Below are 57,671 nucleotides of genomic sequence, written 5' to 3' on the forward strand. Positions count from 1 at the left end.
ATGTGGATTATGCCAAATCAAAAGGCATACATGTCATTAATACACCAGCGGCATCATCACACTCAGTGGCCGAATTGGTTTTTGGTCATTTTTATGGATTAGCACGTTTTTTACACAATTCCAACAGAGATATGCCATTAGAGGGCGACACTAATTTTGGGAAATTAAAAAAAGCGTATGCAAAAGGTGTTGAATTAAAAGGAAAAACACTTGGCGTATTAGGTTTTGGTCGCATTGGTCAAGCTACTGCTAAAGTAGCTTTGGGTGCGGGTATGAAAGTTATTGCTTTTGACCCTTTTTTAGATGAAGTTAATTTGGAGTTAGACTTTTTTGATGGTCAAAAAGTAAACTTCAATATCAAAACCATTTCTAAAGAAGACGTTTTAAAACAGGCTGACTTTATTACATTGCACGTTCCTGCTCAAAAAGACTATGTTATTGATGAAGCTGAATTCAAAATGATGAAAGATGGTGTTATTTTGGCTAATGCAGCTCGGGGTGGCGTAGTTAATGAAGTTGCACTTGTAAAAGCCATTGAAAGCGGTAAAGTAGCTGGTGCCGCATTGGATGTTTTTGAAAAAGAACCCAAACCAGAAATGCAACTTTTAATGAATTCTGCATTATCCTTAACACCACATACCGGTGCAGCCACCAATGAAGCTCAAGACAGGATTGGAACTGAATTGGCGTCACAAATCATCAGTATTTTAGGATAAGTATTTAAAATCAATAATTTACAAGAAATCCTAACAAAATTGTTGGGATTTTTTCTTACATTGAAATTCATTTTTTAAAAAATTAAAACAACATAATCATGTCTGGAATTTTAGATTTATTAAACAGCGATTTAGGAAAAACCATCATTAACGGGGTTTCTAATCAAACCAAACAACCACAAAACAAAACACAGGACGTTCTAACTATGGCTTTACCCGTTTTGATGCAAGCTATGAAACGTAACGCGGCCACCCCGCAAGGTGCTGAGGGCTTAATGAGTGCTTTAAGCAACAAACACGATGGAAGCATCCTTGATGATTTAGGAGGTTTATTTGGTGGTGGTGTAGATTCTAATGTTTTGGAAGATGGCAGTAAAATATTGGGGCATGTGCTGGCAGGAAAACAAAGTCAAGTTGAAAATACTTTGGGCGCCAAAGCGGGAATGGATGCAGATTCGGTAGCTCAAATTTTAAAAGTTGCCGCTCCTATATTAATGGGTATCTTAGGTAAACAAACCAGACAACAAAATGTAAGTAACCCAAGCGGAATTGAAAGCCTATTAGGAGGTTTGATAGGAGGAAGTTCACCAAAAAATGAACAAAGCTTTTTAGAATCAATTTTAGATGCCGATGGTGATGGCAGCGTTATTGATGATGTAGCTGGCATGGTATTAGGCGGAAATAAAAAGAAAGGCGGACTTGGTGGTTTACTTGGAGGCCTTTTTGGCAAATAAATTACACATATATCATATACATTAAAAAGGCTAAACGTTGTTTAGCCTTTTTTGTTAAAGATTCTTAAAAAGAATTTACTAAGCATTGGTTTTTGTAACTTTAAGTATACGTTAGCTCTTTGAAAAACAAGGTTAACTCATTATCTATTTTAAAAGATTTTTTAAACTACACTTTTGAAACATATATAAATTCAAAGAGATGAAAAATATTATACACCTGTTATTCATAACAATTTTGGCTTTTAATTGTAATACCTCAAGAACCGCTCCTTCACCAAAGGATGAACGTTTAGAAAACATTAAAGAAAATGATACAGTTACAATAGCCAATGAGGACTTAGAGTATGAAATCATCATCATAGAACCTGGTTTCAACTTCTGGTTACAAAGTACTGCAAGACCAGAGGGCTACTACTCACAAAATTACCTAGAAACAAGAAATTACCAGTACGTAATTGAATGGAACCAACGTGTGCTTCAACCTCAACGCTACAACCAAAACTTATATGAATTACAAATTGACTATCAACCTAATATTGATTATGGCTATGAAGTAAATTATAAGCTATTCAATTATTTTATTTACTTCCAACTAAAATACAATCAAAGGTTAGGCCCTTGGGTACCTCGAATTTAAAATTGTTTTCCTTATTTTTGCATAAAATTTTATTTTTGGAAAAATTAAAAGAACGTTGGGGTATAGAAAACAATTGGCAAATTGTTGTCATTTTAATAGTTTTTGCCATCACAGGTTCCACGGCATCTTATATAGGAAAGCCCATTTTGAGTTATTTAAATATAACAAAAGAGAGTTTTGGCACATTTATTTATTGGTTCATTCGTATTATTCTGTTATTTACTATGTACCAATTCCTCTTAGTATTTTTTGGCTGGCTTTTAGGACAGCATAAATTTTTCTGGAATTTTGAAAAAAAGATGTTAGCTAGATTAGGTTTTAAACGTTATTTGGACAATTGATTAAAATCAAGGAACATATCGCATTTAAAATTACAACTCTTTTTTTAGTTGCCTCGCTTTTGGTTCCAACGGCCATCAAGTTTACCCACATATTTTCTCACCATCAGCACCAAGTTTGTAAAAGTGGCCATACAACACACATTCATAAAGTGGATTTAGATTGTGAGTTCCATAAATTTCAACTTAACAATCATTACTTTTTTCACTTTAGCAGTTGCCAATTTATTCCTCCATTAGTATTTAATAAAAAAACCTTTTTAACATACAAGTATTTTCATAATCATCGGCAATTATCGTTTTCGCTTCGAGGTCCACCAATTTTAGTTTAATATCATATTTTAAACTAAAATTCTTTACTATGAAATACTATGTATTGATTATAACTTGTTGTTTATTACAGCTAGTTAATAGTCAAAATTGCAATTCTAAATTTTTTGGAGAAGTTCATGATTTTCATGATGGCACACCCATAATAGCGGCCGCCATTTACCTTGAAAATCTTGATAAATATACCACTACAGATATCAATGGAAAATTTTCTATTGATAATATCTGTGATGGTAAATTAACCATTGTTGTCTCCCATTTGGGATGTGAAACCAAACGTTTGGATGTATTAATAAATGGGGACACTTTTCTTGAAATTAATTTAGAACATCATATTGAGGAACTCCATGAAGTTAAAGTTGAAGGAACTTCCAGTTATAAATTAACCAAAACATCTCAGGAATCACTTCTTAAAAGTCAAGCTATTGAGCGCTATAGTGCCTATAGCCTTGGAGATGCTTTAAAGCAAATTAGTGGTGTATCATCTATCAATACTGGGAACTCCATAGTTAAGCCTGTAATTAATGGTTTGCATAGTAGTAGAATTGTAGTAATGACCAATGGGGTTCGTTTACAGGACCAAGAATGGGGTATTGAACACGCTCCAAATATTGACTTGAATGCAGCAGGAAGCATCAACGTTATTAAAGGGGCTAACGCCTTGGCTTTTGGCGGCGATGCTATGGGAGGTGTTATTGTATTAAAACCATCTAGTATTAGTTTAAATGACTCGCTTTACGGAAAGACAATTATTAGTGGTCAAAACAATGGTAGAGGTTATAGTTTGAATTCATCTTTAACCAAAACCTACCAAGAAGGTTGGTATGTTGGCGCACAAGTATCCAGAAAACGTTTTGGTGATTTCGAAACATCAAATTACAATTTAACCAATACTGGATTGAGCTCTCTAGGCTTCTCTATGAATGCTGGATTTAAAAAATTTGAACAAGGTTTTAACGTTTATTACAGCTATTTAAATAATGAGATTGCCATTTTAAGGTCGTCTCACATTGGAAATATTGAGGATTTAGTAAACGCCATCAACAGCCAACAACCTTTGGTCGTTGAGGATTTTAGTTACGATATCAACTCACCACGCCAAGATGTAACGCATCAAATTGTAAAAGCAGAATTTTACAAGCGTTATAAAAAGTTTGGACGTGTTGACGTTCAATATGATTTTCAAAATAATCAACGTTTTGAATACGATGTTCGTGTTGGCAATGACAGAAATAAAGCGGCTATAGACCTTACTTTAAAAACGCATTCTATTAGAACAAGTGTAAAACTAGATTCAAAAAGTAACACTACCTATGAATTTGGAGTTAATGCTGCTTATCAAAATAATTTTGCAAATCCCGATACCGGTGTACGACGCTTAATACCTGATTACGACAAATATGATTTAGGTGTTTTTGCCATTTCGGGGTTGAGATTAAATGAAAAAATCAATTTAGATTTTGGCTTCCGTTATGATTTTAATCGTATTGATGCAAAAAAATTCTATCAAACCAGTCGTTGGCTGGAACGTGTTTATGATGAAGACTTTGGAAATCTGGTGATTGAAGATTTGGGTTCCCAGTTACTTACGAATCCTGTTTTTGATTATCACAACATGTCTGGCTCTGCTGGAATTTCCTTTAAAACAGATGACCATAACTCTTTCATCTTTAATTATGGATTATCTAATAGAGCACCAAATCCTTCTGAATTATTTAGTGATGGGTTACATCATTCTGCAGCAAGAATTGAATTGGGTAATTTACGTATTCAAAAAGAAACGTCGAATAGAGTTTCTGGAACGCATCAATACAAAAAAGGACCTTTTTCAATAAATCTTGAAGCCTTTTACAATCATATCAACAACTATATTTTAATTGAACCAATAGGCACCGAACAAACCATTCGGGGTGCTTTTCCGGTATGGATTAATAAGCAAACCAATGCAGCCTTGTTTGGAATAGATATCACAGCCAATTATAAAATTAATGAGCAATGGTCATTTAATAACAAATCATCCTTTATAAAAGGTAGAGATATCAGCAGAGAACAAGCTTTAATCGATATCCCATCATTCAAAACAGTTAATATTTTAGGATATGCAAATAAAAAATGGTTAAACTTTAATTCGGAATTGCAAAGCGAATTGGTATTAAGACAAAACGATTTTCCAAACAACAACTTTGAAGTGTTTATACCAAGAACGCAAGAAATGGTATTAGTGGATGTGAGTTCACCGCCACCAGCGTATCATCTTTTACATTTTCAAAGTGATATTACCATTGATTTATCAAACAAAACAAACCTAAATATAGGTTTAAACATAACTAATATTTTAAATGTTTCTTACAGAGAATATCTAAACAGACTACGTTATTTTGCCGATGACCTAGGAAGAAATTTGATGTTACAATTAAAATTAAATTATTAACGTATTTAAAAAAATAACAATGAAAACAATCAAAAAATTATCAATCTTATTTTTATCAACCCTTGTATTTTTAGGATGCTCCAACGATGACATTCCAATCCCTGTAAATGAAGAAGAGGTTATTACTACTTTAACAGCTGTTTTAACCCCTGTTGGAGGAGGCACAGCCGTAACTCTCCAAACCAGAGATTTAGATGGTGATGGTCCGAATGCACCTACCATAACAGTATCAGGTCCTTTGGCTGTTAATACAGTTTATAACGGAAACTTAACGCTGTTAAATGAAACAGAATCTCCAGCAGAACTTAAAAATACAGAAATTGAGGAGGAAAGTAATGAACATCAATTTTTCTTTGAAGTCACAAATAATATAGGAAGTTTTGCCTATAGGGATACCGATGGAAATGGAAATCCGTTAGGATTGGAATTTACATTTACCACCACAGCTAATACTGGCTCAGGCAATATGACCATTACTCTGCGACATGAACCAAATAAAACTGCTGCTGGTGTAGCTGAAGGTGATATTACAAATGCAGGGGGTGAAACTGATATTGAAGGGACTTTTTCTGTTACCGTTCAATAATTTTTTTCAAATAATACCCTTTCATTAACTTGAAAGGGTATTATTTTATGATATAAAAAATGAAGGGATATTATTCATAAAAATGAAATCAAACTGAAAAAAAAACGATCTCAATCATTTATATGATTTAAAATTAGATGAACCTTAAAGCATTTTGGTTTTCATGCAGTTATAAGAGAAAAAACTTCTAGACTATGAAATCCTTTTTTTAATCTAAATATACTTCTACCTTGAATAATTAGGCGATTCATTAGTAATCGTAACATCATGAGGATGACTTTCGTTTATGCCACTGGCTGTAATTTTAACGAATTGCCCAATTTCCTTTAGATTAGCAATATCTTTGGCACCACAATAGCCCATTCCTGCACGTAAACCGCCAATGAATTGATGGATACTTTCGTATAAATCACCTTTATATGGCACACGACCTACAATGCCTTCAGGAACCAGTTTTTTAATATCGTCTTCAACATCTTGAAAATAACGATCTTTACTTCCTTCTTTCATAGCTTCCACAGATCCCATTCCACGATAAGATTTAAACTTTCGGCCTTCATAAATAATGGTTTCACCTGGAGATTCTTTAGTACCCGCTAACAATGAACCTAACATAACCGTATCTGCACCAGCGGCAATGGCCTTAGGTATATCACCTGTATAACGAATACCTCCATCGGCAATTACTGGAACACCAGAACCTTTAATGGCTGCAGCTACTTCTAAAACTGCAGAAAACTGAGGAAAACCAACACCCGCCACCACGCGTGTAGTACAAATAGAGCCAGGACCTATACCTACCTTAACCGCATCAGCACCTGCCTCAACTAAGTATTTAGCTGCAGCACCAGTAGCAATATTACCCACCACAACTTCCAATTTTGGAAACTTTGCTTTTATATCTTTCAATACAGAAACTACACCCTTGGTATGTCCATGGGCGGTATCAATTACCACGGCATCAACGCCCGCATTTACGAGTGCTTCGGCCCTATCAATGGCATCAGCAGTTACCCCAATGGCTGCCGCCACACGTAAACGCCCATAAGCATCTTTGTTAGCATTAGGCTTCAGTTTTAATTTGGTAATATCACGGAACGTAATTAATCCTGATAATTTATAGTTGTCATCAACAATCAGTAATTTTTCAATTTTATGTTCTTGCAAAATACTTTCAGCATCTTGTAAAGAGGTTCCAACCGCTGCAGTGACTAAATTCTCACTGGTCATAACTTCTGTAATGGAACGTTTGTTATCATGCTCAAAACGTAAATCTCGATTGGTTACAATCCCTTTCAAAGTACCTGTTTCATCAACAATGGGAATACCTCCAATACTATGCTCTGCCATGGCCCGTTTAGCATCTTTAACTTTAGCATCTAGAGACAAGATTACAGGGTCTATGATCATACCGCTCTCAGCACGCTTTACACGTCTCACTTTCAAGGCTTGTGCTTCAATCGTCATGTTTTTATGTAAGACCCCTATACCGCCTTCTTGAGCCATAGCTATAGCCATTTTACTTTCGGTAACGGTATCCATAGCTGCCGAAATAATAGGCACATTGATGGTAATATTTCTTGTAAATTTCGTTTGAATATTGACTTCGCGAGGAAGAACCTCAGAAAATGCCGGAACTAGAAGAACATCGTCGTAGGTTAAACCCTCTCCTAGAATTTTATTTTGATGTGCGATCATGATGCAATTACAGTTATAATTGCGTGCAAATATACAACTAAAATCTAAGTTTTAGTGCTATTATTTAGAACATATATGAGATACCCTAATTATATGATTTGAAAATTCAACATCTGAGGAGGTCACAAAATTTTTAAACTAGATTATTTGTTAAAAAAAATATTGTTTCGAAAATGTTGAATATCAATTTATTGTAAATTTTATTTTTATTTATTCTAAATAAACTTTGTAAAAAGTAAAATTCATCCCTAAATTTGCACCCGTAAAATTAACTATTTTTAATCAGTCTAAATAAAATGAAAACCAGAATCTCCTTATTTTTCCTACTGATATTAGGAATTTCTAATGCCCAAGAAACAAAAAAAGAAACTAAAAACGATTCCATTACAAAACTTGACCAGGTTTTAATAAATGCACAAGTCATATTTGGGAGTAAATATGAAGCAAAAAATAGAACTGGGTCTTCTTACTACATTTCACCTAAAGAATTAGAGAAATTCAATTATACAGATATCAACAGGGTTTTAAGAACTGTTCCTGGTGTTAACATCTATGAAGAAGATGGTTTTGGACTACGTCCAAATATAAGTTTAAGAGGTACTTCACCTGAACGTAGTGCTAAAATATCCATCATGGAAGATGGCGTACTAATCGCGCCCGCACCTTATAGTTCTCCTGCTGCCTATTATTTCCCATCCATAGCTAGAATGCAAGCCGTTGAGGTTTTAAAAGGTAGTAGTCAAATACAGTATGGTCCGTTTACCACAGGTGGTGCCATAAACTTAGTTAGTACCCAGATACCGGATTCATTCAAAGGTGCCCTTAGAAGCAGCTATGGTAGCTTCAATACAGGGCAAACACATATTAAAATTGGAGATAGCAAAGAAACTTTTGGATATCTTGTAGAGTATTTAAATATGAATTCTGATGGTTTTAAAAATTTAGCAGATGGTAGCAATACAGGTTTTGATAAAAATGATTTTGTAGCTAAATTTAGAATTAACTCTAGTGCAAATGCGGCAATCAAACAAGCGTTATCGCTCAAATTTCAATATTCTGATGAAGTTTCTAACGAAACTTATTTAGGTCTTACCCAAAATGATTTTGAAGCCAATCCTTTCAACAGGTATGCCAGTTCCCAGGAAGATAAAATGACCAATGATCACATTCAATTTATGGCAACCCACAAATTGGAATTCAACAGTCAATTTCAAATTACAACGAACGCCTATTATAATGGTTTTTCTAGAAATTGGTATAAATTAAATGACATTGTTTTCAACGGTAATAAAGTAGGTATTGCCTCCATAGTTGACACTCCTGATAATTATTTAGATTACATGAGTATTGTTAACGGCTCCACTAATTCTGGTAATGATGCCCTTTTAGTGAAAGCAAACAACCGAGATTACGTTTCAAAAGGTATCCAAACTAAATTTGATTATCATTGGTCTGGAACTAATATTTTTCATGATATAGAAATAGGATTACGTTATCATTATGATGAAGAGGATCGCTATCAGTGGGTTGATGGATACAACATAATTGATGGTGTGATGAACTTAACATCCAATGGAACGAGAGGTGGTGATGCCAATAGAATAAGTAGTGCAAAGGCTTTTGCAGGTTCTTTTTTATATAAATTAACATACAACAATTTAACCGTTACCCCCGGAATTCGTTATGAAAACATTACGCTTTCTAGAGATAATTTTGGAACTAACGATCCAAGTAGAAGTGGAAATAATCTTTCGTCCAGAGAAAATAGTGTAGATATTTTTATCCCTGGAATAGGCTTTAATTACAAATTAAATTCAAATACATCTATTTATGGTGGAGTTCATAAAGGTTTTTCTCCTCCAGGAAATGAGCCAGGTCAAAAAGCAGAAGAGAGCATCAATTATGAACTAGGTTCCAGGTTTAACTTAAAAGGGCTTAGAGGTGAGTTCGTAGCATTTTACAATGATTACAGCAATCTGTTAGGAAGTGATTTAGCAGCTACAGGCGGCACTGGATCTTTAGATCAATTTAATGCAGGAGAAGTATCTGTAAAAGGTATTGAGCTGCTTTTAAATTATGATCTGCTTGAAAATAACAGTAAATTTTCATTACCTATAACCTTTGGTTACACCTTTACGGATACTGAATTTTTAAACAACTTTGGAAGTAGCGATGATTTGTGGGGTGAGGTAACTGCTGGTGATGAATTACCATATATTGCAAAACATCAGTTCAATACATCCATTTCATTAGAACATTCTAAATTTGAACTAAACCTGAATGGGAGGTATAACGGGGCTTTTAGAACCCTAGCTGGAACGGAAACCATAACCGATTTAAATGGAGTAACATCTAACTTTATTATAGATTTCGCTGGAAAATACCATGTAAATAAAAATTTTAGTCTTACAGGAAATGTCATCAATCTTTTAGATGAAACTTATGCTGTATCAAGAGTTCCTGCAGGACTGAGACCTGGCCATCCATTTGGTGCCTATGCAGGTTTAGAGTTAAGATTTTAGGAATATTTAAACCCTTAAAATAAAGAGTCACTAATTAAAATGGTGACTCTTTATTATTAATGATATTTATTAAAAATCTTGGAAGCCTCATTATGGGCACTTTCAAAACTTAAGGCATTCAAATTATTTTTGCCCTTAGAAGTAAAGTATGAAAGTAACTTTTCTGTTGGCATATTGCCTGTGAGTTCATCTTTTGCCATAGGGCAACCACCAAAACCTTGAATGGCACCATCAAAGCGATTACAACCCGCTTTGTAGGCTGCATCTACTTTTTCGAACCAAGTACTTGGTGTAGTGTGCAAATGAGCACCAAATTCAATCTTTGGATATTTAGGAATTAAATTTGAAAACAAGTAATCTATGTTTTGTGGGTTCGATGTACCAACTGTATCACTTAAAGACAATATTTTAACCCCCATACTAGCCAATTTTTCAGTCCACTCACCTACTATATCAACATTCCATGGGTCTCCATAAGGATTTCCAAATCCCATAGAAATATAAACCACCACTTCCTTATTTGATGTATTGGCTATTTCCAAAATCTCAGAAAGTGTATCAACAGATTGGGCAATAGTTTTGTGTGTATTACGCATTTGGAAGTTCTCCGATATGGAAAACGGATATCCCAAATAGTTGATTTCTCCATATTGGGATGCATCCTCAGCACCTCGCACATTGGCAATTATGGCTAAGAGCTTACTAGATGTTTTGGTTAAATCTAGTCTTGATAATACCTCAGCAGTATCCACCATTTGTGGTATCGCCTTCGGAGATACAAAGCTCCCAAAATCTATGGTATCAAATCCTACTCGCAATAGCGATTGAATGTATTGAACCTTTTGCTCTGTTGGGATAAACTGTTTAATTCCCTGCATGGCATCGCGCGGACATTCGATAATTTTTATATCTTCAGACATGAATAAAAATTAGGACGATAAAAATACCACTAATTTAATTAAGCTGATAATACTCGATGGAAGTTTTAACATTTAACCTGTAAGGATTTGTTAACTAATGCGGCAGAATACTTGTACTTAATAATTTAACATGAAAAAAATTATTTTATCAATTACTATAAGCTTGTTTTTCTGCGCGATTTCATTTTCCCAAAGTTCTGCAAATTATGATATTTCCTTAACTACCATTTGGAATCCTACAGACCATACATCTGTTCCAAATGGTGCTCACTGGTCTCCTTTAGCTGGGGCAACTCATAAAAATATTAACGATATATTGGAATTTGGAGTTATAGCTCCTATCTCCAATGGCATTAAAAATATTGCTGAAACTGGAAATACCTCAAACTTTATGAATGAAATAAATTCTGCCATCAATGCGGGTAAGGCCAATCAGTATTTACAACAAGATTTTTCTCCTTTTGCTGGAAACAATAGTAATGCCTCCATCAATAGTGTAACTGTGAGCGAAGATTTTCCTCTTATAACATTAGTCTCTATGGTGGCTCCAAGTCCTGATTGGTTTATCGCCATAAACAGTTTAAACTTAAGATCGGGGAATGATTTGGTTAATAATGGCTGGAAAGATACTTTCACACTAGATGTTTACGCCTATGATGCTGGAACGGATAGTGGTGTAGACTATAATTCTCCAAATTCTGTAACGAATCCGAGAGAAGCTATAACCATGATTTCAGGTTTCCCAGTAAATGGGAATAAAATGGCTACCATTACTTTTACTTTGAATTCTTCAACTTTAAACAATAATAATATTGAAACTATTGAAAACGTTAAAATTTATCCTAACCCAACAAATGGTCATGTTACCATTTATAATCTTTTAAATATTGAATTAAGTAGTATTGAAGTTTATACAATTTTAGGAAAAAGGGTAAAAGAAATTAATGTCAAAAGCAAATTATCTTTCATAGAAATGGATTTAATCGACTTAAATAAAGGGGTTTATTTACTAAATTTAAAAGTTAATAAGGAGAGAAAGAAAATTGAGAAAATAGTAATTTATTAATTCAAAAATTACATTTTTTCACATTAATCGATTTTTTTCAGCCTTTAACGTTTTTTTTCTTTGAGGAGAGCCTTTGCCATTACATTTGTTAAAATGTTTTGTCCCAAGTGAAACTACTCGATTTCAACATCAAATTAATCCTCTTTTCGATAATTTTATCGTTTAGTAGCAGTATCTTATCTCAAAACGAATCTCAAGTCTGTAGTACAACAACTTCTGAAAAGTTTATTGAATATTACAATAGCATTAAAAATCAATTATCTGTTTTTGAGCAAGATTTTAAATTGGCAAAATCCAATAAGACGAAAAACTCAAAAAAAGACTTGAACTACATTCCTATTAAAGCACACATCATCAGGTCTGAGGACGGTTCAACTGGACTTACAGAAAAGAACCTGGAAGTTGCCATAGCAAATCTTAATGAAATCTATGCACAAGCTTTTATGAAATTCTTTTTATTTGAGGGCATCAACTACATTGATAATAACGAGCTTTCAAATTTTAGGAAGGGCAATGAGAAAAGTTTAATTACAGCTAATTACGTTCCTAATACAATCAATATATATTTCATTGATTCTATTGAAAACGCTTTAGGTGAGAGCATTTGTGGTTATGTAGAGCAAAAAGTTAACATCATTATCATGAAAAATAGTTGCTCTGTCAATGATTCTTCATTGGCTCATGAAATGGGACATTTCTTTTCTCTAATACATACGCATGGTGCTAGTAATACAAAATTAACAAGCGAATTTGTTGATGGAAGTAATTGCGATACCGATGGCGATGGTATTTGTGACACTCCAGCAGATCCTAAATTATCATATGATACTATAGATAATAATTGTAATTATATCGGAAATTTAACCGATGCTCATGGGGATGTTTACGAACCTGACACAAAAAACATAATGTCTTATTCCAGAAAATCTTGTAGAAGTAATTTTACTGAACAACAATTTACTAGAATTTATGCGTACTACAAATCTATGGGAGATAAGCTAAGATCTGACTTCTCTGATGACTATTTTGCAATAGATAAATTAGCTAAAGTAAAAATTTATCCAAATCCGGTTTCAAATGGTAAAATTCACTTAAAATCTGTTGTACTTGAATCGGAGCCTGTTTATTATCAAATTGCCAATTTTCAAGGGCAAACACTGTCTAACGGCATCATCTCAAATGGTGAAATAAATGTTAATCATTTATCTTCTGGATCCTATCTTTTAATACTAAATGATTCAAATACTAAAGTTGTTAAGAAGTTTATAAAGTAGTTATCTTTTCAACAACGCTTGGTTTATTTTTTTCACTAAACTAGGTCCTTCGTAAATAAATCCAGTGTAAATCTGCACTAAATCAGCTCCAGCTTCTATTTTTTCTAAAGCATCGTTCGCAGAGTGTATACCACCAACCCCAATTATTGGAAAGGACTTTTGACTTTTATCAGAAAGGTATTTGATAACACGTGTACTCTTATCTTTTATGGGCTGTCCACTTAAACCACCATTACCTATTTCTTTAAGTAGTTCTTCAGATGCCTTCAAACTACTTCTATTTGTAGAAGTATTACTAGCAATTACTCCATCTAACCTGGTCTCTTTTACTAGCTCCACAATTTCATCAAGCTGATTGTCATTTAAATCGGGCGCTATTTTTAGTAAAATTGGTTTTTGCTTTTCAAAAGTCTTGTTAGCAGTTTGAACTGCACTAATCAATTCTTCCAAATAATCTTTATCATTTAATTTGGCATGACTACTAACATTTGGGCAACTTACATTAAGCACAAAATAATCTACGTATGGATGCAAAGCATTAAAACATTCTAGGTAATCTCTGGTATAATCTTCAGGTTTTGTCGATGTGTTTTTTCCAATATTGCCACCAATGATAACCTTTCCTTTATTTTTTTTAAGTTGTTTTATGGCAGCTTCTAAACCTTCATTGTTAAAACCCATTCGATTAATAATACCTTGGTCCTCTTTTAATCTAAATAATCTCTTTTTAGGATTTCCCGCTTGCCCTTTTGGGGTTACAGTTCCTATTTCAATAAAACCAAAACCAAAATTTGCCAATTCATTATATAACACGGCATTTTTATCGAAACCAGCGGCTAAACCTACAGGATTTTTAAAGGTTAATCCTAATAAGTTTCGTTCTAATTTCTTGTCTTCAACAACATAAATACTTCTAAATAACGCTGAAAACCCTGGGATTTTTGAAGTTATTTTTATTAATGAAAAGGTAAAATGATGAATTTTTTCGGGATCGAATAAAAAAAATAAAGGACGAAGTAATAATTTGTACATCAGTATTATTTATGCAAAAGTAATTCTAAATAAAAAAATGCGCAATTCAAATGATAAAAATCTCAATAATCGTAACTTTAGGCTTTGAAAGCTGTTTAATTATTTCACTCAAGCTCTAAATATATTTTATAAAAATATGATCTCTAAAGAACACATCATAAAACGCTTTATTAGCTACGTGACCATTGACACCCAATCTGATCCAAATTCTGAAACCACACCAAGCACCAAAAAACAATGGGATTTAGCAAACAAACTGGCTGAAGAATTGAAGTCTATTGGCATGCAAGAAGTCACCATTGATGAAAATGCGTATATCATGGCAACTTTACCAAGTAATGTTAAACACGAAGTACCTGTTATTGGTTTCATTTCGCATTTTGATACCTCGCCAGATTTTACGGGAGCTAATGTAAAACCTCAAATTATCGATAAATATAATGGTAAAAACATTGTTCTTAAAAAAAAGGAAAACATAGTATTGTCGCCAGATTATTTTGAAGATTTACACCAATATAAAGGTCAAACCCTTATAACCACAGATGGCACCACCCTTTTAGGCGCTGATGACAAAGCAGGTATTTGTGAAATTGTGTCGGCCATGGAATATTTAATCAACCATCCTGAAATTAAACATGGTAAAATTCGAGTTGGATTTACCCCTGACGAAGAAATTGGTAGAGGTGCTCACAAATTTGATGTAAATAAATTTGGAGCAGATTGGGCATACACCATGGATGGTAGCCAAATAGGTGAATTAGAATATGAAAATTTTAATGCAGCCGGTGCGGTTGTCACAGTTAAAGGTAAAAGTGTACATCCAGGTTATGCCAAAGGAAAAATGATTAATTCGCTTTATATAGCCCAGGAATTTATTAATTCCTTGCCAAGGATTGAGACACCAGAGCATACCGAAGGGTATCAAGGCTTTTTTCATTTACATGATGTTAACGGAAATGTTGAGCAAACCATGCTTAAATATATTATTAGAGATCATGATAAGAAACATTTCGAAGCTCGAAAAGAAGTGATGGTAAAACTAACCAACGAACTTAACTCACAATATGGCCGAGAAATTATCAGTATTGAAATTAAAGACCAATATTTCAATATGAAGGAACAAATAGAACCAGTTATGCATATTGTTAATATTGCCGAAAAAGCTATGAAAGAGCTAGATATTACACCTATCATTAAACCCATTCGAGGTGGTACAGATGGCTCGCAATTAAGTTATATGGGGTTACCTTGCCCCAATATTTTTGCAGGTGGACATAATTTTCATGGACGCTATGAATATGTTCCTGTTGAAAGTATGATAAAAGCTACCGAGGTCATTTGTAAAATAGCTGAATTAACTGCGAAAAGGAAATAAAACCTTTATCCTAGCCCTGTAGAAAACTTCTGCTAAATTCGTTTCATTTTTAACAAAAAACCTTGAAACAATATCATATCAGGTCTATTTAAATAATAAATAATATTATTTTAGACTATCTAAACTAGCTTTAATCGTGTCAATTTTTGCCAAGGCATCAGCTTCCTTTTTCTTTTCGCTAGCAACCACCTGGTCGGGCGCATTATTTACAAAACGTTCATTGGATAATTTATTTTGAACCGATTTTAAAAAGCCCTCTGTATATTGTAATTCTTCGGTTAGCTTCTTTATTTCAGAATCAACATCGATACTTCCAGCCATTGGGATAAAATACTCACTCGATTTTACTCTAAAAGTTAATGCGCCTTCAATCGCCTCAGAAACATAATTTATGCCATCCAAATTACCAAGTTTCTTAATAATTGAATCAAAATTGGTATTTGAATTTTCTTTGTTTAATACTGAAAAACCAATAACATCCTTAAAAGGAATATTTTTTTCTTTTCTAATACTTCTAATCCCTGAAATAACCTCAGACACAAATTCAAACTCGGTAATTAAGGTTTCGTTTATTGGTTTAGCTACTGGCCATTTTGAAATAATCAACGCTTCTTCTGGTGTTCTTTCTTTCATGTAATGCCAAATGTCCTCGGTTAAAAATGGCATAAACGGATGTATTATTTTTAAATTATCCTCGAAAATAGCAATCACGCTTTTTAAAGTTTTAGCATCAATTGGTTGCTGATATCCAGGTTTTATCATTTCTAAAAACCAACCACAAAAATCATCAAAAATGAGTTTATATATAGTCATTAAGGCATCGCTTAAGCGATATTTACTAAAATGATCTTCAATTTCAAGTAAGGCTTTTTGAAATTTGGATTCGTACCAAGCAATCGCCATTTTACTAGATTCTGGTTGGTCAATGGCTTTTGAAACTTCCCAACCATCAACCAAACGGAAAGCATTCCAAATTTTAGTACCAAAACCTTTTCCTTGTTGACATAATGATTCATCAAATAATAAATCGTTACCAGCCGCACTACTTAATAATAAACCTACACGAACTCCATCGGCACTATATTCTTCAATCAATTTTAGAGCATCAGGTGAGTTACCCAATTGCTTACTCATTTTACGGCGTTGTTTGTCACGCACTAAACCCGTTAAGTATACATTGTTGAACGGTTTTTCACCTTTATATTCGTAACCGGCAATAATCATACGTGCAACCCAAAAAAATAAAATATCTGGTCCTGTTACCAAATCGTTGGTGGGATAATAATAATTTATGTCCTTATTCTCTGGATTTCTAATACCATCGAATACACTTATTGGCCATAACCAAGATGAAAACCAGGTATCTAAAGCATCCGTATCTTGCCTTAAGTCTTTGGTTGTTAAAGCTTGATTATTTGTTGCTTTCTTAGCTTTTTCAAGGGCTTGTTCTATCGTTTCGGCAACCACAAAATGGTCTTTCCCATCTCCATAATAATAAGCTGGTATTTGTTGGCCCCAGATTAACTGACGTGAAATATTCCAATCGCGGATATTTTCCATCCAATGGCGATAGGTGTTTTCAAATTTCTTCGGATATAAATTGATTTCAGGATTTTCTCCTAAAACAGCCTGAGTAGCAGGTTTTGCGAGTTCTTCCATTTTAAGAAACCATTGGTCACTTAAACGAGGTTCAATAACTGCTTTAGTCCGTTCGGAAGTTCCAACTTTATTCAAATGCGATTCTGTTTTTATCAAAAACCCATTTTCTTCAAGCTCTTTTACGATTTCTTTGCGCACCACAAACCTATCCTTACCCTCGTAATGCAAGCCATAACTGTTTAAAGAAGCGTCTTCATTAAAAATATCTATGACTTCAAGGCTGTGTTTATCTCCAAGATTTTTATCGTTTTCATCATGTGCAGGTGTTACTTTTAAGCACCCAGTACCAAATTCCATATCAACGTACTCATCCTCAATGATGGGGACAACACGATTACAAATGGGTACGATGGCTTTTTTTCCTCGTAAATGTGAAAATCTGTCATCATTTGGATTGATACAAATGGCAGTATCTCCAAAAATGGTTTCTGGTCGTGTTGTAGCGATGGTTAACGTATCAGGGCTTCCGTCTATTTTATACTGCAAATAATACAGATTTCCTTGGCGTTCTTCATAAATAACTTCTTCATCAGAAAGCGTTGTTTTTGCCTCCGGATCCCAATTTACCATTCTAAAACCACGATAAATCAGTCCTTTTTCATATAAATCAACAAAAACTTTAATAACGGCTTCAGACATATCGTCATCTAAAGTGAACTTTGTTCTATCCCAATCGCAGGAACACCCTAATTTTTTAAGCTGTTGTAAAATAACCCCTCCATATTCATGAGTCCAATCCCAAGCGTGCTTTAAAAACTCCTCTCGAGTTAAGTCGCTTTTATTTATACCTTGTTCCTTCAATTTGGCAACCACTTTAGCTTCGGTAGCAATGGAGGCATGATCCGTACCAGGCACCCAGCAGGCGTTTTTCCCCAATAAACGTGCACGACGTATTAACACGTCTTGAATGGTATTATTGAGCATGTGCCCCATATGCAAAACCCCAGTTACATTGGGTGGTGGTATAACAATGGTATAAGGCTCTCTTTCATCGGGTTCAGAATGAAAATAATTATGTTTCATCCAGTAGTCGTACCACTTATTTTCTACCTGATTAGCATCATATTTGGAAGGCATTTGCATACTTTGGAATAGTTTTTGAACAATGATGTGCAAAAGTACTTATATTTCTTTTTCTATGAAAGTTATTATGGTTATTGGTAAAATGGATGACACAATATTTTAACAGTTTTAAACCAATTAACTAAAAAGTTGTACGTACATTTAACTAAGTTAAATATGTTAATAAACCTGCATTACATCTATTATTTTTGCAGATTGTAGAAAAAGTAAGTATGTTTGATTAGAAATAAAGATTAAAACAACCAAGAAACCTTATATAATAAACTTATTATAAAGGTGTTAAAGTGAAAAATAAAAGAAAAAATCATGAAACAATTAATTACAATTTTATTTATCGGATTAATCAGTTTTAGTTTAAATGCGCAAGCAAAAATTGAATTTAAAACTGAGACTATTGATTATGGAACTATTGAAAAAGGTGCTAATGGTGTAAGAGTTTTTGAATTTACTAATACTGGTAATGAGCCATTAATTGTATCTAAGGTAACCTCTAGTTGTGGTTGTACCGTTCCAAATTGGTCAAAAGATCCTATTTTACCTGGAAAAACTGGTCAAATTGAGGTAAAATATGATACCAACAGAGTGATGCCTATTAGAAAAACAATAACTGTAATTTCCAATGCAGATAAACCAACTGTTGCTTTGAAAATAAAAGGTGAAGTTGTAGACCCAAGTAAAGTAAGTTTACTAGAAAAAAAAGAAAAAAGTATAGTTCAGCAATAACATCAATACTAACATAAAAAAACAAAACCCAAGCCATTTGCTTGGGTTTTGTTTTTTATAATGGCGATTTTAAATCAAAGCTAAAGGTTAACTCCAGTCCATTTCTATTAACTTTTAACCTCATCTTTTTTCCAATACTCCCATAAAACATTTCTGTTATGTCCTGAAGAGTATAATTATATGATGGCTTACCATTAATATTAAGTATGATATCTCCAATTAGTAATCCCGCTCTTTCTGCAGGTGAATCTTTTCGCAATTCAACAATGGTGTAAGCAGGTTTCAACGAAAGTTTATATTTAGGATTAACAATAATTGTATTACTCTCATTAACGCTATTTTTGGGTAATTTAATAACGCTATTAATATAAATGACATCATCGTCAGCTTCTTTAACGAGCCTAACACCTTCATGAGCTAACTCAATACCAGTCCTATTATATGTAAAATTTTCCTTGAAATAAGCATTCTTCTTGATTGTGATAAGTGCTTTATGGTAATCAATAACTATATTAAATCGCTTCAAAATATTACCTGCTATGCTCCCGTTTCTGTCTTTATGATTTCGAGCAAAAGATATTGAACTTGAATCTGGATAAGCCACATGAGCGCTTTTTAATTCAAAACTATTTAATGAAAAAGCGTCAATTTTTGATCTTTTACCATAGACACTCCCGCTTAATCCGTGCCCCAGAAAATCATTAAAGAATTTATCTCCACATTTAATTCCTAAAGAATCATCTTCAAATAACCATAAAGAATCACTGCCACCAGAATCTATTAATAATTTTACGGGTATCTTATTTTCATTTATTTTTACCGTTGCATTCACATAAGGCTTTTTTTTATAGAATTTTAAATTTAACTTTTCACAATTTTTACAACCTGTAAACTCATATTTTTCATGACTTGTTAATCGAATGTATTTGCTGGAATAATTTATTTCAACTACAAAATCTTTAAACAAATCATATCCAATTATTCCATGAACCGGAATCCCTAACCTTGGAGCAAAATTCAAATGAGCATCATAAACAGCATATAAATCTTGATTTAAATTAATGGCATCACCAATCTTAAAAATGTTATTAGTTGATTTTAATGCTTTTACAGATTCGCCTTCACCTAAGCCGCGTAAATAAATAGTTTCGGTATTCTTAATTTTTAGGGTGTCTGATACATTTAAGAAATTAAAAATAATGGGTTTACTAACACCTGTATCAACTAAAAAGGATAGAGTTACACCATTAATCTCAACAGGGATTACGATTAAATTATTTATTAATTTAAATCTTATTTTTTCTGATTGTTTCTTGTTTTGAACAACAAACTTACTTTGCGAAAAACCATAATTATTTAAACAAAAAAATAAAATTATTAAGATTAAATATTTGTGCATTAAATAAGGATTGTTTTGGTCCTTTCAATTTACAAATCTTTATAGTAGCTTACTGATTTATAACCGTTTTTTAAAAAAACTTTAAGATAATTTTCTCAACTTTGTAGCTTAAAGTCTTACAAATGCCAACAATATCAAAAAAAGGGCAATTAATGCCACAATCGCCTATACGGAAATTGGTACCTTATGCTGAAGAGGCTATAAAAAAGGGGAAAACTATTTATTACTTAAATATTGGGCAACCAGATATAAAAACCCCTAAAATCGCTTTGGATGCTGTTAAAATTCATTCTTTGGATATTTTGGCTTATACTAGGTCTGAGGGTTCAGAAGATTACAGAAAAAAAATTGCCAATTATTATAGGAAAAATGACATTCAAGTAAATCATGATGACATTATTGTAACCACAGGTGGAAGCGAAGCACTACTTTTTGCATTTGGTAGTATTATGGATATGGATGATGAAATTATAATCCCAGAGCCTTTTTATGCCAATTATAATGGGTTTTCTACGGCATCAGGAGTAAATATAGTCCCCGTGATTTCCAAAATTGAAGATAATTTTGCATTGCCTCCCATTGAGGAATTTGAAAAACTAATTACACCTAAAACCAAAGCCATATTAATTTGCAACCCAGGAAACCCAACAGGATATTTATATTCTAAGGAAGAAATTCAAAAACTAGCTGCTATTGTTAAAAAACATGATTTATTTTTAATAGCCGACGAGGTTTATCGTGAATTTGCGTATGATGGTAATACACACTATTCCATTATGCAGGAAAAAGGGCTAGAAGATTATGCTATTATGATTGATTCTGTTTCTAAACGTTACAGTATGTGCGGTGCCAGAATTGGCTGCTTGGTTTCAAAAAACAAACAGGTTATCCAAACGGTGTTAAAATTTGCCCAAGCACGGTTAAGTCCCCCAACATTGGCGCAAATTGCTAGTGAAGCTGCCTTAGATACCCCACAAAGTTATTTTGATGATGTTATAGAAGAATATGTTGAACGCCGAAACATATTAATTGATGAATTAAGTAAAATTGAAGGTGTTAAAGTGGCTAAACCAAAAGGAGCCTTTTATTGTATAGCTGAATTACCCGTAAAAAATTCAGATGATTTTGCACAATGGCTACTTGAACATTTTGATGTTAACAAAGAAACTGTTATGGTGGCACCTGCAGGTGGATTTTATTCCACTCCAGGTGTTGGTTTAAACCAAATTAGAATCGCATACGTATTAAATAAAAACAGCCTTATAAAATCAGTTAATATCATAAAGGAAGCTCTAAAAGTATATAAAGACTAGTGCATATTCTTCAAAACATATCCCTAAAATCCTACAATACTTTTGGTATTGATGTCAATGCAAAATACTTTGTATCAGTTTCAAATATAGATGAATTGACTGATATTCTTTCACGAAAAGAGTACACCCAAAAGCTTATTTTGGGAGGTGGCAGTAACATGCTTTTAACCAAAGATTTTGATGGCTTGGTTATTCATATCAATTTTAAGGGTATTGATATAGTCTCAGAAAACGAAGATATCGTTTATGTAAAAGCCAATGCTGGTGAAAACTGGCATGAATTTGTTGTTTGGTGTATTAAGAATAATTTTGGAGGTATTGAAAATTTATCTTTAATCCCTGGAAATGTTGGTACCGCTCCTATACAAAACATTGGTGCTTATGGGGTAGAACTTCAAGATGTTTTTGATTCCTGTGAAGCTATTTCTGTTAAGGACATGCAGATGAAAACATTTTCTAAAAAAGCATGTAATTTTGGTTATAGAAACTCCGTTTTTAAGCAAGAAGCCAAAGGGGACTTTATTATTACCAGCGTTATTTTTAAACTCACTAAACATAGCCATAAATTACATATTAATTATGGCAGTATTTCGTCAGAACTTGAGGCCATGAAAATTGACAATCCCTCCATTAAAGATGTTTCCAACGCAGTGATTGCCATAAGGGAAAGGAAGTTACCAAACCCAAAAGTTATTGGAAATAGTGGTAGTTTCTTCAAAAATCCTATCATATCAAAAAATCATTTTAACCAATTATATCAAAATTTTAACGACATCCCTAGTTATCCAGTTAATGATGAGGAAGTTAAAGTCCCTGCAGGTTGGTTAATTGAAAAAGCCGGATTCAAAGGAAAACGCTTTGGTGATTATGGAGTTCATAAAAACCAAGCTCTAGTTTTAGTAAATTATGGAAATGCGAAAGGTGAGGATATTTTAAATCTTGCAAAATTACTCCAAAGAACTGTTAAACGTCTTTTTGATATTTCAATAGAAGCAGAAGTAAATATCTTATAATCAAAAAGAAATTTCTATTTTTGATTCCAACAATCCTGAGTAACCTAATGTACTAAACCAACTTAACTTGATATCAGCCATAGAAAAAGAAATAGTTTCCTTACTACAAAAAGGAGATAAAAAAGCTATAGGGTTACTCTACGAGAACTATGCTGATACTCTATATGGTGTTATAAAAAAGTTAATAAAAGATGGCGATACGGCCCAAGATGTACTTCAAGAAAGTTTTGTGAAAATTTGGCGTTACTCAAAAAAATATGATGCTACCAAAGCCAAATTATTTACTTGGTTATATAGAATAGCATATAACACAGCCATTGACAAAATCCGTTCACAGAAAAACAAGAATAGTAACGAAATCCAAATTGAAACTTCATCCGTATATAAAATAACTTCAAATGAATTAAATGAAGATGTTTTAGACATAAAAAAGCATTTAAAAAGTTTGGATGAAAAATATCAAATTGTGTTAAATGCTCTCTTTTTTGAAGGTATGACACAACAGGAAGCTAGCGAAGAACTAGATATTCCGTTAGGAACCATAAAATCAAGATTAAAAATTGGATTGCGAGAATTAAAAAAAATATACAATCCTTAATAAACAAAGTCATGAATGAAAAAATAATTACTTTTTTAAATTCTGGCCTGCTAGAAAAATATTTGCTAGGTGAAACCAATACTGAGGAAACAGATATGGTAGAATCTTACATTTCAAAATACCCAGAAGTCCAGAATGCTTACAACACATTACAATTCAACCTAGAAGTGGTAGCTAAAAGTAATGCTATAGAAGCTCCTAAAGACATCTTAAATAATATTTTAGATGAGCTTGACGAAAATCCTGTAGTTAAATTAACCACAAAAAGCACTTATCAAAAATGGTATAAGTTTAGTATAGCTGCTAGTATAGCTGCTTTTATTTTTGCAGGCACTTCTTATATTTTTTATAATCAGAATCAAAAACTTTCAGAAGAAAATCAGGTTGTTGTTGATGAAATTTTTGATTTAAGAAGTGATATTGAAAAAAACAATGAAATGCTAAATAGCGTTATGCGTCAACTTTTAAAGCTTAACAACCCTGAAACAGAGAAGTATATCATTACAGGAAACGAAAGAGCTAAAGATCTAAGAACGGTTGCATACATAAATCCTAAAGAAAAAACATCTATGATTGATGTAGTTTCATTACCTAAATTACCTGAAGAGCAATGCTACCAAATTTGGGCCGAACTGCAAGGCAAAATGGTAAGTTTAGGAATTTTGAATGAAGCCGATAGAAAATTACAAAACATTCCTTACATGGAAGATGCACTTGCTTTAAGTATCACTATTGAGCCAAAAGGTGGCAATAGTGTAGCATCGCTAAAAAATTCTGTAGCACAGATTAGCTTACAATAAGATTAAAGCCTTAAAATTTAAAGCCGCATTTTAAATATAAAATGCGGCTTTTTCATTCACTTAATCTTTGTCAAACAATAACTTGTGTATAAAACCTGCTATAATTGCTCCTGCAATTGGAGCTATCCAAAATAACCAAAGTTGACTCGTGTATTCAACTCCTGCAAATATCGCTTGACTGGTAGATCGAGCTGGATTAACAGAGGTATTCGTAATAGGAATACTAATTAAATGAATTAATGTAAGCCCTAAACCAATTGCTATGGGCGCAAAGCCTTTTGGTGCCCTAGAATTAGTGCTTCCTAAAATTATTAACAGAAAAAACATCGTTAACAAAAATTCTGCAATCAAAGCAGAGGTCATTGAATAGCCGTCTGGTGACAAATCACCAAAACCGTTAGCAGCGAAACCACCAATAGAATTAAAATCAGTTTTATTGGATACAATTAAATACAAAGTCCCAGCAGCAGCTATGGCACCTATTAGTTGCGCGAGAATGTAACCAAGTAAGTCTTTAGCCTCAAACTTTCCTCCAGCCCATAAGCCCAAAGAAACGGCAGGATTAAAATGCCCTCCTGAAATATGACCAACAGCAAAAGCCATTGTTAATACCGTTAAACCGAATGCTAAAGCAACTCCAGCAAACCCAATACCTAAATCTGGGTAACCTGCCGCAAATATTGCACTACCACAGCCACCAAAAACGAGCCAAAAAGTTCCAAAAAACTCTGCAAATAATTTTTTCATATTAAAAATAAATTAGTTGGTTAAAATTTAAATTTACATTTTTTTAATAGAATTTGTAGAATATATTAAAACTGATTTATTTCTCTTTTAATCTTCAAAATCATATCTTTGCAAAAACAAAAAACCAATGAAACTTCTTTTAATTACTGTTATCTTATTAGGATTAGGATTTGCAGGTATCGCCATAAAAATTTGGGCTAAAAAAGATGGGAAATTTTCTGGAACCTGCGCCAGCCAAAATCCTATGCTAAATAAAAATGGAGAAGCTTGTGGTTTTTGTGGTAAAACACCTGATCAATTTAGTGAATGTAACGAACCTCAACACTCATAAAACTTCATGGGGTTTCTTGATGTTGTCTTCTGCACTTTTGTTGTTGTAGTTTTCATTCAAGTTTTGATTTATATTTTTTTATTCGGCAAGTTTGCCTTTTTAAAACAGGAAAAGAAAACTCTTAGTAATATTCCTGTTTCTGTTATTATTTGTGCCAAAAATGAAGCTAAAAACCTAAAAGTTTTTCTCCCTTTAATCATTGAACAGGATTATACAAATTTTGAAATTGTATTGATTAACGATGGGTCCCAGGACAAGACATTGAAAGTCATGCAACATTTTGCAAAGGTACATCCTAATATAAAAATTGTAGATGTAAAACCCATTGAGGCTTTTTGGGGAAATAAAAAATATGCTTTAACTCTAGGGATAAAGGCTTCGAAAAATGATTTTTTATTATTTACTGATGCCGATTGCAAACCACTTTCAAATCAATGGATAAGGGAAATGAGTTCACACTTTAGTGACGAAAAATCTATTGTTTTAGGATATGGTGCGCATTCAAAAATTAAAAAATCGTTTCTTAACAAACTCGTTCGTTTTGAGACGTTAACTACAGCTATAAATTATTTTTCATTTGCAAAAGCAGGGATTCCTTATATGGGTGTTGGCAGAAATTTAGCTTACGCTAAAAAAGATTTTTTTGACGCTAACGGTTTTATAAGCCATATAAAAGTACACTCTGGAGATGATGATTTATTTGTTAATCAAGTGGCTAATGAAAATAACACATCCATATGTTTTTCTGAAGAAAGTTTTACAGAATCCAACCCAAAAACATCTTTTAAAGATTGGTTTAAGCAAAAAAGACGTCATGTTTCCACTGCAAATCATTACAAAAAAAAGCATAAAATATTTTTAGGATTAATTTATATTACCCAATTCTTATTCTGGTTTTCAACCCTTATAATATTTTTTGCCCTTTACAAATGGCCCATTGTTTTTAGTTTATTTTTATTAAGGATTATTTCACAGTATATTGTTCTGGGTTATTCAGCAAAAAAATTAAATGAAAACGACCTTATTGCATTTTTTCCCTTTTTGGAAATATTTTTAATTAGTGCTCAATTAACTATCTTTATAAATAATCTTATTTCAAAACCTAACTATTGGAAATAGAGGAAGCCATTAAGCGAGCCAAAAAAAATGATCAAAAAGCCTTCAATTATCTATTAGATACTTTTTGGGATGATGTTTATGGTTTTCAGCTTAAGCGCACTCAAAATGAGAATGACGCTGAAGATATTACCATTCAAACCTTCTCTAAAGCGTTTGATAGAATTGAGACTTTTGATGAAAATTACAAGTTTAAAACATGGCTAATTACTATTTCGAAAAACATTCACATTGATTTACTTCGGAAAGAAAAACACTCCATTTCACAAATCATCTCCAAGGATAATAGAGAAGCTTTCCAGATTTTAGATGAATCGCCCTCACCAGAAGATGAACTCATAACGGAGCAACATTTAGCAAAACTTCTTCGGGATATAAAAAAATTAAAACCTCATTATCAAGAAGTTATAAACTTGCGCTATTTTCAAGAATTTAGTTATAAAGAAATTTCTAAAGAACTTAAAGAACCTATTAATAACGTAAAAGTAAAATTACTTCGCGCTAAAAAATTACTTGCTGAAATTATTAGAGAAAAATAAATGTTAACTAAACTTAAAAATCTAGGTCCGGGATTATTATTTGCTGGAGCAGCAATAGGGGTATCGCATTTGGTGCAATCCACCAGAGCTGGTGCCGATTTTGGTTTAGGGTTGGTTTGGGCCTTGCTTTTAATACACCTATTTAAATATCCATTTTTTCAATTTGGACCCAGGTACGCTACGGCAACTGGCGAAAGTTTATTAGACGGATATAAAAAATTGGGTAAAGGGGTTTTAATGGTTTATTTTCTATTGACTTTGGCAACCATGTTTACTATACAAACTGCGGTCACGATAGTTACAGCTGGTATAGCCTCGGCTTTATTTGGTGGTATTATTGGTGTAAAAGTTTGGACCGTCATTATCCTAGTTATTTGTTTTGGTTTATTGTTTTTAGGAAAGTATAGGCTATTAGATAATTTGATGAAAATAATTATCATAACGTTAACCATCAGCACTTTAATAGCTGTAATTATTGCGTTAGTAAACAAAACTGAACCTATTTCTCTAAAGCAAATACTACCTGAAAATTCTATTGAAATGGCTTTTTTAATTGCCTTTATGGGTTGGATGCCGGCACCCTTGGATATTGCAGTATGGCAATCCTTGTGGGCTATTGAAAAAAATAAAGACACCAAAGAATACAACACTAAATCTGCATTATTCGATTTTAACATAGGCTATGCTGGCACCATCGTTTTAGGTGTTGGCTTTGTGCTTTTAGGTACTTTGGTCATGTTTAATAGTGGCGAAACGTTTAGTAGTTCAGCAGGCGTTTTTTCTGGTCAATTAATTAATATGTACACTACTAACTTAGGTGATTGGGCCTATATCATCATTGGCATCGCCGCATTTACAACCATGTTTAGTACTACTTTAACAACGTTAGATGCATCACCAAGAGCGATGGCAAAAACCACTCAGTTACTTTTTAATAAATCTTCAAAATTTAACTACAACTTTTGGATTATTTTGCTCGTTATTGGCACTATAAGTATCTTTTTCTTTTTAGCCTCTGAGATGGGTTTACTAGTGCAAATAGCCACCATTTTATCATTTATTACAGCCCCCTTCTATGCCATCATTAGCTATCAATTAATTTGCAGCGAACACACGCCCAAAGCATGGCAACCATCAAAATCCATGCACATTTTAAGTTGGTTGGGAATTACATTTTTAATAGGTTTTAGCATTTGGTATCTATATACTTTATAAAAGTATTTAAAAGAATACTTTGTATCTTTGTAACCTTATTGAATGAACATGAATACAGAAACTACTTCCAATATATTACCAGAACGTCAACCTAAACCAAAATGGCTTCGTGTTAAGCTTCCAACGGGTAAAAAATACACCGAATTAAGAGGGTTAGTTGATAAATACAAGTTGAATACCATATGTACCTCAGGAAGTTGCCCAAATATGGGTGAATGTTGGGGTGAAGGTACTGCCACCTTTATGATTTTAGGAAATATATGTACCCGCTCATGTGGATTTTGTGGTGTAAAAACTGGAAGACCAGAAACAGTTGATTGGGACGAACCTGAAAAAGTAGCGCGTTCTATAAAAATCATGAAAATTAAGCATGCGGTTTTAACCAGTGTTGATAGGGATGATTTAAAAGATATGGGAAGCATCATGTGGTCTGAAACTGTTAAGGCTGTTAGAAGAATGAATCCTGAAACCACTCTTGAAACCCTTATTCCCGATTTTCAAGGTATTGAAAAACATATTGACAGAATTATTGAAGTGGCTCCTGAAGTGGTTTCCCATAATATTGAAACCGTGAGAAGGCTAACCCGTGAAGTTCGTATACAGGCGCAATACGATAGAAGTATGCGTGTTTTAAAATACTTAAAACAACAAGGTCAACGCAGAACTAAATCTGGTATTATGCTTGGTTTAGGTGAGACTAGAGAGGAAGTTATAGAAACACTTCACGATTTAAAAGCCAATGATGTGGACGTTGTTACTATTGGCCAATATTTACAACCCAGTAAAAAGCATTTGCCTGTAAAGCAATTTATTAACCCTGACCAATTTAAAGAATACGAGGAAATTGGGTTAAATTTAGGTTTCCGTCATGTTGAAAGTAGTGCATTGGTTAGGTCTTCTTACCATGCACAAAAACATATTAATTAACCATGATTCATGTCGCTATCAATGGCTTTGGTAGAATTGGCAGACGAGTTTTTAGATTACTTCAAAATCATAAAAATATACAGGTTGTTGCCATTAATGATTTAGCCGATACCAAAACTCTTAGTCATTTATTAAAATACGATAGTGTTCATGGTATTTTTAATGGTGATGTTTCACATGATGAAAATCATATCATCGCAAATAACCACAAAATCCCATTATTGAATTTCAGGCATCCAAAAGATATCAATTGGTTACCTTTTAATGTTGATTTCGTAATTGAATCCACAGGAAAATTTAAAACGATCTCAGATTTAAATTATCACATTAAAAATGGTGCTAAACAAGTTATTTTAAGTGTCCCACCTATTGAAGATGAAATAAAAACCATTGTTATGGGAGTTAATGATGATACTATCGAAGGAAATGAAACCATCATTTCTAATGCTTCTTGCACCACAAACAATGCAGCTCCTATGATTAACCTGATTAATAAACTTTGTGGTATAAATCAAGCATATATTACAACCGTACACTCCTACACTACCGACCAAAGTTTGCACGATCAACCACATCGAGATTTAAGGCGTTCACGTGCTGCTGGACAATCTATAGTACCAACAACGACAGGTGCTGCAAAAGCTCTTACAAAAATATTTCCCGACTTATCTGATGTTATTGGAGGTTGTGGTATTAGGGTTCCAGTTATAAATGGCTCGTTAACAGATATTACCTTTAATGTAAAAAAAACAGTTACCATTGATGAGATCAATAATGCTTTCAAAGAAGCCTCAAATAATCAATATAAAGGTATCATAGAATACACCGAGGATCCCATTGTTTCCATTGATATTGTTGGTAATACACATTCTTGCATTTTTGACTCTCAAATGACGTCTGTGATAGGAAATATGGTAAAAATTATAGGTTGGTACGATAACGAATCAGGCTATTCTCAGCGAATAATTGACCTTTTATGTAATTTATCGGAAAAAAAATGCGTTTTATCGATAAAATAATTATATTTGTCGATGATAATTAGATGATATGTCCCGAATAAGACACCACATATTTATTTTACTGATGCTCTTTAGCATTAGTGTTTCTGCGCAAAAAAACATCGAAGAGGATCCTGAAATAGCACAGAATAATATTAATTATCGTATTACGCAATCACAAACCGAATTAGAAAATTATAACTATTTTGAGGCTCAGAAAAATTTAGATGAGGCATTAAAACTCGCTGAAAAAATTGACAATAAAGAAAGTATTGGCCTGATATACAGTATTAAAGGTAGATTACAACTAATTATTGAAGAGTATGATAAAGCAATAAAATCCTTAAATAAAGCCGTTGAGGTACAGCGGATAACCAATGACAATAAAAATTTAGGAAAATCATACAAAATTTTTGGTGATGTTTATTCAGCAAAAGAAGACTATTATCAAGCTTTAGACTCCTATACAGCTGCAAAATCAAAATTTGAAGAAGAAGAACTAGATGCAGATTTAGCAGAAACCTTACTCTGTGAAGGTAAAACCTTTAAATTTCTAAAAAACTACAAAAAATCAAGAGATATCATTGAGCAAGCTCTCGCTTTGGCTAAAAAAGATAATTTCACTAAAACTCAAAGTGAAGCATTAATTAATCTTGCAACTGTTTACAGCAAATTAAATAATAATGATAAAGCTTTAGTACTCGCCAATGAAGGGATAGACTTAGCGAAAAAGAATAATTACGCAAACATTCTTAATCAAGGATATTTGATAATTAGTAATCTTTATAATGACGTTGAAAATTATAAATCCTCACGCGATTATTTAAATGCCCATTTACAACTTTCAGATTCCATTAGAAGTTTAACCCGTATAAACTCATCTAAAGATCAAGAAGCTCAATATCTTTTGAATGAGGAAATTGAAAAAAATAAAGCCGTTGTAGAAAAATTAGAGCAAGCCGAGGACGACAAAAATTTAGGGACTTTAATATCTATTTTAAGTGTCGCATTAATAACGATCTTATCCTTATTAACCTTATCGCTTTACAAAAACAACAATATAAGGTTAAAAACCAATAATATGCTTCACAAAAAGAATAGTGAGCTTATTATAGCCAAAGAAAAAGCCGAATTAGCCTCAAAAACAAAAGCTAATTTCCTTTCAACTGTAACACACGAGCTTAGAACGCCATTATATGCCGTTACCGGTTTAAGTAATATGTTATTGGAAGAAAACCCAAAACCAGAACAAATTCAACACTTAAAATCTTTAAAGTTTTCAGGCGATTATTTACTAACGTTTATTAATGATATACTCCAAATAAATAAAATTGAAGCCAACAAAGTAGATATTGAGCCAGAATCCTTCAATTTAAAGAAGAAAATCAATAACATTATTTTAGCGCTTAACAATTCTGCCCAAGAAAATAATATCAAAATTCATTTTGAATACGACAAGGATCTACCTGAGAATTATATAGCAGACCAATTAAAGATATCACAAATACTCATAAACCTTCTTGGTAACTCTATCAAATTTACCAAGGATGGGGATATTTGGATAAGAGTTTATAAAATTCAAGAAAAAGATAAAATTCACACTTTACGTTTTGAAGTTGAGGATAATGGAATAGGAATCAGCCAAGAAAAACAAGACCATATGTTTGAAAGCTTTTCTCAGGGCTCCATACAAATCAACAGGAAATATGGTGGTACAGGTTTAGGACTCTCTATTGTTAAAGGTTTAATTGATATTTTAAAAGGTAATATTTATGTGAAAAGTGAATTGGATGTCGGAACCACTTTTTATTTTGAAATACCTTTAGAATATACTGACTCCAAAAAAGGAGAAAAAGATAAGATATCCTATTTTAATCCAAAAAACAATGATATAGACCTTACAAAGGTTAAGATTTTGGTTGTAGAAGACAACAAAATTAACCAAATGATTACAAAGAAAATCTTAACCAAAATGGAACTTTATTGTGATGTGGTGGACAATGGTGAAACAGCAGTGGAAAAGATTAAGGCCAATAAATACGATATTGTTTTAATGGATATTCACATGCCAGGAATTAGCGGTATTGAAGCTACTAAAATTGTAAGATCTTTTGATAAAAACTTAACTATTTTTGCGCTAACTGCCGTTACTATTGAAGATAAAATGCATGAATTTGAAGAAGCTGGTTTTACCGATATTATACCCAAACCATTTAAACAGGAAGAGTTTGAGAAAAAACTTTACAATGCATTAACCAACAAAAAAGGCTCTTCGGCTAGCGCTTAACAAATTTTATTATGGCGTTATTGAATTTCTCAGCATCATATATTTTTACCGTAATTGGTAAATAAAACAATTTTTCTTTTAAAGTTTCATATTGTTTTAGTCGCATAAAATCTTTTTCTGTAGTTAAAATGAAGTCTTTTTTAGTGAGTAAATCAATATCTTTTTCTGTAAAATCATAATGATCTTTAAAATTAAAATGCTCAAATTTTAAACTTTTTGATTTTAAAAACGCTACTAAAGGATCTGAATTTGCTATACCTGTGACTAAGGTGAAATCTTTTAAGTCATCAATGCTTTTTGTGTTTAATTCAGATATAATTTTTTCAGAATAATTAATTGAGCTAAAATATATTTGTTCGTGGTTTACAGCTTTAATCTTTTGCGAAATAACCTTTTTTTGCAATTCACTGAGATTATTTGGGCATTTGGTAACTACTATTACATTAGCACGTTCTGCACCTCTTATTGGCTCTCTTAAATTACCAGTTGGGAGCATGATATCCTTAAAGTATAGACTCTGATATGTAGTAAGCAAAATATTTAAACCTGCTTTTACTTTTCTGTGTTGGTAAGCGTCATCAAGCAAAATGATGTCGATATTTTTATCCAATCGTTTTAATTCATCAATGCCATTTTTTCTATCAGAATCTACGGCAACGTAAATTTCATTTTTAAACTTATTATAAAACTGAAATGGTTCATCTCCAATGGTTTTAGAAGTAGATGTTTCATTGGCTAATTGAAAACCCTGGGTTTTTCTTTTGTAACCTCTGCTTAAAGTCGCTAACTTATAATCCCTTTTTAAAAGATTTACCAAATACTCAATCATAGGAGTTTTACCAGTTCCTCCAGCGCTTAAATTACCAACACAAATTACAGGAAAATCATATGAAACAGACTTTTTAATACCCCAATCGTATAATTTATTACGCAACCATGTAATAAAATAATATACAGGAACAAAAGGAATTAATATTTTTCGCAATAGCTTCATTTAAGCGAAAGTAATTATTTTATCTTTGAAGTAAAACATATTAAATATGATTGTTCAGGACGTCATAAATTATTTAGAAGAACTTGCGCCATTAGCTTATGCCGAAGATTTTGATAATGTGGGTCTTTTAGTAGGTAACAAAAACACTCCTGTTTCTGGTATTTTAGTCACTTTAGATACCTTGGAAACTGTTGTTGATGAAGCCATAGAAAAAAACTGTAACCTTATTGTAAGCTTCCACCCTATTATTTTTAAGGGTTTAAAAAAAATAACTGGTAAAAATTATGTAGAGCGCGTTGTTATAAAATCTATTAAACATGACATCGCTATTTACAGTATCCACACGGCTTTAGATAATGCTTTACAAGGTGTTAATAACATGATTTGCGATCAGTTGGGATTAAGAAATAAACGCATTTTAATTCCACAAAGCGAAACTATAAAAAAACTTACTACCTATGTTCCAAAAAATGAAGCTGAAGTTTTGCGAAACGCCTTATTTAGCAGTGGGGCTGGCCAAATAGGATATTACAGCGATTGCAGTTTTAATGTAGAAGGTATGGGCACTTATAATGGTAATGAACATTCCAATCCTAAAAAAGGTGAAAAAGGCAAGATTCATAAAGAGGAAGAAACAAAAATTACGATTACTTACGCTAAACATTTAGAACCGAAAGTGATTGAAACACTTTTTAAAACCCACACATACGAAGAAGTAGCCTATGAAATAACCACTTTAGAAAACAAAAATCAACATATTGGCATGGGAATGGTTGGAGAACTTGAAAACCCCATGGATGAAAACGATTTTCTAACTTATTTAAAAAGTAAAATGAATACCAAATGTATCAGGCATTCCTCTTTTTTGAATAAAAAAATAAAAAAAATAGCGGTTTTAGGTGGCTCAGGCAGTTTTGCCATTGAGGCTGCCAAAGCTTCGGGATCGGATGCTTTTGTTACTGCTGATTTAAAATACCATGACTTTTTTCAAGCAGAAAACAACATCCTTTTAACAGATATTGGACATTATGAAAGTGAACAGTTCACAAAAAATCTTTTAGTAGCATATCTTACAAAAAAAATTACTAATTTTGCAATCATTTTATCAAACACGAATACCAATCCTGTTAAGTATTTTTAAAGTATGGCTAATAAGAAAGAAGCAACTGTAGAAGAGCGTTTAAGAGCGCTTTATGATTTACAACTTATCGATTCACGTATCGATGAAATTAGAAATGTACGTGGAGAACTTCCATTAGAAGTTCGTGATTTAGAAGATGAAGTAGCTGGATTAAATATAAGATTAGAAAAACTGGTTGCTAGTTTAGAGGTTATTGACAACGATATAGCAAGTAAGAAAAACTTAATTGAAGAATCTAAATCGTTAATAAAAAAATACAGTGAACAACAAAAAAACGTTAGAAATAATAGAGAATTTAATTCTTTAACAAAAGAAGTTGAATTTCAAGAACTTGAAATAGAATTAGCTGAAAAGCATATTAAAGAGTTTAAAGCACAAATAGAGCAGAAAAAAGAAGTCATAGCGGAAACTAAGGAGCGTTTAAAAGAACGTGAAACTCATTTAAAACACAAAAAAGGTGAATTGGATGCCATTCTAGCGGAAACTGAAAAAGAAGAAGAAGCTTTAATCTCTAAATCTAAAGAATACAAAGAGCAAATTGAAGAGCGTTTGGTAGCTGCATATACTAGAATAAGAACCAATGTGAAAAATGGTTTAGCGGTCGTACCTATTGAAAGAGGAGCCTCTGGTGGGTCTTTCTTTACTATTCCACCACAAGTACAGGTTGAAATAGCTTCTCGTAAAAAAGTAATTACAGATGAGCATAGTGGAAGAATTTTAGTTGATGCCGCACTAGCTGAGGAACAAAAAGCTAAAATGGAAAAATTATTTTCAAAACTATAAACATTCAAAAACACCTAATTAAAAGCCTTTCGATATCGAAAGGCTTTTGTTTTTTAATAAAACTTTCACAAAGAAAACATTAAGGTTTTGTACTTTTATCCGTCTATTGAAAAAGAAAATAAAACCCATGAAAAAATTAATTCCTTTAGTACTCTTAACTTTAATATTTAATTGTAAAAACCAAGCACAAAATAACGAAGAACAACTAGCAGTTATAAATGCTGAACCTATTGAAGTTCCTATTAAAAATGGAAAAGCACGAGCCTATTTTGCGAGCGGTTGCTTTTGGTGTGTTGAAGCTATTTATGAGAGCGTAAAAGGTGTTGAGGAGTCCATTTCAGGGTATTCTGGTGGCCATACCAATAACCCAACCTACGAAGCTAGCAATACCGGAAGAACAGGACATGCCGAAGCGGTTGAAATTATTTACGACCCAAAAGTAGTGAGTTTTGAAACCCTGATTGATGTGTATTTTGCATCACAGAATGTTACGCAAGTTAACGGACAAGGTAATGATAGAGGATCGCAGTACCGCTCCATTATTTTTTATCAAAATGAGAAACAAAAAAATATTATTTTAGGAAAAAAAGACGCTTTGGCGAAAAAGTTAGGCGTTAAAATAGCTGCTGAGGTGTATCCATTTCAAAAGTTTTGGGTAGCGGAAGATTATCATCAAGATTATGAAAAAAAGCATCCAAATCATCCTTACATACAAAACGTATCCATCCCCAGATTAAATAGATTTAAAGCTAAAATGCCAGAGGTATTAAAGGAAAGCCATTAAACCTGAAATACAAAAATTGATTTTGTATAATTTTTCGACTAACTTCGTTTAACTGCTGATATAAAAAATGAAAACAGTTCATATCATGACATTATCATCAATTATAGGAATGAACCTGAAAAGTCAATAGTGGAAATAATCAGAAACAATATAAATCGAGCATTTCTAGTAATCGTCATCTTGGTTAGTATTACGGGTTTCTGGAATATCTATTTTGGTCCCGATTCCGATCCAACATTTTATCAAAACTTGCATGTTTTCACAACTTTCTTATGGCTCGGACTAATTTTAGCACAACTTGTTTATATTGATTCAAGAAAGAACTCGATACATAGAAGATTAGGTAATTCCATTTTTGTTGTTGGACCAATTCTTATCGCAACCTTAGTGTTGCTTTCTGTTCACTCAGCATCAAAATCAGCTGCTCGTGGTGAAGCAGACATGCTTGTGATTCAGAATATATTTCCCGCATTAGAAGTTGCTATACTTATTTTGCTAGGATTCCTATTTCGAAAAAACAGAATGCTACACGGACATTTTCTGATGAGTACTTCCCTCTTATTTTTCGGAATAGCTCTTTTCTTTACTCTTATTAGCTTTATTCCGGGTTATAAAATTGAGGGCCCAGAAACGTTTTATCGATTTGAAACAGCCGGCATTACCGCAACTTACATAGGTGTTGCTTTTGGCTTGCTTCTGTTTATTTTCCAAAGAAAGTCAGGTTGGCCATGGCTTTTAGTATCCATCCTATTCTTTGTTAATGGATACATAGGCGAATTAATTGAAAGAGCTGATAAAATGGTAGCCTTTACAGCATACATTGGTTCAATTAATGAGTACGTGGCTTTTCTTAGTGCATTATTGGTTGTTCTAGCAGTTTTAATCTTGTCATTCTCAAAAAGAAAAGTCACAACGAACTAAAAAAAGATGATAACAATGGCTATAAGTAGTTGCTTGTTCTCGCCTACTTCTGAAAACCCTAGCGGATTTTCAGTTTTGTCCGTACTTGCAAAGTTAGTGCTAACCCACGCAACTACTCATAGCCGAGAAGTTTAAACAACCTACAAAGAAAAGGCAATTCTCCTTGTTAAAGCTTTGTGGCTTTCAAAGTGAAAATCAAAGGATATAAGTTATCTTTTGTAACAAACATTCCAGAATCTGTTTTAATCAATTCGGGAAGAACATCGTAAGGACTTTCATGATACTCCTTTAAGTATTCCATATGTAAACCTGCTTGTGTTAATGCTGTGACCACCTCACCTAAACCATGATTCCAGGCGTATTCCTTACTAATCATTTTAGAGTTTGTATTAGCATAAGTACCTTCATATTCTTCATAAATTACCTCATCTTGATTATAACCATATTTCATAACGGGTTTACCCTCTAAATAATCAAACATCCAAACGATGGGGTGAAACTCAGCCATAAAAAATGTACCTCCTTTTTTTAAACGCTCTGCAATCATTTTCCCCCAAGGTTTTAAATCGGGTAACCAACCAATAACACCATAACTTGTAAACACGATGTCAAAAGTTTCTTTTATATATTTTGAAGTATCTAAAACATTACAACAAACAAATTGGGCATCTAAACCCAATTCGTTATTTAATTTTTTAGCAAGTTTAATGCCTTCATCACTCAAATCAACTCCTGTACATGTAGCTCCTAACCTACTCCAACTTAAAGTATCTTGTCCAAAATGACATTGCAAATGTAAAAGCGACCTTCCTTTTACGTCAATAAGGGCTTCTGTTTCATAAGACCCCAAAGAAGATTTCCCATTTTTAAAAGCCTCCAAATCATACATATCACTTTTTGCATGTACTTTTACCTTTTGATTCCATGTTTGCTTATTGATTTCAAAATATTTTTCGTTATTATTCATCTTCAAGTTATATTTACCAAAAAATCTAAATTATGAAAAAGCTTATTTATATTACTTTGTTTTTATTTGTTTTTGTTGGTTGCAAACAGAAAACTGAAACAAAAGCCACTGAACCAGAAATAGTTGAAAATCAAATTTCAATATCCCAAAAAATAGCTCATGCCCATGGTTTTGAAAACTGGAAAAATGTTTCTGAAGTAGCCTTTACTTTTAATGAAAAAAGACGTTGGGTTTGGAAAACTAAAACCAATGAAGTATCGCTTTTGCGTGAAACCGATACGATACTATACAATAGAAAACAAGTAGACTCATTGTTTGCCAAAACTGATAGTGCTTTTGTAAATGATAAATTTTGGCTCTTGATTCCTTTTCAACTAGTTTGGGATACTGGTGCTAGTATCTCTGAACCCGCCAAAGAGGCAGCGCCAATAAGTAAATCGGTATTAAATAAAATTACGTTAACCTATTCCAATAATTGTGGTGGTTACACGCCAGGGGATGCTTATGATATTTACTATAACGATGATTTTATGATTAAGGAATGGCGTTTTAGAAGAAACAACCAACAAGAACCCTCGTTAACCAATACCTTTGAAAATTATCAAGATTTTAATGGTATTAAAATAGCTATGGAACATAAAAATGCAAAAGGCGATTGGAATTTAAAGTTTACTGATGTAAAAGTGACTTTAGATTAATTTTTATAAATTAAAACATCATCCAAAATTTAATGCTAGGCGTATATAAAGTATCATATTAATTTTCCGCAATATGCGTCTATATATTCTAAAGCGCTTGAGTTAATGATTCAAGCGCTTTTTTAATTTATCCTCTAAAATCATTTTTTAGATGGGCACCATCACAGTAGGGTTTATTGTTTGATGCACCACATCTGCAAAAAGCAGTAGTTTTATTTTTCACTTCTTTGGAACCATTTTTATGGGTAACATTCAAAGTACCATAAACCAAAAGTGGTCCGTTTTCCAAAACTTCAATTTTTGTATTTAAGACTTCGGAGGTTTTATCCTTTTCGTTATTCATATAAAAACTCAAAGCCCCAGATGGACATTGTTTTACTTGATTGACCAAATCTTCAGTTTTAGCTGCATCAATACTAATCCAAGGTCTTACTTTAGGTCTAAAAACATTTGGCAAGCCTTTTACGCAAATTCCTGAATGTATACAGTTTTTTGCGTCCCATACAATCGTAACCTCGCCATTTGAATATTCTTTAGTTTTACCCATAGCAAAAAGTTTTACTAAATATACAAAAAACATGATAGGGTTAGGTTGAATTTTTTAGTGTTTCTTTCTAACTTAATAATGCTTATTTTTGTTAGAAATCGAAAACCAATTACCTTGTCAAATTATAAATCTGATCTGAAATTCGCTTTGGAACTTGATCAAAACGATGCCTTAAAATCTTATAGAAATCAGTTTCATATACCCAAAGATAAACGCGGAAATGAATTGATTTATATGACAGGAAACTCGCTTGGTTTACAGCCAAAACAAACAAAATCTTATGTCAATCAAGAGCTTGATGATTGGGCAAATTTAGGAGTTGAAGGACACACAGATGCCAAGAATCCATGGTTAACCTATCATGAATTTTTAACCGAAAGTATGGCAAAAGTGGTAGGTGCTAAACCAATTGAAGTAGTGGTAATGAATACCCTCACCGCAAACCTTCATTTTATGATGGTGTCATTTTATCAACCTACAAAAAAACGTTATAAAATACTCATTGAGAGTGATGCATTTCCAAGTGATAAATATGCAGTTGAATCGCAACTTCGTCATCATGGTTTTGATGACCAAGAAGGCCTTATTTTATGGAAACCCCGAAAAGGTAAAGAGTTACTAAATTACCAAGATTTAGAAACCATTTTAGAAGAACAAGGTGAAGAAATTGCTCTTATTTTGATAGGTGGCGTCAACTACTATACGGGGCAGTTTTTCGATTTAAAACGCATTACAATATTAGGTCATAAATATGGTTGTAAAGTAGGGTTTGATTGTGCCCATGGCGCAGGAAATGTAGCATTAAATTTACACGATTGTGGAGCCGATTTTGCTGTTTGGTGTACTTACAAATACTTAAATTCAGGTCCAGGTAGCTTAGGAGGTTGTTTTGTTCATGAGCGTCATGCCTTTAAAAAAGATTTAAACCGATTCACGGGTTGGTGGAGCCACAACAAACAAACGCGTTTTAACATGCGTGGTGAGTTTGATCAATTATCAGGAGCCGAAGGCTGGCAATTAAGCAATCCACCCATTTTGTCAATGGCTGCCATAAAAGCGTCTTTGGATATGTTTCATCAAGTAGGTACGGAAAAACTGATAGAGAAATCAAAAAAACTAACAGACTATTTTGAGTTTTTGCTAAATGAATTAGGAGAAGATACCATAAGAATTATTACTCCCAAAAACTCAGAGGAACGTGGTTGCCAATTATCCATTCAAGTTAAAAATGCTGATAAATCATTGCATCACAAACTTACTGAAAGTGGTGTCATTAGTGATTGGCGCGAACCAGATGTAATCCGTTGTGCACCAGTACCTTTTTACAATTCGTTTGAAGATGTGTATAGATTGGTTGAAAAATTGAAGCTTATTTTAAATGAATAAACAACAAAATATACTCATTATTGGCGCAGGACTCTGTGGAAGTCTTCTAGCGCTGCGTTTGGGGCAATTGGGTTATCGTGTTTCGGTTTACGAAATGCGGCCAGATTTACGTAAAGTTGATATTTCAGCGGGACGCTCCATCAATTTAGCCTTTTCAGATAGAGGTAATAAAGCTATGAAACTGGTTGGTTTAGAGGAGAAAGTCAAATCGCTCTGTATTCCTATGTATGGGCGCATGATACATGATGAACACGGCAATACCTTTCAGTCTAATTACAGTGGTCGAGAGCACGAATATATCAATTCTATTTCCCGTGGAGGTTTGAATGCATTACTTCTAGACGAAGCCGAAAAGCATGAAAACGTTCATATTTATTTCAACAGAAAATGCAAGTCGGTTGATTTTGAAAAAACCACTGCCCTATTTGAAGATAACGAAACAAAAAGCCAATTTATAGAAGATGCCGATGTCATCATCGCAACAGATGGCGCGGGTTCTGCCATGCGAAAAAGCTACTATTTAGGTAAAAAGTTCCTGTTTAGTTTTTCACAGGAATATTTAACCCATGGTTATAAAGAACTCACTATTTTACCTAAAGAAAATGGCGATTATAAAGCCTTCAAAAACGCTTTACACATTTGGCCTCGTGGCAGTTTTATGCTTATTGCATTACCCAATTTAGATGGTAGTTTCACGGTGACACTATTTTTAAGCTATAATGAAGGTGAATTCAATTTCAATAACCTAAACACAGAGGAAAAAGTCTTGGAGTTTTTCCAAAAGGAATTCCCTGATGCGTTGGCTATTATGCCAAATTTAATAGAAGATTTTTTTGAAAATCCAACAGCGCCATTAGGAACTGTAAAGTGTTCCCCTTGGCACTATAAGGGTAATACGCTTTTAATGGGTGATGCAGCCCACGCTATTGTACCATTCTACGGTCAAGGTATGAATGCTTCTTTTGAAGATGTGGTGGTTTTTGATACCATTCTGGAAAAACATAAAGGCGATTGGGAAACCATTTTCAAGGAATATGAAAAAACACGAAAAAAGGATACCGATGCCATCGCTGATTTAGCTATTGATAATTTTCATGAAATGAAAGACCACGTAGCACATCCTATTTTTCAAGAAAAGCGTAAATTGGAAATGGCTTTGGAAAAAACATTTCCAAATGAATACTCTTCTAAATATTCGTTAGTAACTTTCAATGAAGATATTGGATATAGAGAAGCCATGTTAAGAGGTCGGGCGCAGGACAAGGCTATTTTAAACTTGCTGAACGATAAAAAAATTGATTTAAATGATGATTTAAAAATCATCCTAAACAATGTAAAAAAAGAAACTGAGGCTATTCTTGAAGATGATAGAATTGCTGGATTAAAATAAATATCATGAGTGAAAAAACTGTAACACCCAGAGGCGCTTATCCACACACCAAACGTGTTGGTGATTTTATTTTTGTCTCAGGAACCAGCTCCAGAAGAGCAGACAATACGATTGCTGGTGTTGATATTATAGACGAGATGGGTACAAAACGATTAAATATTGAAGTTCAAACTCGTGAAGTCTTAAAAAATATTGAGAAAAATTTAGCAAAAGAAGGTGCTACTTTAAAAGATGTGGTAGATGTGACGTCATTTCTAGTAAACATGAACGATTTTGCTGGTTACAACAAAGCGTATGCTGAGTTTTTTGATAAAGAAACTGGACCAACCCGAACCACAGTGGCTGTTCATCAATTACCACATCCGGATTTGGTGGTGGAAATTAAAGTAATGGCTTATAAAAAATAGAATTAAGCATTGAGATTGGAGAAAAAAGTCTCTGTTTTAATTTCTTATTTGTATAATCTAAGTATAAATGAACATCCAAAACTTCATAAACGGTCAATTTGTTAATCCAATTCAAGATGATTGGTTAGATAATTACTGCCCTGCAAACGGTGAGGTTTATGGAAAACTGCCCAACTCTTCGGCTGAAGATGTGGAGCAAGCATATCAAAGTGCTAAATCAGCCTTTCCTGGTTGGTCGCAAACCACATTGGAAGAACGAAGTCGAATTTTGATTAAAATATCCGAATTATTAGAAGCCAATTTACAACGTTTTGCCGAAGCTGAAAGCAAGGATAATGGAAAACCTATCTCTTTAGCAAAAAGTATAGATATCCCTCGAGCAGCAAGTAATTTTCGTTTTTTTGGTAATGCCATAACTCAATTTGCCAGTGAGAGTCATGAAAGTATTGGTCAAGATGCTATTAATTATACGTTGCGCCAACCCATTGGCGTGGTGGGTTGTATTTCGCCATGGAACTTACCACTCTACCTTTTCACTTGGAAAATAGCGCCAGCCATAGCTGCTGGTAATTGTGTGGTTGCCAAACCCAGTGAAGTAACTCCCATGACTGCTTTTTTATTAGGTGACATTTGTAATGAAGCTGGACTACCAAAAGGCGTTTTAAATATTGTTCATGGTTTGGGATCAACCACTGGTCAAGCTATTATAGAGCATCCAGAAATTAAAGCCATTAGTTTTACTGGAGGCACAGAAACAGGTGCTCATATTGCTAAAATAGCTGCTCCCATGTTTAAAAAACTATCCTTGGAACTTGGTGGCAAAAACCCAAATATCATCTTTGCTGATTGTAATTATGATAATATGTTAGAGACTACCATCAACTCTTCATTTGCTAATCAAGGACAAATTTGTTTGTGTGGTAGTCGTTTATTTATAGAATCGCCTATTTATGCTAAGTTTAAAAAAGACTTTGTTGAAAGGGTTAAGAAACTTAAAGTTGGGCATCCTTCGGATAATTCAACTGATATTGGCGCATTGGTTTCCAAACCACATCTTGAAAAAATATTGAGTTATATTGAAGTTGCCAAAAAGGAAAATGGTAAAATTCTTTGCGGAGGAAACCAAGTAGAAGTAAAAGGTTTTGAAAATGGTTATTATCTTGAACCCACCGTCATTGAAATAGAAACTGATGATTGCAGAATAAACCAAGAAGAAGTATTTGGACCCGTAGTAACCATCATGCCTTTTAATACCGAGGAAGAAGTTTTACAAATGGCCAACAAAGTGAAATATGGATTATCCGCTACCATTTGGACGAACGATTTAAAACGTACCATGCGAATAACTAACCAAATTGAAGCTGGTATTGTGTGGGTCAACACTTGGATGCTTCGCGATTTACGTACCCCTTTTGGTGGCATGAAAGCTTCTGGAGTTGGTCGTGAAGGTGGTTTTGAAGCATTGCGATTTTTTACAGAAGCGAAAAATGTTTGTATAAAATATTAAAAATGAACTTAAACATAAAAAACAAAAACGCCTTAGTTTGCGGCAGCACACAAGGAATTGGAAAAGCGACAGCTATAGCATTGGCAAACGAAGGTGTTAACGTAACGTTAGTGGCGAGAAATAGAGAAAAACTTAAAGCTGTATTGGAAGAATTACCAACAGATGGAAACCATAGTTATATTGTAGCCGATTTTTCTAACCCCAGAGATTTGCAAGAACAAGTTATTAAACATATTGAAAAAAATAACGGCTTCCACATTCTAATAAACAATACAGGTGGACCAAGAAGTGGTGCTATTTTAAATGCCAGCTTGGAGGAGTTTGAAAATGCTTTTACCATGCATTTAAAATGTAATCATGTATTAGCACAGGCTACTATTCCGTTTATGAAAGAACAAGGTTTTGGCAGGATTGTAAATGTGATTTCTACCTCTGTTAAAGAACCCATACCTGGTTTAGGAGTAAGCAACACTATTAGAGGTGCCGTTGGAAATTGGAGCAAAACCTTAGCTGAAGAAGTTGCCGAATTTGGTATTACTGTTAACAATGTATTACCTGGATTTACCGAAACAGAACGTTTATCTGAAATTATAAAAATTAAAGCTCTAGGTGCTGATACATCTGTTGAGGATATGACAAAAATGATGAAAAATTATGCGCCTGTAAAACGATTTGCTCAACCAGAAGAAACGGCCAATGTGATTGTTTTTTTGGCTGGTGAAGCTGCCAGTTATGTTAATGGAATTAACGTTCCTGTTGATGGTGGTCGTACAAAAAGTTTGTAACTTTATAGATGTCATTAATTGCGTGAGGGATTGAAGCTAGCTACCAAGTAGCGCGTAAAGCCCGACCCTAAGGGGCACGCCCAAAATATAAAATCATGAGTAAATTATATCCGCCAATAAATTTTAAAGCTTGGATTGAAGAGAATAGACATTTGTTAAAACCCCCTGTTGGCAATAAAGTGGTGTGGAAAGACGGTGATTTTATTGTCATGGTTGTTGGTGGCCCTAATAGCAGAAAAGACTACCACTACAACGAAACCCCAGAATTTTTTTACCAAGTAGAGGGTGATATCGTTTTAAAAGTAATTGATAAAGGCACCCCAAAAGATATTCATATTAAAGAGGGCGAAATCTTTTTATTGCCACCTAAAGTGCCGCATTCGCCTCAACGAGGAGCCAATACCGTGGGATTGGTTATTGAATATCCCAGGGAAAAAGGTGTTAAAGATGCTTTGCTTTGGTTTTGCGAACATTGTAACACCAAACTTTACGGAGAAGATTTTACTTTAGAAAATATTGAGACCGATATGCCAAAAATATTTGACAATTACTACGGCAACCTAGATAAACGTAGCTGCCCAAATTGTGGTGAAGTGATGCAACCTCCTAAGAAAGTTCAAATTGATTAAAACTAGATTTCTGCACTTGCAGGAATAACAAAATGGAAAAACGCAAATTAAGAATTAACGGCCATTCACATTTACTTCCCTACCCTGAGGAAATTCCAGATTTCATGCAGGAAAAAGGTATTTTTTGGGTTGATAAAGACCGAAAATTCATGCTGCAAAAAGATTGGAATAGACCCATAACTGACTCCAGTTTCTTTTTACATGAAAAGTTAGAATGGATGGAGCGCAATAAAATAGACCATGCTGTTGTTTTAAATCTCTCGCAATTGTATGGTAACGGGTTGCGGGTTGAGGAAATGAAAAAAGCATTGCGTTTTCAAAACGATTTTAATGCTAAAATCCAGCATGAAAACCCAAAAAAATTCACTTGTGGTTTTGTAGTACATCCTGGTTTTGTAAGAAGTGCTTGTTGGGAAATTGAGCGTTGCGTAGAAACCCATGGCATGCAGTTACTTTGTTTACCAACCCACTATATGGATACCATAGGCACATGGCGCTGTATTTTTGATGAAGAAAATGAACCTATTTTTGAATTGGCAAGTAAATATAATTTAGCTGTTGAGATTCATCCATATGATGGAGAAAAATTTATCAAACTTGAGAATACATCATGGCGTTTTCATCTAATTTGGATGTTGGCACAATGTGCGGATGCTTATCATTTTTTAACACTAAATGGTTACCAAGAAAAATTCCCCAATATGCGTACATGCTTTGCACATGGAGGTCAATTGGCACAAATTAATTTGGGAAGACGCATTCAAGGTTTTGATGGAAGACCCGATTTATTTGAAGGCAAACATCACCCAAGAAAAGCCGTTGGCCACAAAAATATTTTCTTTGATACTTTGGTTCATGATACGGGTTCGTTAGAACTATTAATCAAAAATCAAGGGTCTAAACAAGTTTTGATGGGTTTAGACGACCCTTATCCCTTAGGTGAAATGGAAAGTGCAAAACAATCTTCATACCCTGGAAAAATTTTAGATTTAGCCATGGAAAGAAAAATTATAAATCAGACAGAATATGATGCCATTTGGGAAGACAACGTCATTCAATGGCTTTGTGGTGATGATAAAAAGGCCAAAGAAAACCTGATTAATAGAATTTTAAGTTAATGCATTTTATACCCGAAGATTTAGATGACTATGTGGTTCAACATTCTGAAGATGAACCCCTATTGTTACAACAATTAACCCGTGAAACTTTTCAAAAAATTTTACAGCCACGAATGTTAAGTGGGCATTATCAAGGACGCCTTTTAAGTATAATTTCTAAATTGGTAAAGCCAAAAAACATATTAGAAATAGGCACTTACACTGGTTATTCAGCACTTTGCTTAGCAGAGGGAATTCAAGATAAGGGTGAATTACATACTATTGATATTAATGAAGAATTAGTTGATTTTCAGCGTAAATATTTTGATAAATCAAATCATGGTCATCAAATTTATCAGCATTTGGGAAATGCATTGGAAATAATCCCTAAACTGAACAAAACCTTTGATTTGGTTTTTATTGATGCCGATAAGGAAAACTATGTAAATTATTTTAATATAGTTATAGACAAGGTAACCAAAGGTGGTATTATATTGTCTGATAATGTCCTTTGGAGTGGTAAGGTATTAGATACGGAATTCAAGAAAGATGACACGTCTACTCCAGCTCTTGTAGCTTACAACAAACTTTTGAAAGAAGACGATCGCATAGAAACGGTTTTATTACCAATAAGAGATGGATTAACTATAAGTAGGAAAATTTAGAGCTTACGCTTAACAGAACCTGTAAAATCCTCTAAATCATCTTTTACTTTATCGAGTTCTTTTTTTACATCAGAAGTAATACTGGTATCAATGCCGTTTTTTTGAGCAGTTTTGGTTATTTCATGTTTTATATCGTTAGTGGCATCTTTAAGTGTTCGCATACCTTTACCCAAACCTCGCGCAATTTCGGGCAACTTATCAGCACCAAACACCATGATAGCTATAAATAGAATAAAAGCTATTTCAGCACCGCTAATGAATAAAAATGTAGTTAGATGTATCACATCACAAATATAGTAAGTTGTTTCTATAGAATAAAGAAATATTAAAGGGTTTAATACATAATAAAAAAAGCCAACATTTATAAGTTGGCTTTTGTTTTTTTAATTTTTACTAACCTCTAACCTTTTCTTTAAACTTTTCGAAATCACTTTGTTTACTTTTTTTAGGCCATGAATTGTTAGAAGTATCAATATCTGCTGTTTCTAATTTAGGATCTATTACAATACTTACAATTTCCTTATCTGATGCAATAGTTTTACTAACTTCATTATCATTTAGCCGCCAAATTTGAGCTGGATAGGTTTCTGTTTTCGAAGTACCATCGTCGTAAGTATATTGAACGATAATTGGCATAACCAAACCACCTGGTTTCTCAAAAGTAATATTATAAAAGTATTTAGGAGCATGTATGTTTTTACGCTCTTCTTCGGTAAAGTTATCCATTAAATATTCTTTTAAAGTTGGTGAAGCACTTATTGGATCGGAATTACGCATGGGTTCTTCAAACTCTTCACTGCCTTCTTCTACCAAAAAAACATAGTCTTTGATATCTCTATTAAATCTTTTTGCCAATTCTTCGCCATACTTATTTGGCTTTGAGGTTACATAATATTTTTTTACTTCTTTTAAACCTATATCTACCCAATCTGTCGTATAAAACCAACCTCTCCAGAACCAATCCAAATCAAAAGCAGAAGCATCTTCCATAGTTCTAAAAAAATCTTCAGGAGTTGGGTGTTTGAACATCCAACGTCGAGCATACTCTTTAAATGCATAATCAAAAAGTTCACGGCCCATTACCGTTTCTCTTAAAATATTTAAGGCAGTAGCGGGTTTTCCATAGGCATTATTACCAAATTGATAGGTATTTAAACCTTTGGTCATTATGGGTGCAATATAATCTTGGTCTCCACTCATGTAAGGAATAATTTTAGCGGCTGGCCCACGTCTTGAAGGGAATACTTCATCTCCTTCAGAAAGGGCATCAGGGTACCATTCACCAAAATCCTGTTGTGCAACATATTGAACAAAAGAGTTAAGACCCTCATCCATCCATGTCCATTGACGTTCATCACTATTAACAATCATAGGAAAGAAATTATGTCCTACTTCATGAATGATAACACCCATCATGCCATACTTTACGCGATCACTATAAGTACCGTCTGGTTCTGGTCGACCAAAATTGTAACAAATCATGGGATACTCCATCCCCATAGGTGCATGAACAGAAATAGCTTTATGATATGGATAATCAAAGGTCATTCTTGAATACGATTTCAAAGTACTAGCAACTGTTTTTGTTGACCATTGCTCCCATAAAGGATTGCCCTCTTTTGAATAAAGTGAAACTGCCATCACATTTCTATCGCCAATTTTTACAGCCATCATATCCCAAATAAATTTTCTTGATGTGGCAAAACCAAAATCTCGAACATTTTGAGCAGATAATTTCCATGTTTTTTTACTACTGCTTTTTTGTTTTTCTGCTATTTCGGCTTCTGCTTGCGTAACAATTTTAACTGGAGTATCAAACGTGTTTTTTGCTATTTCGTAACGTTTCATCATCTCTTTAGTGAACACTTCTTTACGATTTGTTAACCAACCGGTACCATCTAGAATATGATCTGCTGGTACTGTTATATTCACATCAAAATTTCCAAAAGGTAAAGCAAACTCATCTCGCCCCCAAAACTGTGAATTTTGCCATCCCTCAACATCATTATAAACAGCCATTCTTGGATAAAACTGGGCCATTACATAAATTCTATTATCATTTTCTGGGAAATATTCATATCCTGAACGACCACCATCTTTTACATGGTCATTAATGTTATACCACCATTTTATTGAAAACGAGAATTGCTCACCCGTTTTTAGTGGTTTTGGTAATTCCACACGCATCATGGTTTGATGTATCATATGTGCTAAATCGTTTCCATTCAAATCAATAACTTTTTGAATATTAAATCCCCCATCAAAACGCTCTTTCATGTAAGAATTAAAAAATCCATCGGTTGTAGATGCCTCTCTGATAGCTCTGCTTTCAATTAAAGGTGATTTAGAGTCTTTAGCCCTCATATTTTGGTCTAACTGAACCCATAAATAAGTTAATTCATCTGGTGAATTATTGGTATATGTTATTGTTTCAAAACCTGAAAGCCTAGCCTTTTCATCATCAATTTCTATATCCATTTTGTAATCAGCTTGCTGCTGATAATACCCTGGTCCGGGAGCACCAGAACCGGTTCTAAACATATTTGGTGTAGCAAACTCATCATATAACTGTTTGAACTTATTAGTATTAGTATGTCCACTTTTTCTAATTGCTTTTTGCTGCTCTTGAGCAAAAACAGACGAAGACACTATTACAAAAGAAAAGAATAGATATGCTAGTTTTTTCATTTTGACTTTTTTGTTTTTGGTTATTGTTTTAAACTGATTAGTTGATGGCTTTTTAACCTTTTACTTTATCTTTAAATTCATCAAATTTATTTTCCTTATTTTCTTTTGGCCAAGAGTTGTTTGATGTATCAACATCAGCTGTTTCTAAATCAGGGTCAACAACTATATTTGTAATTGCCTTTTCTGTTTTAAACACCTTTTTTACTTCTTTATCATTATATCTCCAAATTTGTGCTGGATACATTTTTCTTTCCTTAGTGCCATCTTCGTATGTTAACTCCACAATTATTGGCATTACTAAACCTCCAGGTTTATTAAAAGTAACCTCATAAAAATATTTTGGAGCTTCTTTTAATGAAGCCCTTTCTTCATCTGGTAAACCTTGTAAATACTCATTTAAAAATTCAAAATCATTAGGACTTTTAGCGTCGTTTGGTATCGCACCATTTTCAGCTTCCGCATAGTAAACTAATTGATCTTTATAATTATCTAAACTCATATTATATCGTTTTGCTTGTTCCATAGCAACATCTGTTGGTTTATCTGTTAAATAGTATTGTTTAACATCTTTAACTCCTATATCGGTATAGTCCGTTGTGTAAAACCAACCTCTCCAAAACCAATCTAAATCCATAGCAGAGGCGTCCTCCATACTTCTAAAGAAATCTTCAGGAGTTGGATGTTTGAACATCCAACGTTGAGAATAGGTTCTAAAAGCATAATCAAATAGCTCCGGTCCCATAATGGTTTGTCTTAGCATGTATAATCCAGCTGCTGGTTTCGTGTAAGCATTAGGTCCGAATTGGTAAACATAGTCTCCTTGAGACATTATTGGTGATAGATAACTTTGATCGCCTCCCATATAAGGCACAATATCTTTGGGCAAATTCCCAGTAATAAAATTAGGGTCGTAATCTAACTCTGCTAACGTTTCAACAAAAGAATTTAATCCTTCGTCCATCCAAGTCCATTGTCTTTCATCGCTATTAACAATCATTGGAAAGAAATTATGTCCAACCTCATGCGTGATAACTCCAATCATTCCTCTTTTTACTCTTTCTGAATAAGTTCCATCAGGATTTGGACGCCCATAGTTAAAACAAATCATAGGGTATTCCATTCCTTGTCTTTCTGAATGCACAGAAACTGCTTTACTATAGGGATAATCAAATGTTAGTTTGGAGTATTCCTCCAAAGTATTTGCAACCACTCTGGTTGAATGTTCTTCCCACAAAGGATTTCCTTCCTTTGGGTAAAGTGAAATTGCCATAACCGCTCTTCCATTAATATCAACAGCCATGGCATCCCATATGTATTTTCGGGATGAGGCAAATGCAAAATCTCTAACCATATTGGCTTTAAAGTGCCATGTTTTAGTTTTATTACTCCTTCCTTTTTCAGCTACTTCAGCTTCTGCTTGAGTTACAATAAAAACAGGGTCTTTAAATGATTTTTTTGCTATTTCGTATCGTTTTTGCTGTTCCTTTGTTAAAACATCTTTTGGGTTTTGCAAATCTCCAGTAGCTTCTAAAATATGATCTGTTGGTACCGTTATTTTTACATCAAAATCTCCAAACTCCAAAGCGAACTCACTTCTACCCCAAAATTGCATATTTTGCCAGCCTTCAACATTATCGTAAACGCAAAGTCTTGGATAAAACTGCGCTATAGTATAGTTGTTATTGCCATCCGGAAAGGTTTCCAAACCAGAACGACCACCATCAACATTTATATCATTGATATTATACCACCACTTTATTTGGAACTTAAAAATTTCACCTGGAGCTAAAGGTTTGGACAAATTGATTCGCATCATCGTTTGATTGATTGAATGAGATAAATTTGATCCATCTTCATTTTTTACATACTCGATATTGAAACCTCCATCAAAACGCTCTTTTAAATTAGCGTTGGTAAAGGATTTCGCACCATTAAAAGGTACATTAAAACTCTCTGAATTAATATCTGGCGTTTTTGAATCTTTGGCCCTCATATTTTGGTCCAGTTGTATCCACAAATACTCCAAATAATCTTTTGAATTGTTATGATAGGTGATTTTTTCATCACCATAAATTCTATTTTTATTTTCGTCTAAACTAACATTTATAATATAATCTACCTTTTGTTGTGTGTAGGCATAACCGGGCGCACCAGAAGCTGTTCTAGTTTCGTTTGGAGTAGCTAATAGGTCTTTCATTTGCCTAAATTTATTTTGGTCTGTGTGACCTTGAGGTTTAGTTTCCTCTTGAGCAAATAAGCCAGTAGAAACCAAAAAAATAGATATAATAAAATACGTGAAGTTTTTCATTGTTTATGTGAGTTTATTTAAAGATTTTGAGTTTTTGATTAAAATAAATAGATATAATTTAACGAAAAGGGCGAATTTAATAAATTCATAAAGTTTATTAATTTATTTAATTAAAATTTAACACCATAGTGCTATTTTGATTGGAAAGTATCATACTCTTTTGTTTTGAGTATATTTTTGTTTTTACAATATTTTGCTGTTCATCATACAAATCGAACAAAACCTGATTAGTAATTTCTATAGTATTTATGTTTTTAATATTTTCAACTTCCAAATAACAACGCATAATATCTCCGTCGTATTCTTTACCAATAAAATTGACATCTACACTTTCGTTATTTATTTTGATTGTCACCTTATTTTTTAAATATTTTTCAACATAAGTGTTAGCAATTTCGGGTTCATCCTTTCCTGCCAAAGTAATTTTTTCATCATATCGTTCTCTCAATAAATTTTCAAAATCATCAATAAAAATTCTTGAAGTTATTTGAACTGATTGTTTCTCTTGAATGTAATTAATTTGGGTAACGCTGATATAATATTTATGCAAAGAAGTAAATGCCAAAAGCGGTGTTATTAATACGAATAGAAATAATGTAGATATTCTCATCTCTTTGTTTTGATTGCGAAAGTAATTATTATAATGTTTCAAAAAGCATTCCAGAAATAATTAGTCTTTATTAACGTTTAGGTTTTGATTATACTGTAGAAATTTTTCCTTTAAAAATTCTAATATTTCAACATTACTTTTATTTTGGCATCTAAAATTAAAATTAATATCGTCCTCACAGAAAAAGAAAAAATCGTTTTTCAAACTGTCTTCAAGTTTATAAACACTAAAAAAATCTTCTGATAAAGCCCCTTTAATTCTGCGAAGTAAATCGGCATTTCTTTCCTTTTTAACACGATCCTTTAGCATTTTGGTTCTGCCCGTAATAGCGTTGATAAGTGGTAAAATTGAAACGGAACCCCCTGCTCCCATTGAATTACCATTAACAGAAGGTCTAAAATTTGAGGCTTCACTTAAGCGTCTCTCACTTTGTGTTGCAATTTTACCTGTGTAACCCGGTATACCTACATCATAAAAATTAATAGGCAGCTCGCCCTCTGTATTCTTTATGTCATACAATAAATCCCCCGAAAGTATTTTACCTACCATTACCTCATCTAACTCATTTATCTGTTCCTCTAGAGTAACAAAAATAGCTTTGGATAATATAATTTCCTGAGAGAGAATTACTTCTTTTTGCTGATGCTGAATGGACGAAAAAACAATGGTATCATACAACTTTCCTGTTATATTAAATACTCCCGTATTATCGGTAATTGTAAATATTTTGGAAGTTTTATTGATTACATGGATATTCTCAACATTTGATTTGCTTTCAACTTTACCAGTTATTTCGACTGATTGGGAAACCATTTTTTGAACACAAAACATGGAAACGAATATTACTATGCTGTTAATTTTTCGCATCCTCAAGATTAAGGAATTCCTCCTTTTGCCTTATTAAAAACTCTATTAGTTGTAATTCATTTTCGGGTTTTAATAACTCTGGTTTAATTCCATTATTCTCTATAAAAACCAAAAAAGATTCAACATTTTCTTGTGGTATATTAAATGTCCCACTTATTTCTTTATGGGAGTAAATATCTAACAACTTTGTTGGTTTGAGCCTTTCAATATTTCCATCGTTATTTAAGGATGTTCTTGGTTTGGATTTCTTCAACAACTTAAATATTTTTACGAAATCTGGTAAATAATTGCGTTCATCAGGATGTATAATTGATATTAAATGGTCTTGAATGACTCCTTTACTAAATACTTTATCTTCACTCATTTCAAAGGCATTCATATTTCCTAAATCAATAGGCTTGAGCTTCATAACTTTAGTATTCTGTATGTCTGTTTGTAAATTACCAGATAGACCAGATGATAAGGTAACTGCATCTAAATAATTGACCTGTTCAATTAGTTGAATTTTTAACTGTTTTGATTTTATCACCTCATCATCAATGGTAATGGTAACCGTTTGAAATTGTAATGCTGATATCTCTATAATATCATTCAAAGCTACCTTTAATACAAAAAGTCCTTTTTCATCTGTAATGGTTCCTTTGTTTGATGATTTATTAAAAATTGTTATCGCTTCTACATCATTAGTGGAAGACAAAATAACTCCATATACCTCAACCCTGTTAATGGTTTGACTATGCGCTATAAATAAATAAAATTGAAATAATAATAAAAGTAATACGTGTTTCTAATTGGTTCATTTAGAACCTAAATTAAACATATCTAATCTTAAAGAAAACGTAAATACCTTTTAATATTTTGTTAAAACTCTATCGGCTAAGGCTTTGGTTTTAAAAAATCTAAACTTTTTTTATGTAAAAGTTCCAGAAATTCCAACTCTTTGCCATAATTAAGTAATGAAAAATCAAAATCACCACTTTCAACATACCTAATAAATTCTTCAACTCGATGCGCTGGGATATTGAAATTATCCACTAAAAATTCTGAACCAAAATAATATTTAATAGATTCTACGGGAACATCAGGCACCCCTACCTTCTTTTTATCCTTAACCTCAGATCTAAAGAGTGGCAAAAGTAATTGGTCAACCACGTTAATAATATTTAATCCATTTACCATGGTAGGTTGTTGTGAGTTGACTGCCATATTTTCCACCTCAGATTTATAATCCTTTTCAAAATTATATTCTGCACTATGTTTTACGCCAAAATATAAAGCGTCAAGTTTAGGCTTAAATGGTTTTACAGACTCAACATCCTTATTTAAATTACCCGAAAGGCCTTTTCTAAAAACAATAATTTCATCTAATTTGTTGATCTCCTCAATTAAAAAAAGTTTTATTTTTTTCGAGTTAATGATAGCCTCATTAACAATGAAATTTATGTTTTCATATTGCAAGGCACTAACTTCAATTGTGTCATTTAAAGCAACCTGAATGGTAAACTCTCCATTTTCATCACTAATAACCCCGCTGTTTGTAGAGGTATTGAAAATAGTAATACCCGAAATATCATTTCCCTCAACAATAATTTTTCCACTAACCTCAATCCTATTTTTAGTTTGTGAAAGTGTTATATAAGGCAATAAACATATTATAAAGAAGAAGAATTTTTTCATATTTTTTTGTTTTGAAATTACTACTTTAGTTTCTAATTAAGAAGTAAACCATATGAAAATTTTGCTAAAATTTTCATATGGTTTGATTTATCAAAAAAAAACATTTTTTATGAAAAATATTTTTATTGCAAGCACCTCTACCATTCATGGAAGTGGTTATCTTGATTATATTTTAGATGATTTAAAAGTGTTTTTTAAAGATGCTGAAACAATCCTATTCATACCATTCGCAAGACCAAGTGGTATTTCGCATGATCATTATACAGAAAAAGTAAGTAATGCTTTTTCTAAAATCAATATTAAAACCCACGGCATTCACACTTTTGAAAACCCCATTGAAGCTGTAAAAAATGCCGAAGCTATTTTTGTGGGGGGTGGTAATACATTCGTGCTGACCTATCAACTCTACAAAAACAACTTGATAGATATTTTAAAAAAGGTCATAAAAAACGGCACGCCCTATTTAGGCACTAGTGCTGGAAGTAATATATGTGGATTAACCATTAAAACGACCAATGATATGCCCATTATATATCCTCCAAGTTTTAGTGCTCTGGCATTAGTGCCTTTCAATATCAATCCTCATTATATGGATCCCGATTTAAACAGCAAACATATGGGCGAAACCAGGGAAACCAGAATCCATGAGTTTCATAATTTCAATACACCTCCTGTAATAGGTTTACGAGAAGGCAGTTGGCTAAAAGTAGAAGGCCATTCGATTATTTTAAAAGGTTCTTTAACGGCTAGGGTTTTTGAGTACAATAAAGCACCTTATGAAGTGAAGCCAGAAACAGAGTTAAATTATCTGAAATAATAGGACGTAATTCTCCAAACAAAAGTTTATTCTAATATTTTAAGTTATAAAATAAAAAAAACCTCTTTATTGTAAGAGGCTTTTGAGCGGGAGACCGGGTTCGAACCGGCGACATTCAGCTTGGAAGGCTGACGCTCTACCAACTGAGCTACTCCCGCAATTATGGAAGACAAATATATTAACTGTTTCGTTAACTAAATAAAAATTATAACTTTTTTAAAAAATGATATCCCAAAATGTTAAAACCTTGATTGTAATAAAATTTATGGGAAGGGTAATTAGTTACATAGGTATTTAACTCAACCGCTTCACAACCTTTGCCAGACACATAATCATAAATCCATTTGAAAAACTGTTTACCCAAACCTTTTCCTCTATAAGTTTCTTCAATAAAAACATGGTCTGGTTCAACACTTTTACCAGAGTAATGACGAGTACAAAACCATAGTCCACAAACGCCAATCAACTTTTCACCTTCTAAAATAACGGCACATTCATAATTTTGATTGACCATTTCATGGAAACGCTTCTGTAAAACTGGAAAAGAGATTTTTTCATCATTGAGTTTTTGTACTAATGGGATTATCAAATCTATATGTTCCTTATCTAAAATTTTAAATATAAAACCCATAAATAAATTTTTCGTGAAGGTAATAATTCCTCAAAATATTTTATGTTTGATTTATGAAATTCTAAACTGAACAGAACATTAAAAATTTAGATTACGATATAAGAATTATAAGTTCTTTAGAAACTTATAAAGTTAGGCAACCTATGTTAAGAGCTGGAAAACCAATAGAAACTTGTGTTTTTGATGGTGATGATTTAGAAACCACTTTTCATTTAGGTATTCATACTAAAGATAAATTAGTTGGGATATGTTCCTTTTTTAAAAAAGACCACACTGATATTCAAGGAAAAAATCAATATCAGCTAAGGGGTATGGCAGTTTTGAAAGAATATCAAGGCTTGGGTTTAGGAAATATTATTTTAACCTACGGCGAAAAAATCCTTGAAGAGAAGAAAGTAGAAGTTATTTGGTGTAACGCCCGAGAAGTTGCCTTAAATTTTTATAAGAAATGTGGGTACCAAATTATTGGGAATTCATTCCTTATTCAAGATATTGGATGGCATTATGTAATGTTTAAGTTTATAAATGATTAATCCAAAATCAAACAAAGAGTTATTATAAACTCCAAATTTTGTAATTTTAATTTTACTCTATTAAAATGAGAAGCAGAAATTTTAAATTAAGGTTATTATTAGGCGCTGGAATTGCCCTTTTTTTTGTTTTAAAAAGATGCAGTCAGCGTGAGGAAAACCCCTATACGGGGAGAATACAAACCATTTCAATGAGTGCAAATGAAGAAATAGCGATTGGATTGCAAAGTGCCCCACAAATGGAAAAAGAATATGGTGGCTTACACCCCAATAATCAGTACCAAGCTTTGGTTGATAACGTAGGCAATAAACTGGTGAATAATAGTATTGCTAGAGAAACACCCTATCAATATGAATTCCATTTATTATCCGATCCAAATACCATTAATGCTTTTGCACTGCCAGGTGGACAAGTATTTATTACTTACGCCTTAT

General features: G+C 33.1%; 55 protein-coding genes and 1 tRNA gene (2 of these 56 cut by a window edge). 38 read left to right on the top strand and 18 right to left on the bottom strand.

What is annotated here, in order from left to right; translation table 11 throughout:
• The 6 genes from ABD963_RS09775 to ABD963_RS09800 form a co-directional block, all read left to right on the top strand.
• Positions 1-716: the 3' portion of a D-2-hydroxyacid dehydrogenase gene (locus ABD963_RS09775; protein WP_345276786.1), read on the top strand. It extends 235 nt beyond the left edge of the window; the window shows 716 of its 951 coding nt (coding positions 236-951); its start codon lies off the left edge, out of view; it ends in the stop codon at positions 714-716.
• 98 nt (positions 717-814) lie between these two features.
• The gene (locus ABD963_RS09780; RefSeq protein ID WP_345276787.1) at positions 815-1,450 is read left to right on the top strand and encodes a DUF937 domain-containing protein; all 636 of its coding nucleotides are present in this window, start codon (positions 815-817) and stop codon (positions 1,448-1,450) included.
• A gap of 199 nt (positions 1,451-1,649) precedes the next feature.
• On the top strand, positions 1,650-2,087 hold the full coding sequence (locus tag ABD963_RS09785) for a DUF6146 family protein (RefSeq protein ID WP_345276788.1): 438 nt from the start codon (positions 1,650-1,652) through the stop codon (positions 2,085-2,087).
• Between the two features lie 35 nt (positions 2,088-2,122).
• Positions 2,123-2,428: a DUF6787 family protein gene (locus tag ABD963_RS09790; RefSeq protein WP_345276789.1), complete on the top strand. Its 306-nt coding sequence runs from the start codon at positions 2,123-2,125 to the stop codon at positions 2,426-2,428.
• 358 nt (positions 2,429-2,786) lie between these two features.
• Positions 2,787-5,186: a TonB-dependent receptor gene (locus ABD963_RS09795; RefSeq protein ID WP_345276790.1), complete on the top strand. Its 2,400-nt coding sequence runs from the start codon at positions 2,787-2,789 to the stop codon at positions 5,184-5,186.
• Positions 5,187-5,205: 19 nt separating this feature from the next.
• Positions 5,206-5,772, top strand: a complete 567-nt coding sequence (locus ABD963_RS09800; protein ID WP_345276791.1) for a type 1 periplasmic binding fold superfamily protein — start codon at positions 5,206-5,208, stop codon at positions 5,770-5,772.
• 225 nt (positions 5,773-5,997) lie between these two features.
• Here ABD963_RS09800 and guaB read toward each other — a convergent pair whose 3' ends face one another.
• Positions 5,998-7,470 (bottom strand): IMP dehydrogenase, encoded by a 1,473-nt coding sequence (guaB, locus tag ABD963_RS09805; protein WP_345276792.1) that lies wholly within the window; start codon positions 7,468-7,470, stop codon positions 5,998-6,000.
• 296 nt (positions 7,471-7,766) lie between these two features.
• Here guaB and ABD963_RS09810 point away from each other — a divergent pair, with 296 nt between their 5' ends.
• Complete coding sequence (locus ABD963_RS09810) at positions 7,767-9,992, top strand: TonB-dependent receptor family protein (RefSeq protein ID WP_345276793.1); 2,226 nt, start codon at positions 7,767-7,769, stop codon at positions 9,990-9,992.
• A 56-nt stretch (positions 9,993-10,048) separates the two neighbouring features.
• Here the strand turns inward: ABD963_RS09810 and ABD963_RS09815 are convergent, their stop codons facing one another.
• Positions 10,049-10,912, bottom strand: coding sequence for a hydroxymethylglutaryl-CoA lyase (locus ABD963_RS09815; RefSeq protein WP_345276794.1), 864 nt, complete (start codon positions 10,910-10,912; stop codon positions 10,049-10,051).
• Positions 10,913-11,042: 130 nt separating this feature from the next.
• On the opposite strand from ABD963_RS09815, the gene ABD963_RS09820 reads away from it, so the two are divergent.
• The gene (locus ABD963_RS09820; RefSeq protein ID WP_345276795.1) at positions 11,043-11,978 is read left to right on the top strand and encodes a T9SS type A sorting domain-containing protein; all 936 of its coding nucleotides are present in this window, start codon (positions 11,043-11,045) and stop codon (positions 11,976-11,978) included.
• Positions 11,979-12,085: 107 nt separating this feature from the next.
• Complete coding sequence (locus ABD963_RS09825) at positions 12,086-13,252, top strand: T9SS type A sorting domain-containing protein (protein ID WP_345276796.1); 1,167 nt, start codon at positions 12,086-12,088, stop codon at positions 13,250-13,252.
• Here ABD963_RS09825 and ABD963_RS09830 read toward each other — a convergent pair whose 3' ends face one another.
• Entirely contained in the window at positions 13,253-14,284 is a 1,032-nt protein-coding gene (locus ABD963_RS09830) for a quinone-dependent dihydroorotate dehydrogenase (protein ID WP_345276797.1), read from the bottom strand.
• A 136-nt stretch (positions 14,285-14,420) separates the two neighbouring features.
• On the opposite strand from ABD963_RS09830, the gene pepT reads away from it, so the two are divergent.
• Positions 14,421-15,659: a peptidase T gene (pepT, locus tag ABD963_RS09835; RefSeq protein WP_345276798.1), complete on the top strand. Its 1,239-nt coding sequence runs from the start codon at positions 14,421-14,423 to the stop codon at positions 15,657-15,659.
• Between the two features lie 105 nt (positions 15,660-15,764).
• Here the strand turns inward: pepT and ABD963_RS09840 are convergent, their stop codons facing one another.
• A complete protein-coding gene (locus ABD963_RS09840; protein WP_345276799.1) occupies positions 15,765-18,401 on the bottom strand; it encodes a valine--tRNA ligase in 2,637 nt (878 codons plus the stop codon).
• Between the two features lie 306 nt (positions 18,402-18,707).
• On the opposite strand from ABD963_RS09840, the gene ABD963_RS09845 reads away from it, so the two are divergent.
• A complete protein-coding gene (locus ABD963_RS09845) occupies positions 18,708-19,124 on the top strand; it encodes a DUF1573 domain-containing protein (protein WP_345276800.1) in 417 nt (138 codons plus the stop codon).
• Positions 19,125-19,179: 55 nt separating this feature from the next.
• Here the strand turns inward: ABD963_RS09845 and ABD963_RS09850 are convergent, their stop codons facing one another.
• The gene (locus ABD963_RS09850; protein ID WP_345276801.1) at positions 19,180-20,523 is read right to left on the bottom strand and encodes an aspartyl protease family protein; all 1,344 of its coding nucleotides are present in this window, start codon (positions 20,521-20,523) and stop codon (positions 19,180-19,182) included.
• 122 nt (positions 20,524-20,645) lie between these two features.
• Here ABD963_RS09850 and ABD963_RS09855 point away from each other — a divergent pair, with 122 nt between their 5' ends.
• The 4 genes from ABD963_RS09855 to ABD963_RS09870 all read left to right on the top strand — a co-directional run bounded on the left by ABD963_RS09855 (position 20,646) and on the right by ABD963_RS09870 (position 24,247).
• Positions 20,646-21,836: a pyridoxal phosphate-dependent aminotransferase gene (locus ABD963_RS09855; RefSeq protein ID WP_345276802.1), complete on the top strand. Its 1,191-nt coding sequence runs from the start codon at positions 20,646-20,648 to the stop codon at positions 21,834-21,836.
• Positions 21,836-22,849: a UDP-N-acetylmuramate dehydrogenase gene (gene murB / locus ABD963_RS09860; protein ID WP_345276803.1), complete on the top strand. Its 1,014-nt coding sequence runs from the start codon at positions 21,836-21,838 to the stop codon at positions 22,847-22,849. The genes ABD963_RS09855 and murB overlap by 1 nt, the downstream gene beginning before the upstream one ends.
• 67 nt (positions 22,850-22,916) lie before the next feature.
• Positions 22,917-23,447, top strand: a complete 531-nt coding sequence (locus ABD963_RS09865; protein ID WP_345276804.1) for an RNA polymerase sigma factor — start codon at positions 22,917-22,919, stop codon at positions 23,445-23,447.
• 11 nt (positions 23,448-23,458) lie between these two features.
• Positions 23,459-24,247: an anti-sigma factor domain-containing protein gene (locus ABD963_RS09870; RefSeq protein WP_345276805.1), complete on the top strand. Its 789-nt coding sequence runs from the start codon at positions 23,459-23,461 to the stop codon at positions 24,245-24,247.
• 60 nt (positions 24,248-24,307) lie between these two features.
• On the opposite strand, the gene aqpZ is transcribed toward ABD963_RS09870, so the two are convergent.
• A complete protein-coding gene (gene aqpZ / locus ABD963_RS09875; protein WP_345276806.1) occupies positions 24,308-24,994 on the bottom strand; it encodes an aquaporin Z in 687 nt (228 codons plus the stop codon).
• Between the two features lie 127 nt (positions 24,995-25,121).
• Between aqpZ and ABD963_RS09880 the strand changes: the two genes are divergently transcribed.
• Genes ABD963_RS09880 through ABD963_RS09910 form a run of 7 tightly spaced genes read left to right on the top strand, consistent with a single transcriptional unit; the run spans position 25,122 to position 32,407 of the window.
• The gene (locus ABD963_RS09880) at positions 25,122-25,325 is read left to right on the top strand and encodes a membrane or secreted protein (protein WP_345276807.1); all 204 of its coding nucleotides are present in this window, start codon (positions 25,122-25,124) and stop codon (positions 25,323-25,325) included.
• A gap of 6 nt (positions 25,326-25,331) precedes the next feature.
• Positions 25,332-26,444, top strand: coding sequence for a glycosyltransferase (locus tag ABD963_RS09885; RefSeq protein ID WP_345276808.1), 1,113 nt, complete (start codon positions 25,332-25,334; stop codon positions 26,442-26,444).
• Positions 26,435-26,980, top strand: coding sequence for an RNA polymerase sigma factor (locus ABD963_RS09890; protein ID WP_345276809.1), 546 nt, complete (start codon positions 26,435-26,437; stop codon positions 26,978-26,980). Before ABD963_RS09885 ends, ABD963_RS09890 begins: the two co-directional genes overlap by 10 nt.
• Positions 26,981-28,195 (top strand): NRAMP family divalent metal transporter, encoded by a 1,215-nt coding sequence (locus ABD963_RS09895; protein WP_345276810.1) that lies wholly within the window; start codon positions 26,981-26,983, stop codon positions 28,193-28,195. It begins immediately after the preceding gene.
• A 48-nt stretch (positions 28,196-28,243) separates the two neighbouring features.
• Complete coding sequence (gene lipA / locus ABD963_RS09900; protein WP_345277106.1) at positions 28,244-29,122, top strand: lipoyl synthase; 879 nt, start codon at positions 28,244-28,246, stop codon at positions 29,120-29,122.
• A gap of 2 nt (positions 29,123-29,124) precedes the next feature.
• Positions 29,125-30,141, top strand: coding sequence for a type I glyceraldehyde-3-phosphate dehydrogenase (gap, locus tag ABD963_RS09905; protein ID WP_345276811.1), 1,017 nt, complete (start codon positions 29,125-29,127; stop codon positions 30,139-30,141).
• Between the two features lie 28 nt (positions 30,142-30,169).
• Positions 30,170-32,407, top strand: a complete 2,238-nt coding sequence (locus tag ABD963_RS09910) for an ATP-binding response regulator (protein ID WP_345276812.1) — start codon at positions 30,170-30,172, stop codon at positions 32,405-32,407.
• Here the strand turns inward: ABD963_RS09910 and lpxK are convergent.
• A complete protein-coding gene (gene lpxK / locus ABD963_RS09915) occupies positions 32,397-33,401 on the bottom strand; it encodes a tetraacyldisaccharide 4'-kinase (RefSeq protein WP_345276813.1) in 1,005 nt (334 codons plus the stop codon). The two genes, ABD963_RS09910 and lpxK, sit on opposite strands and share 11 nt — an antisense overlap.
• A 46-nt stretch (positions 33,402-33,447) precedes the next feature.
• Here lpxK and ABD963_RS09920 point away from each other — a divergent pair, with 46 nt between their 5' ends.
• The 4 genes from ABD963_RS09920 (at position 33,448) to ABD963_RS09935 (ending at position 37,030) form a co-directional block, all read left to right on the top strand.
• Positions 33,448-34,542, top strand: a complete 1,095-nt coding sequence (locus ABD963_RS09920) for a Nif3-like dinuclear metal center hexameric protein (RefSeq protein ID WP_345276814.1) — start codon at positions 33,448-33,450, stop codon at positions 34,540-34,542.
• A gap of 3 nt (positions 34,543-34,545) precedes the next feature.
• Positions 34,546-35,325, top strand: coding sequence for a zinc ribbon domain-containing protein (locus ABD963_RS09925; protein WP_345276815.1), 780 nt, complete (start codon positions 34,546-34,548; stop codon positions 35,323-35,325).
• A gap of 127 nt (positions 35,326-35,452) precedes the next feature.
• Positions 35,453-36,109, top strand: coding sequence for a peptide-methionine (S)-S-oxide reductase MsrA (msrA, locus tag ABD963_RS09930; protein ID WP_345276816.1), 657 nt, complete (start codon positions 35,453-35,455; stop codon positions 36,107-36,109).
• Positions 36,110-36,238: 129 nt separating this feature from the next.
• Positions 36,239-37,030 carry a hypothetical protein gene (locus ABD963_RS09935; protein ID WP_345276817.1) on the top strand — a complete coding sequence of 264 codons (792 nt, stop codon included), beginning with the start codon at positions 36,239-36,241 and terminating at the stop codon, positions 37,028-37,030.
• Positions 37,031-37,196: 166 nt separating this feature from the next.
• Here ABD963_RS09935 and ABD963_RS09940 read toward each other — a convergent pair whose 3' ends face one another.
• Complete coding sequence (locus ABD963_RS09940) at positions 37,197-37,997, bottom strand: class I SAM-dependent methyltransferase (RefSeq protein WP_345276818.1); 801 nt, start codon at positions 37,995-37,997, stop codon at positions 37,197-37,199.
• 32 nt (positions 37,998-38,029) lie between these two features.
• On the opposite strand from ABD963_RS09940, the gene ABD963_RS09945 reads away from it, so the two are divergent.
• Positions 38,030-38,695, top strand: a complete 666-nt coding sequence (locus ABD963_RS09945) for a hypothetical protein (RefSeq protein ID WP_345276819.1) — start codon at positions 38,030-38,032, stop codon at positions 38,693-38,695.
• A 127-nt stretch (positions 38,696-38,822) separates the two neighbouring features.
• Here the strand turns inward: ABD963_RS09945 and ABD963_RS09950 are convergent, their stop codons facing one another.
• Positions 38,823-39,242 carry a (4Fe-4S)-binding protein gene (locus tag ABD963_RS09950; protein WP_345276820.1) on the bottom strand — a complete coding sequence of 140 codons (420 nt, stop codon included), beginning with the start codon at positions 39,240-39,242 and terminating at the stop codon, positions 38,823-38,825.
• Positions 39,243-39,356: 114 nt separating this feature from the next.
• On the opposite strand from ABD963_RS09950, the gene kynU reads away from it, so the two are divergent.
• The 8 genes from kynU to ABD963_RS09990 all read left to right on the top strand — a co-directional run bounded on the left by kynU (position 39,357) and on the right by ABD963_RS09990 (position 47,108).
• Entirely contained in the window at positions 39,357-40,628 is a 1,272-nt protein-coding gene (kynU, locus tag ABD963_RS09955) for a kynureninase (protein WP_345276821.1), read from the top strand.
• Positions 40,621-42,018, top strand: a complete 1,398-nt coding sequence (locus tag ABD963_RS09960) for an FAD-dependent oxidoreductase (RefSeq protein WP_345276822.1) — start codon at positions 40,621-40,623, stop codon at positions 42,016-42,018. Before kynU ends, ABD963_RS09960 begins: the two co-directional genes overlap by 8 nt.
• Before the next feature lie 5 nt (positions 42,019-42,023).
• A complete protein-coding gene (locus ABD963_RS09965) occupies positions 42,024-42,425 on the top strand; it encodes a RidA family protein (protein WP_345276823.1) in 402 nt (133 codons plus the stop codon).
• A gap of 67 nt (positions 42,426-42,492) precedes the next feature.
• Positions 42,493-43,932, top strand: coding sequence for an aldehyde dehydrogenase (locus ABD963_RS09970; RefSeq protein ID WP_345276824.1), 1,440 nt, complete (start codon positions 42,493-42,495; stop codon positions 43,930-43,932).
• 2 nt (positions 43,933-43,934) lie between these two features.
• The gene (locus ABD963_RS09975; RefSeq protein ID WP_345276825.1) at positions 43,935-44,717 is read left to right on the top strand and encodes an SDR family oxidoreductase; all 783 of its coding nucleotides are present in this window, start codon (positions 43,935-43,937) and stop codon (positions 44,715-44,717) included.
• Positions 44,718-44,812: 95 nt separating this feature from the next.
• Positions 44,813-45,346, top strand: coding sequence for a 3-hydroxyanthranilate 3,4-dioxygenase (locus ABD963_RS09980; RefSeq protein WP_345276826.1), 534 nt, complete (start codon positions 44,813-44,815; stop codon positions 45,344-45,346).
• 32 nt (positions 45,347-45,378) lie between these two features.
• Positions 45,379-46,464, top strand: coding sequence for an amidohydrolase family protein (locus tag ABD963_RS09985; protein ID WP_345276827.1), 1,086 nt, complete (start codon positions 45,379-45,381; stop codon positions 46,462-46,464).
• Positions 46,464-47,108: an O-methyltransferase gene (locus ABD963_RS09990; protein ID WP_345276828.1), complete on the top strand. Its 645-nt coding sequence runs from the start codon at positions 46,464-46,466 to the stop codon at positions 47,106-47,108. The genes ABD963_RS09985 and ABD963_RS09990 overlap by 1 nt, the downstream gene beginning before the upstream one ends.
• Here ABD963_RS09990 and ABD963_RS09995 read toward each other — a convergent pair.
• The 7 genes from ABD963_RS09995 to ABD963_RS10025 all read right to left on the bottom strand — a co-directional run bounded on the left by ABD963_RS09995 (position 47,105) and on the right by ABD963_RS10025 (position 55,258).
• Positions 47,105-47,392: a Sec-independent protein translocase subunit TatA/TatB gene (locus ABD963_RS09995; protein ID WP_345276829.1), complete on the bottom strand. Its 288-nt coding sequence runs from the start codon at positions 47,390-47,392 to the stop codon at positions 47,105-47,107. The two genes, ABD963_RS09990 and ABD963_RS09995, sit on opposite strands and share 4 nt — an antisense overlap.
• A 109-nt stretch (positions 47,393-47,501) precedes the next feature.
• Complete coding sequence (locus ABD963_RS10000; protein ID WP_345276830.1) at positions 47,502-49,796, bottom strand: M1 family metallopeptidase; 2,295 nt, start codon at positions 49,794-49,796, stop codon at positions 47,502-47,504.
• Between the two features lie 52 nt (positions 49,797-49,848).
• Positions 49,849-52,104, bottom strand: coding sequence for a M1 family metallopeptidase (locus ABD963_RS10005; RefSeq protein WP_345276831.1), 2,256 nt, complete (start codon positions 52,102-52,104; stop codon positions 49,849-49,851).
• Positions 52,105-52,210: 106 nt separating this feature from the next.
• Complete coding sequence (locus ABD963_RS10010; RefSeq protein ID WP_345276832.1) at positions 52,211-52,714, bottom strand: DUF6702 family protein; 504 nt, start codon at positions 52,712-52,714, stop codon at positions 52,211-52,213.
• 60 nt (positions 52,715-52,774) lie between these two features.
• Complete coding sequence (locus ABD963_RS10015) at positions 52,775-53,527, bottom strand: peptidase associated/transthyretin-like domain-containing protein (protein ID WP_345276833.1); 753 nt, start codon at positions 53,525-53,527, stop codon at positions 52,775-52,777.
• Positions 53,528-53,567: 40 nt separating this feature from the next.
• Positions 53,568-54,278 (bottom strand): peptidase associated/transthyretin-like domain-containing protein, encoded by a 711-nt coding sequence (locus ABD963_RS10020; protein ID WP_345276834.1) that lies wholly within the window; start codon positions 54,276-54,278, stop codon positions 53,568-53,570.
• A 179-nt stretch (positions 54,279-54,457) separates the two neighbouring features.
• Entirely contained in the window at positions 54,458-55,258 is an 801-nt protein-coding gene (locus ABD963_RS10025; RefSeq protein WP_345276835.1) for a carboxypeptidase-like regulatory domain-containing protein, read from the bottom strand.
• Positions 55,259-55,367: 109 nt separating this feature from the next.
• Here ABD963_RS10025 and pepE point away from each other — a divergent pair, with 109 nt between their 5' ends.
• Positions 55,368-56,075 (top strand): dipeptidase PepE, encoded by a 708-nt coding sequence (gene pepE, locus ABD963_RS10030; RefSeq protein ID WP_345276836.1) that lies wholly within the window; start codon positions 55,368-55,370, stop codon positions 56,073-56,075.
• A gap of 85 nt (positions 56,076-56,160) precedes the next feature.
• On the opposite strand, the gene ABD963_RS10035 is transcribed toward pepE, so the two are convergent.
• Positions 56,161-56,233 (bottom strand) — tRNA-Gly (locus tag ABD963_RS10035).
• A 47-nt stretch (positions 56,234-56,280) separates the two neighbouring features.
• Positions 56,281-56,706, bottom strand: a complete 426-nt coding sequence (locus ABD963_RS10040) for a GNAT family N-acetyltransferase (protein WP_345276837.1) — start codon at positions 56,704-56,706, stop codon at positions 56,281-56,283.
• 143 nt (positions 56,707-56,849) lie between these two features.
• Here ABD963_RS10040 and ABD963_RS10045 point away from each other — a divergent pair, with 143 nt between their 5' ends.
• Positions 56,850-57,239 carry a GNAT family N-acetyltransferase gene (locus ABD963_RS10045; protein ID WP_345276838.1) on the top strand — a complete coding sequence of 130 codons (390 nt, stop codon included), beginning with the start codon at positions 56,850-56,852 and terminating at the stop codon, positions 57,237-57,239.
• 65 nt (positions 57,240-57,304) lie between these two features.
• Positions 57,305-57,671, top strand: partial view of a M48 family metalloprotease gene (locus tag ABD963_RS10050; protein ID WP_345276839.1) — the 5' end (the start) only. The gene runs 401 nt beyond the window's last position; the window shows 367 of its 768 coding nt (coding positions 1-367); its start codon is at positions 57,305-57,307; its stop codon lies off the right edge, out of view.

It is taken from the genome of Litoribaculum gwangyangense, from assembly GCF_039543505.1.
Classification (GTDB): Bacteria; Bacteroidota; Bacteroidia; order Flavobacteriales; family Flavobacteriaceae; genus Litoribaculum; species Litoribaculum gwangyangense.

What these genes read in the sequence shown, in the direction of transcription:
- ABD963_RS09780 (WP_345276787.1), top strand. Translation starts at nt 815, where the DNA reads ATGTCTGGAATTTTAGATTTATTAAACAGCGATTTAGGAAAAACCATC.
- ABD963_RS09785 (WP_345276788.1), top strand. Translation starts at nt 1,650, where the DNA reads ATGAAAAATATTATACACCTGTTATTCATAACAATTTTGGCTTTTAAT.
- ABD963_RS09795 (WP_345276790.1), top strand. Translation starts at nt 2,787, where the DNA reads ATGAAATACTATGTATTGATTATAACTTGTTGTTTATTACAGCTAGTT.
- ABD963_RS09800 (WP_345276791.1), top strand. Translation starts at nt 5,206, where the DNA reads ATGAAAACAATCAAAAAATTATCAATCTTATTTTTATCAACCCTTGTA.
- guaB (WP_345276792.1), bottom strand. Translation starts at nt 7,470, where the DNA reads ATGATCGCACATCAAAATAAAATTCTAGGAGAGGGTTTAACCTACGAC.
- ABD963_RS09810 (WP_345276793.1), top strand. Translation starts at nt 7,767, where the DNA reads ATGAAAACCAGAATCTCCTTATTTTTCCTACTGATATTAGGAATTTCT.
- ABD963_RS09815 (WP_345276794.1), bottom strand. Translation starts at nt 10,912, where the DNA reads ATGTCTGAAGATATAAAAATTATCGAATGTCCGCGCGATGCCATGCAG.
- ABD963_RS09820 (WP_345276795.1), top strand. Translation starts at nt 11,043, where the DNA reads ATGAAAAAAATTATTTTATCAATTACTATAAGCTTGTTTTTCTGCGCG.
- ABD963_RS09830 (WP_345276797.1), bottom strand. Translation starts at nt 14,284, where the DNA reads ATGTACAAATTATTACTTCGTCCTTTATTTTTTTTATTCGATCCCGAA.
- pepT (WP_345276798.1), top strand. Translation starts at nt 14,421, where the DNA reads ATGATCTCTAAAGAACACATCATAAAACGCTTTATTAGCTACGTGACC.
- ABD963_RS09840 (WP_345276799.1), bottom strand. Translation starts at nt 18,401, where the DNA reads ATGCAAATGCCTTCCAAATATGATGCTAATCAGGTAGAAAATAAGTGG.
- ABD963_RS09845 (WP_345276800.1), top strand. Translation starts at nt 18,708, where the DNA reads ATGAAACAATTAATTACAATTTTATTTATCGGATTAATCAGTTTTAGT.
- ABD963_RS09850 (WP_345276801.1), bottom strand. Translation starts at nt 20,523, where the DNA reads ATGCACAAATATTTAATCTTAATAATTTTATTTTTTTGTTTAAATAAT.
- ABD963_RS09855 (WP_345276802.1), top strand. Translation starts at nt 20,646, where the DNA reads ATGCCAACAATATCAAAAAAAGGGCAATTAATGCCACAATCGCCTATA.
- ABD963_RS09870 (WP_345276805.1), top strand. Translation starts at nt 23,459, where the DNA reads ATGAATGAAAAAATAATTACTTTTTTAAATTCTGGCCTGCTAGAAAAA.
- aqpZ (WP_345276806.1), bottom strand. Translation starts at nt 24,994, where the DNA reads ATGAAAAAATTATTTGCAGAGTTTTTTGGAACTTTTTGGCTCGTTTTT.
- ABD963_RS09880 (WP_345276807.1), top strand. Translation starts at nt 25,122, where the DNA reads ATGAAACTTCTTTTAATTACTGTTATCTTATTAGGATTAGGATTTGCA.
- ABD963_RS09885 (WP_345276808.1), top strand. Translation starts at nt 25,332, where the DNA reads ATGGGGTTTCTTGATGTTGTCTTCTGCACTTTTGTTGTTGTAGTTTTC.
- ABD963_RS09895 (WP_345276810.1), top strand. Translation starts at nt 26,981, where the DNA reads ATGTTAACTAAACTTAAAAATCTAGGTCCGGGATTATTATTTGCTGGA.
- lipA (WP_345277106.1), top strand. Translation starts at nt 28,244, where the DNA reads ATGAATACAGAAACTACTTCCAATATATTACCAGAACGTCAACCTAAA.
- gap (WP_345276811.1), top strand. Translation starts at nt 29,125, where the DNA reads ATGATTCATGTCGCTATCAATGGCTTTGGTAGAATTGGCAGACGAGTT.
- ABD963_RS09910 (WP_345276812.1), top strand. Translation starts at nt 30,170, where the DNA reads ATGTCCCGAATAAGACACCACATATTTATTTTACTGATGCTCTTTAGC.
- lpxK (WP_345276813.1), bottom strand. Translation starts at nt 33,401, where the DNA reads ATGAAGCTATTGCGAAAAATATTAATTCCTTTTGTTCCTGTATATTAT.
- ABD963_RS09920 (WP_345276814.1), top strand. Translation starts at nt 33,448, where the DNA reads ATGATTGTTCAGGACGTCATAAATTATTTAGAAGAACTTGCGCCATTA.
- ABD963_RS09925 (WP_345276815.1), top strand. Translation starts at nt 34,546, where the DNA reads ATGGCTAATAAGAAAGAAGCAACTGTAGAAGAGCGTTTAAGAGCGCTT.
- msrA (WP_345276816.1), top strand. Translation starts at nt 35,453, where the DNA reads ATGAAAAAATTAATTCCTTTAGTACTCTTAACTTTAATATTTAATTGT.
- ABD963_RS09940 (WP_345276818.1), bottom strand. Translation starts at nt 37,997, where the DNA reads ATGAATAATAACGAAAAATATTTTGAAATCAATAAGCAAACATGGAAT.
- ABD963_RS09945 (WP_345276819.1), top strand. Translation starts at nt 38,030, where the DNA reads ATGAAAAAGCTTATTTATATTACTTTGTTTTTATTTGTTTTTGTTGGT.
- ABD963_RS09950 (WP_345276820.1), bottom strand. Translation starts at nt 39,242, where the DNA reads ATGGGTAAAACTAAAGAATATTCAAATGGCGAGGTTACGATTGTATGG.
- ABD963_RS09960 (WP_345276822.1), top strand. Translation starts at nt 40,621, where the DNA reads ATGAATAAACAACAAAATATACTCATTATTGGCGCAGGACTCTGTGGA.
- ABD963_RS09965 (WP_345276823.1), top strand. Translation starts at nt 42,024, where the DNA reads ATGAGTGAAAAAACTGTAACACCCAGAGGCGCTTATCCACACACCAAA.
- ABD963_RS09970 (WP_345276824.1), top strand. Translation starts at nt 42,493, where the DNA reads ATGAACATCCAAAACTTCATAAACGGTCAATTTGTTAATCCAATTCAA.
- ABD963_RS09975 (WP_345276825.1), top strand. Translation starts at nt 43,935, where the DNA reads ATGAACTTAAACATAAAAAACAAAAACGCCTTAGTTTGCGGCAGCACA.
- ABD963_RS09980 (WP_345276826.1), top strand. Translation starts at nt 44,813, where the DNA reads ATGAGTAAATTATATCCGCCAATAAATTTTAAAGCTTGGATTGAAGAG.
- ABD963_RS09985 (WP_345276827.1), top strand. Translation starts at nt 45,379, where the DNA reads ATGGAAAAACGCAAATTAAGAATTAACGGCCATTCACATTTACTTCCC.
- ABD963_RS09990 (WP_345276828.1), top strand. Translation starts at nt 46,464, where the DNA reads ATGCATTTTATACCCGAAGATTTAGATGACTATGTGGTTCAACATTCT.
- ABD963_RS10000 (WP_345276830.1), bottom strand. Translation starts at nt 49,796, where the DNA reads ATGAAAAAACTAGCATATCTATTCTTTTCTTTTGTAATAGTGTCTTCG.
- ABD963_RS10005 (WP_345276831.1), bottom strand. Translation starts at nt 52,104, where the DNA reads ATGAAAAACTTCACGTATTTTATTATATCTATTTTTTTGGTTTCTACT.
- ABD963_RS10010 (WP_345276832.1), bottom strand. Translation starts at nt 52,714, where the DNA reads ATGAGAATATCTACATTATTTCTATTCGTATTAATAACACCGCTTTTG.
- ABD963_RS10015 (WP_345276833.1), bottom strand. Translation starts at nt 53,527, where the DNA reads ATGGTTTCCCAATCAGTCGAAATAACTGGTAAAGTTGAAAGCAAATCA.
- ABD963_RS10025 (WP_345276835.1), bottom strand. Translation starts at nt 55,258, where the DNA reads ATGAAAAAATTCTTCTTCTTTATAATATGTTTATTGCCTTATATAACA.
- pepE (WP_345276836.1), top strand. Translation starts at nt 55,368, where the DNA reads ATGAAAAATATTTTTATTGCAAGCACCTCTACCATTCATGGAAGTGGT.
- ABD963_RS10040 (WP_345276837.1), bottom strand. Translation starts at nt 56,706, where the DNA reads ATGGGTTTTATATTTAAAATTTTAGATAAGGAACATATAGATTTGATA.
- ABD963_RS10045 (WP_345276838.1), top strand. Translation starts at nt 56,850, where the DNA reads ATGTTAAGAGCTGGAAAACCAATAGAAACTTGTGTTTTTGATGGTGAT.